The following is a 56040-nucleotide window of genomic DNA, read 5'->3' on the forward strand; positions in this document are numbered from 1 at the left end:
CGCAGCACCCAGCGCCAGAGTCGGCCGCTGCAACTGCGCGCCGGCGCCCGGGCCTTTGCCTGCCAACGCGGCGATCTGGTTGCGGCTCAGGGCAATTTCTTCGTCCAGTGCATCCAATTGCCGATGGGTTTCCGGCAATGGCGTTTCGGCCTGACTGACTTCGAAGTGCGTGCCGATGCCGCCGTCCAGACGCTTCTGCGCCAGATCGAGAATTTGCTGTTGCTGCTTGAGCGTCGCGGCGACGATGTCGCGCTGGGCGTAATGCAGCGACAGCTCGATGTAGGCACGCACCAGGTTGCTCTGCAATTCCAGCTGCGCCAGCCGCGCTTCGGCGGCGCTCATGTGCGCCAGATCCACCGCGCGTTCGCTGGCATTGCTTTCCCGGCCCCAGAGGTCGAGGGCGTAGCTGAAACCCAGCGCGGCGTTGTTGTCCCAGGTGGTGGTGTTGGCCAGCTCGCCCGGGCCGTAGAACTGATCGGTCGGCCAGTTGTGGCGCTTGAGCGTCGACTCGCCATTGATCTGCAGCGACTCGGCGGCTTCGGCGACACCGGCCATGGCCTTGGCCTGACGCACCCGCGCCGCTGCCATGGCCATGCTCGGACTGCCCTGCACGGCGAGGTCGATCCAGTGATTGAGTTGCGGGTCGCCGTAGGCTTGCCACCATTGTGCGGTGGGCCAGTGTGCGTCACGGGCGGCATGGGCGATGGCGTCGTCAGTGGCCAGTGCGTCGGCTTCCAATGCCTTGCTATGCGGGGCAATTCCTTGCGTTGAGATGCAGCCGCTGAGACCCAGGGTAAAAGCCAGAACACTGAGCGGCAAAAGCGCTCTGATGATGCGACGCGGCACAGCTGCGAATTCCTGAAAGAGGATAAGGCGGGGGCATGTTCCCTTCTGCAGGAGCTGCCGAGGGCTCGGGCCGCGTTCGGACGATCTTCTGATCTTGATTCCCTTAAAACAAAATCAAAAGATCGCAGCCTTCGGCAGCTCCTACAGGGAACGGCGCAATTCTAGGTGGGCGCCTTGGTGGCGATAAGCTGGGATTCTTGTGAATCTTTGTTACCGTTAACGAGATAATCCCTTGGTCGGGGGTCTCAGCCCCTGAAACTTCGTGTCACAATTTGCCATCTCCCTTGAGAGCACCCCATGGACACATTGCAAAACATGCGCGCCTTCAGTTGTGTGGCCGAAGCCGGCAGCTTCACCGCCGCCGCCGTGCAACTCGACACCACCACGGCCAACGTCTCGCGCGCGGTCTCCAACCTGGAAGCCCACCTGCAAACCCGCCTGCTCAATCGCACGACCCGGCGCATTGCCCTGACCGAGGCCGGCAAGCGCTACCTGCTGCGCTGCGAACAGATCCTGGCCTATGTCGAAGAAGCCGAAGCCGAGGCCAGCCAGGCCCACGCCCGCCCCGCCGGCCAGTTGAAAGTGCATACCATGACCGGTATCGGCCAGCACTTCGTGATCGACGCCATCGCCCGCTACCGCAAGACCCACCCGGACGTGACCTTCGACCTGACCATGGCCAACCGCGTACCGGACCTGCTCGACGAGGGCTACGACGTGTCCATCGTGCTGGCCAGCGAACTGCCCGACTCGGGCTTCGTCTCGCAACGCCTGGGCATCACCTACAGCATCGTCTGCGCCTCCCCGGCCTACGTGAAAGCCAACGGCTGCGCACAAAAACCCAGCGACCTGCTGAACCACGCCTGCCTGCGCCTTGTCAGCCCGGTGATCCCCCTGGAAAAATGGGCCTTCAACGGCCCCGAAGGCCAGGAAATGGTCACCATCAACAGCTCGCCGTTCCTGGTGAACTCCGCCGACGCGATGAAAGCCGCGATCATCAGCGGCATGGGCGTCGGCGTGCTGCCGGTGTACGCCGCCATTGAAGGGCTGCGCAACGGCACGCTGGTACGGATGATGCCCAACTACCGCTCGCAGGAACTCAACCTGTACGCGATCTACCCGTCGCGGCAATACCTGGACGCGAAGATCAAGACCTGGGTCGAGTACTTGCGCGGGTCGCTGCCGGAGATACTGGCGGCGCATCAGGCGGAACTGGCCGCCTACGAACTCAGTGGCAGCCTCGCAGGAGTCCGTGTCGCCACCTGACTTAAACACACCGCCAAATCTGTAGGAGCTGCCGCAGGCTGCGATCTTTGCCTTTTATGTTTAAAAATCAAAAGATCGCAGCCTGCGGCAGCTCCTACAGAAGCGGTGATTCGAAGGGAGTTTTCCGACAGGTTTTGACGGTTGTGGCTCGGAAGTTGGGTGGATAAGCTTTTCCGATCGCTGAAAACTCAGCGAACGGGCTTGGTCGCTCGGATTACGAATGGCGCACCTAAGGAATTTCACCATGCCTAATCCCAACCAAAATCCGCCCCAAGCGGAAAGCACCTCCCCCTACGAATCCCTCGATTCAAAAAAACTCCACGACGCCGCCGAACGCGCCCTCGACCACTACCTGAAACCCTCCGTCGCCGCGGTGAGATTCCACAAACCCAGCAGCATGTTCCAGGTCGCCCCCGACATGGACAACGAAAGCCTGCTGGTTCACGCCTGCGAATCACTGGCATCGGCGAGCATCATGACCAGCGACATTGCGGCCTATGTCGAAAGCCCGCAGCGGCAGACGATACTGGCGATTCAGCAGATCATCATGCTGGCTGAACTGGCGGTGAATCGGGTGCTGGACAATGTGGAAGTGAGCCAATCTGCGGCACACAGTTAAGCCATTGCAGGAGCGGGTTTGCTCGCGCAGGCCTCAACATATCCAACACTTTTGGTGCCTGACATACCGCTTTCGCGAGCAAGCTCGCTCCCACAGTTGGAATGGGTGTGGTCAGTTGGAGATTGGTCGGCTCGTAGGCCGCCATCGCGAGGGCTCACTCCTACAGAAAAGCAAAGCAGTCCAGACAGACCGCATGCTTTTCACCACTCAAATGGCCGAGTGTCAGCTCGCCGAAAGCTCTTGATCTTGCCGTGCCGGCCCCTTCGGCAGGCTGAGTGGAGGGGTTTATCCGGGGGTAGGCGCGCAGCGCCATGCGGCGAAGCCGCATACATCGAGAGGAGGTGCAGCGAAGCAAACCGGAGGCGATGCCCCCGGATGAACCCCGCAGCGAAGGAACCCGAGCCACGGCGAGGGCCGTACGCCGGGGCCCAGTCCTTTTGGTTACTTTTCGGCGTCTGGAAAAGTGACTCGCTGTAAGAGCGAAACCGCCAGCCGCCACACCCGAAGCAACGGATATGCCCCCCATCAACCCAAAGCATGGTCGGCCCAGAGGCCGCCAAGACAACCCAAAACAGAAATGTTAGCTTGCTTGGCAATAAAGCCCCGAAGCCGAGCCCATAGCGATGAAAAAAACAGTCCTGGCCTTCAGCCGCATCACCCCGCCCATGATCGAGCGCCTGCAGCAAGAGTTCGACGTCATCGTCCCCAACCCGAAAAACGGCGACATCAACGCCCAATTCAACGAAGCCCTCCCCCACGCTCACGGCCTGATCGGCGTCGGCCGCAAACTCGGCAAAGCCCAACTCGAAACCGCCGAAAAACTCGAAGTGGTCTCCAGCGTCTCCGTCGGCTACGACAACTACGACCTCGACTACTTCAACGAACGCGGGATCATGCTCACCAACACCCCGGACGTGCTCACTGAAAGCACCGCCGACCTCGCCTTCGCCCTGATCATGAGCAGCGCCCGCCGCGTCGCCGAACTCGACGCCTGGACCAAGGCCGGCCAATGGCAAGCCAGCGTCGGCGCGCCGCTGTTCGGTTGTGACGTCCACGGCAAGACCCTGGGCATCGTCGGCATGGGCAACATCGGCGCCGCCGTCGCCCGCCGGGGCCATTTCGGTTTCAACATGCCGATCCTCTACAGCGGCAACAGCCGCAAGCCGGAACTGGAACAACAACTCGGCGCGCAATTTCGCAGCCTCGACCAACTGCTGGCCGAAGCCGACTTCGTCTGCCTGGTGGTGCCGCTCAGCGACAAGACCCGACACCTCATCAGCCACCGCGAACTGGCGCTGATGAAGCCAGGTGCGATTCTGGTCAACATCTCCCGTGGCCCGGTGGTCGACGAGCCGGCGCTGATCGAAGCCCTGCAAAACAATCGCATCCGTGGCGCCGGACTGGACGTCTACGAAAAAGAACCACTGGCCGAGTCGCCGCTGTTCCAGTTGAAAAATGCTGTGACATTGCCGCATATCGGCTCCGCCACGAATGAAACGCGCGAAGCCATGGCCAATCGTGCACTGGCCAATCTGCGCAGCGCGCTGCTCGGCGAACGCCCGCAGGACCTGGTCAATCCGCAAGTCTGGCGCGGATAAAAAATGACGGGCAAGTGCAGAACCGCACTTGCCCGTTAGTTGCCGCCCTACATAACTTGAAATTGAACAACAAAGCCAATTAAACAACAGCATTATAAGCTCTGCTTGGCAATCGAATGATCGACCACTGCTATGGAGAGCTAATCCCGTGAACAATCTGACAACCGACAAAATTATTCGCTACAGCAAAGTTATATTGATGACTTACATCAGCTTCTTTGGTGTATTGGTGATGATTCACAACTTTACCGACTATGACTCGAACTACACGTACGTGGCTCATATCCTGAGCATGGACACTACCACCGCCAATGAGTCCATAAAATACCGATCCATTGACTCGCCAATGATTCATCACCGGATCTATTGGTTCATCATCACGCTGGAAGTAACGTATACGACATTGTGCCTGATAGGCACCTATCAACTCTATCGGCACATCAACGCGCCTGCAGAGATATTCCACGAGGCAAAAAAGTTCTCGATCATGGGCATACTGACGGCAATTTTCATTTATTACGTGTGCCTGCAAACCGTGGGTGTGGAATGGTTTGACATGGACACTTCACAATCATGGAATGCCAAAGACTGGGCCCGGCATATCGTAGACTTCATGTTGCCGGTGATGATTTACATCACCTTGAAAGTCGAGCGCTGATGTTCAGTGATCGTTTGTTTCATACCAACTTCCCCTGCACCGGCGCCACCAGCGTTTTCGGCTTACGAAACACCAAGACATTACCCAGCATCACCAACACCAGCCCGAGCAACGCCGGTGCCGTCCACTGATAACCTTCAGCAAACGCTGACACGTTCAGCGCCACCACCGGGAACAGCACCGTGCAGTAAGCGGCGCGCTCCGGCCCCATGCGCCCGACCAGCGTCAGGTACGCGGTAAACCCGATCACCGAACCCGGGATCACCAGATACAGCAGCGCCCCGACATAACGCGGCGACCAGTCCATGTCGAATGGAATGCCTTTGACCAGGCACCACACCGACAACATCGCCGCTCCATAGGCCATGCCCCAGGCGTTGGTGGTCAAGGGTTTCAGACCGGCCTTCTGCTGCAGGCTCGAGAGCATGTTGCCCGCCGAGAAACACAGGGTGCCGCACAGCGCCAAGCCAAGACCCAGCAACGTTTCGGGGCTGGCGTGATGGCCGGCCAGTTCCGGCCAGAACAACATTCCCAGACCGAACAAACCGAGCGCCCCGCCCATCAGCACGTTACGGGCGATGCGCTGACCGAAGAACACCCGGGCATTGAGCGCGTTCCACAAAGTGGCTGTGGAAAACACCACCGCCACCAGTCCGCTGGGAATCCACTGGCTGGCGGTCAGAAAGCACATGAAGTTGACGCAGAACAGACACAAGCCCTGCGCCACGCAGATCAGATGCCCGCGCCGGTTCATCGGTTGCAGCCGCCGACTGAGCAGCAACATCGCAAACAGCACCAGCGCGGCGAGACCGAAGCGATAGACGATCGACACCGGTATCGCGACCACACCCAATTGCCATTTCAGGGCAATCCAGGTGGTGCCCCAGATCAGCACGGTCAGCAGATACAGCGAAAGGTTCATGACGAGACTCCTGAGGACACCGGACACTCTGTGGCGAGCGAGCTTGCTCGCGCTTGAGTGCACAGCACTCACTGATGGGCTGATGCGCAGCCCGGCGGGAGCAAGCTCCTTCGCCACAGGGTTGTGTTGAATGGAAATTCAGGGTGCGGCAGACAGGAGCGGGGCGCTTGCAGATTCTTGCGCTTTTGTCGCCCGGCAGGCTGGCAGCGCGCCGGCTACGGAGTAGGATGCAAGGCGTTGGAGAGAACCGCACATGGCCGCTATCGATACCCTGCAAGTCTTTCAAGCCCTCAACCGCTCGCCGAACGCACGCCTTGTGCACAGCGCCGAGCTCGGTGACGGCTTGTCTGCGGCCCTGTGGACCAACCACCACGACGCCCAGGAATACGCAGCGCCGAGCCACCACACCCTGTCCTGCTACATCGCCGGTGGCACCGGGACGTTTCGTCGCGGTCAACCGGGGCACAAGGGTGGGCCGGACAAGCTGTGCATCCTGCCGGCGGATCATGAATCCGGTTGGGTGATCAACGGCGATATCCGCCTCGCTCATCTGTATTTCAGTGCCGAGCAGTTTGCGTTGGGGTGCGTCACCTTGCTCGATCGCGAGCCGCGAGAGATGCAACTGCGTGAGCAGACCTTTCTGGAAGATCCGCAGCAGGCCGGACGCTTTCGGCAGTTACTGACGCTGAATTGGGACGAACCTGCCGAACGCTTGCTGACCAGCAGCATCGCCCATGAATTGATCAGCCATACCCTGCTCAGCCAGGTCGGCGCGCGCCAGGGGTTGCGCCTCAAGGGCGGACTGGCACCGCATCAGCGTCGGCAATTGGTCGAGTTCATCGACAGTCAGTTGGCCGAGCCGATCAGCCTCGGTCAACTGGCCGGATTGTGTGCATTGTCGGAGTACCACTTTGCGCGGATGTTTCGCGTGAGCTTCGGTCTGCCGCCGCATCAGTACGTACTGGCACGGCGCTTGAGCCGGGCGCGGGAGTTGTTGCGCGCAACGGCGTTGCCGCTGGGGGAGATTGCGCTGGCGTGCGGGTTTGCCAGTGCCAGCCATTTCACCAACCGGTTTCGGCAGGTATTGGGTGGGACGCCGGGGGAATATCGGCAGGCGTTTTTGCGCTAGAGGCGAATGTTTTCGCTGTCTGTCAGGGCCTTATCGCTGGCAAGCCAGCTCCCACAATGTCTCCGGCCGTTCAAAACATTTTTGCTCGACCGTGAACCTGTGGGAGCTGGCTTGCCAGCGATGAACGATGACGCGGTCCCCGATCAGAACTCCAGCGTACTGGAGAGCGAAATCTGCCGCGAATCACCCATCGACACAAAGAACCGGCTCGCCGCCGAGGTGTAGTAGGTGCGGTCAAACAGGTTCTTCACGTTGAGCTGGAACTTGACCTTCTGCCCTTCGACTTTGGTGTCGTAAGTGGCGAACGCATCGGCCACGGTGTAGCTCGGCAGGTCGAAATCATTCACCGCGTTGCCCGCCCGCTCGCCGACATACCGCGCCCCGGCGCCGACCCGCAGTTGATCGCCACCGATCACGCTGCCGAAGTCATACACCGCCGACAATGAGCCGCTGTTCTTCGCCACGTTTTGCAGGCGATTGCCTTTGTAGTCCGGGTCTTCGGTGACCTCGGCATCAGTGTAGGCATAGGCGCCGATCAGGCTCCAGCGGTCGGTCAGTTGACCGGTCAGATCCAGCTCAAGTCCCCGCGAGCGCACTTCACCGGCGGCGCTGTAAATTGTGGTCGGGCCTTCGGCGTTGGCCACCAGCACGTTGCGTTTCTTGATGTCGAACAGCGCAATGTTGCCGGTGATGCGCCCCGGAATATCCAGCCGCGCCCCCAGCTCCCACGACTTGGCTTCTTCCGGCGCGATGCTGCCGTCGAGCACGGTGCTGCTGCCGCTGAGCGGGGCGATGGTCGAGTTGGGTTTGAATGATTCGGTGTAGCTGCCGTAGAACGACAACTCGTCGGTGTAGCGATACACCAGGCCCGCACGCGGTACGAACTTCTGCCCGTTGCTGTCGGTGTTGGCCTTGAACGGCACGCCTTTGCCGGCGTACTGGTCGTACTCCTGGAAGCGTCCGCCGGCGACCAGAATCCACTGGTCATTGAGGTGAATGGAGTCCTGCATAAACACCGAATCGCTGCGCAGCAGATCGGTCTGCGCACTGTCCGCCGGGCTGACCGTGGTGCCTTCGACTTCACGGCCATACACCGGATTGACGTAGCTGAAGGTGCTCAGGCTTTTCTGGCGGATCAGGTCGGCGCGGTAGATCTTGCGGTACTCGTCGTCGACGCCGAACACCAGGTCATGCTGCATGCCCAGCACATTGACCTTGCCTTCGAGACTGGCGGTGGTGAAACGGTCAGTGCTGATCGCGCCTTGCGTGCCGTCCATGCTGCGGGTCAGTGTGCCTTTCTTGGTGTCGATAGCGGTCACGCGCACCTGGCTGGCGTCGTAGGTCTCGCGGTTCCAGCTGTAGCCGAAGTGAGCTTTCCAGTCGTCATTGAGTTCGTGGTCGGCCTCGAAGTGGTACAGATCGGAACGGCCTTCCATGTCGTTGAACGGCTCGTCCAGACGCTCGTTGCGCGAGATGTCCAGCGGGTGGTTGGTGCGCGGATCGATCAGCGTGCCACGGTCGAACGGCGTGAGAAATTCGCGGTGTTCGTAGGAGAACAGCAGCTTGGTGCGTTCGCCATACCAGGCCAGCGATGGCGCGATCAGCGTCTCGCGGTGAGTGCCGAAATTGCGCCAGTAATCTTCGTCTTCGTGATCCAGCACCATGCGATACGCCAGGCCGGAATCGCCCAGCGCGCCGGTGCTGTCGAAGCTGCCGCCGCTGCCGTTCTTGCCGTCGCCGTAGGTGGAGCCACGCAGGGTCAGGGCGTTGTATTGGGTCAGTTCGGGTTTCTTGCTGACCAGGTTGACCACCCCGCCCGGGTCCTGGATTCCGTAAAGCAACGAGGCCGGGCCTTTGAGCACTTCGACGCGATCAACGGTTTCGTTCATCCCGCGGCCCTGCACGATCGGCATGCCGTCGCGCATGATCGAGCCGTTGCGGTTGTCGCCGAAACCGCGGGTCATCACCGAATCCTGGGTGCTGCCCAAGGTGTTGCCCTGAGTGATGCCGCTGACGTTGGCCAGCGCATCGTCGAGATTGCGCGGGGTCTGATCGCGGATCACCTGGGCCGGGATCACGTTGACGGTCTGCGGGATTTCCTGCAGCGAAGCCGAAGAGCGCATCACCGAACTGGTTTGCGGCGGCTGGTAGCTCATCGAGTCGTCGCGCATCGAAGTGATGGTAGTCGCGCCGAGATTGAGCGCGCCCTCGGTGGGCTGCGGCTCCAACGCCAGGGTGTGGCTGTCGGTACGGCGGAAGGTCATACCGGAGCCGCTGAGCAGGCGTTGCAGCGCTTGTTCGGCACTCATCTGGCCGCTGACGGCCGGGGCGTTGAGGCCGTACGGCGCTTCGTCGGTGTAGACCACGCTTTGCCCGGTGACACGGCTGAAGTCGCTCAGGGCTTGCGGCAGCGGTTTGGCGCTCAGGGAGAAATTGAATTGCTTTTGCGCCGGACTGCTGACGGTTTCAGCGGCGAGCGCCACGCTCATCGGCAACAGCGCCAATGCCGAAAAACTCAATGCCGAAACGCCCAACCACTGTTTGACCGAACCCGATTTTGCCCTGGACTTCATTGCTCAATGACCTGTGTAGAACCGCAACGGATGCGAATGACTCGCAGTTTCAGTCACTACACGGATGGGGCTGTGGTTTACCTCACCACTCATTTGAAAATATTTTTTGGTGTCTGAAAGAACGCTTTCGCGAGCAGGCTCACTCCTACAGGGGAAACGCATTCCAAATGTAGGAGTGAGCCTGCTCGCGATGGCGCCGGCAGGCTCAGCGCAGAATAATCAGATGCCCCAACACCTGATGCTGCTCAAACCCCAGCACACCCTGCAACGAACTCAACACCGCCTGCGGATCCTTGCTCGGAAAACTACCGCTGACCTTGCGCGCCGCCAGCTCATCGTTGAGCACAACAATCCGCCCCGGGTAATAGCGCCGCAGATCCTCCACCACGTCGGCCAGCGACGCCTTGTAGTAAGTCAGCCAGCCCTGACGCCAGGCCAGTTGCGCCTCGCTGTCCACCGCGTGCAGTTTCTCCGCTGTGCCCTGCCCGTAGGCCACTTGCTGGCCAGCCGTCAGAATCTGCTGCTGTGCGTCGCGATCCGCCGTCACGCCAACGCGCCCCGACAGCACCGTGACTTGCGCACCACCGGGCTGCAGACGCACTTCGAACTGCGTGCCGAGCACCCGCGCCTGGCCTTTCTCGGCTTCGACCACGAACGGCTCACCGGTGTGCATCACACTGAAAAACCCGGCGCCGCGTCGCAACTGCACCCGCCGCTCGCCATGGCTGAAATCCACCGCGATAGCGCTGTCGGCGTCCAGCATGACTTGTGATTGGTCGGCCAATGTCACGGTGCGAATTTCCCCCGGTGCCGAAACGTAATCGGCGCCCAGATCATTGATCCAGCGCTGCGGCTGCCAGCCCGTGCCAAGGCTGATCATCAGCATCAGACACGCGGCCATCGCCAACGCGCCCGACCAGCGCACAAGTGCCGGGCGACGCGGACGGTCCATTGCATTCAGGTAGCCCTGCAACGCCAATGCGTCTTCAGCGGCCAAGGTACGCGCCGGGCTTTCGCTCAACTCCCAGAGCACTTGCGCCTGGGCATAGGCCTCAGCGTGGGCCGGGTCAGCGCGCAGCCATTGGCTGAAGGTCAGTTGATCGCCGGTGCTTGGGCGGTCGTGCAACAGGCTCAGCCAGGCGAGCGCGGCCTGTTCCTGAGCGGGCGTCGGACTGACGCGGTCGGTGTGATTCACGGTGCTTTCCCTGGCAGGCGTGGCGCGGGTTCGCGCAGGCTGGCCTTGCAGGCCTCCAGGGCGCGCATCATATGTTTTTCCACGGCGCTTTGGGACAGGCCCATGGCTTTGGCGATGTCCGCGTACTTGCGGCCGTGGATGCGATTGAGCAAAAAGATCTGCCGGGTGCGCTCGGGCAAGGCGCGCAATGCCGCTTCGACGTGGCGCAGATCATTGCCCGCTTCGAGCGCGGCTTGCGGCTCGCTGCCGTGGCTGTCCGGCGCGTCCGGTTGCCAGCCCTCGTTGACCCGCACGCGCGTGCCTTCGCTGCGCAAATGATCGATGGCGATGTTGCCGGCGCAGCGCAACAGGTAGGTGCTGAGTTCTTCGACTTGCACCAGCGGCCGCCGCCAGAAACGCAGAAACAGGTCCTGCACCAGATCCGCTGCCGTGGCCCGGCAACCGACGCGCCGGTTCACCAGCGCTTCCATCTGCGAGCGCTGCGACAGGAACACCTGAAGAAAATGCGCACGCGCACCGTGCGGTTCGTCGTCGCGGGACTCCGGGGGATGACCGATCAGCATGTCAGACCTGCGCCCAGGCAGCGACCGGGCTGGCCAGCAGACTCAACCCGGCCAGTGCGAGGGCCAGACGTGGGCGATACGGCAGCAACAGCACCAATGCCAAAGCGCTGAGCATGAGCACCGCGAACCAGTCGACCAGACCGAAACTCCAGCCGTTTGCCCCGACTGCCGCCCAAAGCGACAGGCCGAGCAACAGCCAACCGGCGAGTTTCAGAATCCGTGCGCGTCGGACCGAGGGTTTGTTGCCAAGCAGCTCATCGTGGTGCCGAGGCATCGACAGACACAACGCGCTGAACCCGGCGTAGCACAGCAACAACGCCAGCAACATCAGCTGACCTCCTGCTCAAGCGCGATCGGTCGCGGCTTTTCCCGGGGTGTTTTTTTCACGCTGACGGCGCTGGCCGCACGCTGCATTTTCCATGCGGCCCAGCCGAGGAACAGGCCTGCGCCCAGGCAAGTCAGATCGAAACCCGCCAGCGTCAAGTCACCTTGCGCCAGCGTTACGCCGAGATTCCATGGCGTGGTCAGATTGATCAGCGGCACCGCGATAAACAGCACAGCAGCCAGCGCGAGCTGTTCGACCCAGGCCTTGCGTCCTTTGCGCAGCAACGCATGCACCACGCTCAACGCCCAGGCAATAAAAAACGCATTCACTTCCTGATCAGCGCGCCCGGCCAGATCCGCCGGCAACAGCCGATTGGCCAAAAAGAACACTGCCACCGCCGCTGTCAGCCCGGCCATGCTGGCGATGTTCAGCACTTCCACCAGGCGCAATTCGAACGGCATCACGCCGCTCTTGGCGTGTTTGAGCTGGCGCTTGCCAAGCCAGATCACCAGCCCGGTGCCGATCATCGCGGTACTCGCCAGGCCGCAGATGAAATACAGCCAGCGCAATGTGGCCCCGGCGAAGTGGCCCATGTGCAAACCGTAGAACGTGCCGCCGACGGCCATCGCCACTGGCTGCTCCGGGGTGCTGCCGAGGCGCTCGCCGGTGACACCGTTGAACGTCACCGCACGCCCGAAATCGTGGACGACGCGGTCGCCACGGCGCGACAGCACTACCGAGGCATTCGCGTCTCCCGGGTTGTTCACTGTCAGCCGCGCGGTACTGCCACCTGCCCACTGCTCGCTGGCCTTGGCCAGCAGCGGTGCCAACGGGCTCAGCGGCGCCGCCCGGTTGGCCCGCTCAGGGGTTTTCGATGCCGGAAAAACTTCGTCGTAAAAGGCGCGCACGTCGCCGTTATAGGACGCCAGAATGCTCGCTGGCATGACCATCGCCATGAAAATCACCAGGCTGCTGTAGGTGATCATCAGGTGAAACGGCAGCACCAGCACGCCGACCGCGTTATGCCCGTCGAGCCATGAACGCTGGCCTTTGCGCGGGCGAAAGGTGAAGAAGTCCTTGAAGATTTTCTTGTGGGTGATGATGCCGGTGATCAGCCCGATGAACATCACCATCGCCGCCATCGTCGCCAGCCAGCGGCCCCACGGATAGGGCATTTGCAGCTGAAAATGGAAGCGGTAGAAGAACTCGCCGCCCATGCTTTGCCGGGTCTGGACTTCGTTGCCGGTCTGCGCGTCGAGTGTTCTGGATTCGAACTTGCCGCGCTCGCGCGGTGTGTTCGGCGCCTGCTGCCAGCGCACCGTCAGACCGGGATCGCGGGCGTCGGGCAAGTCGATCAGCCAGCGCGAGGCGCCGGCGGCGTGTTGCTGCAGGTAACGTTGCGCCAGGGTCAGGCTCGCTTCGGCATTGATGGGCCGCGCGGGAATTTCCGGCTGCATCCAGTGGCTGATCTCATCCTTGAAATAGGCCAGCGTCCCGGTGAGAAAAATCGCAAACAGCAGCCAACCGAACACCAGCCCGGTCCAGGTGTGCAGCCAGGCCATCGACTGACGAAAGCCCTCTTTCATGCGTAACCCAAGCCCCGCGCGGCACCCGACACCGTCGCCAGAATCACGCTCGGCACCAGCAACCCGACCCACGCCGACCACGCCGTGCGGCAAGCAAAACACCACAGCACCGCCACCAGATAGACCAGAAAGGAAATGGTCATGCCGGTCACCACCGCTTCGGCGCGGCTCAACGGCAGCCACATCGTCAGCGCGACACTGGCCAGCGCGGCGACCAGATAGCCGCCGAACACCGCCGCCAGTACCCGCGAAGTGACAGCAAGACGATAGGACATGGGAAGTGAGGCGAGTTTGCCTTTCATGTTTCGACCCTGAAACGAAAAACGTCCGGCCGACAAGCCGAACCAACAGGCGAGCAATATTAATGATAAATATTCTCATACGCAAAAGCATCTGATTGCCGGACACCCACGCGCACCCCTACAATGCGAACAGTTCTTGTTCTCTAACGCATCGAGCATGCGCCCGGAGTAATACCCTTGTCGTCCGCCCATCCCGTCGAATCGCTCTACCATGACCACCACAGCTGGCTCACCGGCTGGTTGCGGCGCAGACTCGGCTGCCCGGACAGCGCGGCGGATCTGGCGCAAGACACGTTCATCCGCGTGCTCAGCGCCCGCGAACCGGTGACGATCATCGAACCGCGCGCGTTCCTGACCACCCTCGCCAAACGCGTGCTGTTCAATCATTACCGCCGTCAGGACCTGGAACGCGCCTACCTCGATACCCTGGCGCAGATGCCGGAAATGGTTGCGCCATCGGAAGAAGACAAAGCGATCATCCTGCAGACCCTGATCGAACTGGACCAATTGCTCGATGGCTTGCCGCGACCGGTCAAACGCGCCTTTTTGCTGGCGCAGGTCGATGGCCTGACTTATCCGCAAATCGCCGTCGAGCTGGGCATCTCCGTAGCCACGGTCAAACGTCATCTGCACAAAGCCGCCCTGCGTTGCTATTTCGCCCTATGAACCGCGTCCCGGATTTCTCTGCGCAAGTGGCCGAACAGGCCGTGCACTGGCTGATGGAAATGCAGCAAGGGTCGTTCTCCCCGCGCCAGCAACAGGCCTGGCAGCAATGGCTGGACGCCCACAGCGAACACCGCCGCGCGTGGGAACACATGCAGCGGGTCAACCAGCGCTTACGCGGTGTGGCTTCGCCATTGGCCCATGCCGCGTTGACCGGGCCGAAGTCTTCCAGCCGCCGTCAGGCGCTCAAATTGCTGCTGCTTCTCGGTGCCGGTTCCGCCGTCACCTGGGGCATGCGCGAGCACAATCCGCTGCCGACGCTGCTCGCCGATTACCGCAGCCCGGTGGGCGAGCGACGCAAAGTTGCGCTGGGCGCGGGCAGCCAGTTGCAGCTCAATACCGCGAGCGCGGCAGATGTGGAGGTCGGACAACGGCTGATCCGTTTGCTGGAAGGCGAGATTCTGCTCAGCACCGTACACGCGTTCGAAGTGCGCACGGCCCAAGGTGTATTGAAAACAAACGCTGCCCGACTCAACGTCCGGCAATTTGCCGATCGCACGCAGGTGGCGTTGTTTGAAGGTCAGGCCGAACTCATCGCCCATGGCCGCGCACCAATGTCATTGCCCGTCGCCCGTCAGCTGAGCTTCAGCTCGACAGCGATCAGCGAAGCCAGACCCTTGGATGCCAACAGCGGCGCCTGGGCCGAGGGCATGCTGGTTGCCGCGCACATGCGTCTGGGCGACTTCCTCGATGAACTCGGCCGTTATCGTCGCGGGCAGTTGCATTGTGATGCGAAGGTGGCCGACCTGCTGATCTCCGGGACTTATCCACTGGACGACAGCGAGCGGATTCTTGATCTGCTGCAAATCAGTCTGCCGGTGAAAGTGCGGCGGTTTACCCGTTATTGGGTGAGTGTCGAGGCCCGGGTTTAAAACAAAACTGTGGCGAGGGAGCTTGCTCCCGCTGGCCTGCGCAGCAGGCCCTCAATACGGGGGCCGCTTCGCGCCCCAACGGGAGCAAGCTCCCTCGCCACAAAATCAGTCATTCAAAAAAATATTCGTAAACCGTGAGCCGTTTTTCAGATCTGGCGTGACAGAGAAGGAAAGCCCCCTTGATTCAACCTTCTCAGGATCATCGTTCATGCACCCCACCCGCCTCACGCCACTGGCCCGCAGCCTGCGCAACCTCGTACTGGGCGCCAGCCTGAGCCTCAGCGCTCTGCCAGCCATGGCCGCCGAAACCAGGGTTTACCACATCGCCCCGGCGTCACTGGAAAACGCCCTCAACCAGTTTGGTCGTGAAGCCGGCGTGCTGATTTCCTTCGGTTCGCAAGTCACCAGCGGCGTGCAAAGCCGTGGCCTCGAAGGCAGCTACAGCGCCGAACAAGGTCTCGATGCGCTGCTCGAAGGCACCGGCCTGCAAGCTCGCGCCGAAGGCAACAATGCCTTCAGCCTGCAACCGGTCGGCGACACGGCGCTGGAGCTGGACACCTCGAAAGTCGTCGGCGACTGGCTCGGTGACGCGGCGCAGGTCAACGTGTTCGAACACCCGGGTGCCCGCGATGTGATCCGCCGCGAAGACTTCGAACGTCAGGGCGCGACTCAGGCACGCGACGTACTCAACCGCATCCCCGGGGTCAATGCTCCGGAAAACAACGGCACCGGTAGCCACGACATGGCGCTGAACTTTGGTATCCGTGGCCTCAATCCACGACTGGCGGCGCGCTCGACCGTACTGATGGACGGCATTCCCGTACCCTTCGCACCGTACGGCCAGCCGCAGTTGTCGTTCGCGCCGATCAGCATGGGCAACATGGATGCCGTGGACGTGGTGCGTGGCGGCGGCGCGGTGCGTTACGGCCCGCAGAACGTCGGCGGTGTGGTCAACTTCGTGACCCGTGCCATTCCCGACGCGCCGACGGTCAAGGGTGGTTTCCAGACCGAAACCAGCCCGTCGTCGAGCCATGACGGCTTCAAGACCAGCGCCAACCTGCTGGCCGGCGGCACCAACGAAAATGGTCTGGGCGGCGCGCTGCTGTACTCCGGCACCCGTGGCGGCGACTGGCGTGAACACAGCGACAGCGAGATCGATGACCTGATCCTCAAGGGCAAATACCAGCTCGACGAGGCCAACAGTTTCAACGCCATGGCCCAGTATTACGAGGGCAAGGCCGACATGCCCGGCGGCCTCAACGTTGCCGATTACGATGCCGATCCGTACCAGTCGACGCGCCCGAAAGACCAGTTCTGGGGCCGCCGTACGATGTTCAACTTCGGCTATCGCTATCAGGAAGATCGCCGCGAATTCACTGCCAACACCTTCTTCACCAAGACCTTGCGCAGCGGCTATCTGGATCAGGGCACGTTCCTCTCACTGTCGCCACGCGAGTATTGGGTGCGCGGTTTCGAAACGCGTTTCGCCCAGGGCTTCGACCTCGGCCCGACCAGCCACGAAGTCGGCGTCGGTTACCGCTACATCAACGAGGCCGGCCACGAGTTGCGCTATCGCACGCCGATCAGCAGCAACCAATACCCGACCACCGACAGCCGCAACGACCGCGATACGCGAGGTGGCACCGAAGCCAATGCGTTGTTCGTCGACGACCGCATCGACATCGGCAAATGGACCATCACCCCGGGCGTGCGCTACGAGATGATCGAATCGCAGCAGACCAACAACCTGACCAATGCTAAATACAAGGGCGACTACAACACCGCGCTGCCGGCATTGAACGTGCTGTACCATCTGACCGACAGCTGGAACCTGTACGCCAACACCGAAGGTTCGTTCGGCAGTGTGCAATACAGTCAGATGCCCAACCGCGTGAGCAGCGGCGAAGTGAAGCCGGAGAAGGCCCGCACTTGGGAACTCGGTACCCGTTATGACAATGGCGCACTGCGCGCGGAAATCGGTGCGTTCCTGATCAACTTCGACAATCAGTACGAAAGCAACCAGACCAACGATTCGGTGATCGCCCGTGGCGAGACCCGCCATCAGGGCATCGAGACCAGCGTCAATTACGCGCTGGATGACTTGAGCCCGGCGCTGGCCGGTTTCGATGTGTACGCCACTTATGCCTATGTCGACGCGACCATCCGCGAAGACGGGCCGAATAAAGGCAATCGCGTGCCGTTCTCCTCGAAACACAAAGGCACGATTGGCGTCGGTTACACCGAAGGGCCATGGAAACTCAACGTCGACAGCAGCTTCCAGAGCGACCAGTTCGCCGACAACGCCAACACCTCCAGGGAAAGCGCCGACGGCAGCACCGGCAAGATCCCCGGCTACATGCTGTTCAGCAGCCGCGCCGGTTACGACTTCGGCCCGCAATTGTCGGATCTGAACGTGGCGGTGGGGGTGAAGAACATCTTCAACACCCAGTACTTCACCCGCTCATTCGATGACAACAACAAGGGCAAGTACGTGGGTGAGCCGCGCACGGTGTATGTGCAAACGTCTGTAGCTTTCTAAGAAAACTGTGGCGAGGGAGCTTGCTCCCGCTCGGCTGCGAAGCAGCCGTAACTCCCGCGGATGCGGTCTTGTTGCAGATTTTTGGGGCCGCTTCGCTGCCCGGCGGGAGCAAGCTCCCTCGCCACATTGCTCAGCAACACAAACAAAAACGGGCCTGCTTGCGCAGGCCCGTTCTCATGGGGTGGCTTGAAAAATCAGCGTATCAACTGTTGATCGCTGCCTGTTCGTTCTCCAGAAACTCTTCTTCCAGCAGTGCGTCGTTCGCCTTGCTGAATGGCACGATGGCGGCGCGGGGTTTGCCTCGCAGTTTGCCAAACAGGTGCTCCAGCGCATGTTCCAGTTTTTCGGCTGCACCGTCGATCGCCTGTTCCAGCGAATCGGCTTTATGGGTGACGGAAATCGGTTGGTGGCCTTTTGGCCGCGCTTCCAGCTGGCAGCGCAAGTCATGGGGACCTGGTTTGTCGCCGTTCTCGTCGCTCAGGTGGACTTCGACACGGGTCAGGTCTTCTTCATAACGGTCGAGCGTGCTCTCAATGGTTGTACGTACCCACTCCTCCAGTCGTTTACTGCTTTGAATATGGTTATCGCTGTTGACTTGGATTTGCATAGTTCATCCCTTATTTCAGCTAGCTCGCGAGAGGCCTTGAATTGAATTTCCTGACCCCTTGGTTACAACAATCGGCCCGACTGACGAACATTTCAACCCCTGAAAAAAGATAAATATTCATTCGCAAAAAAAGCCGGACAACCGAGCAAGTCACTGGTAAGGTCGGGAGTTGGGTCGCCTCGCACCCCTGCAAAATCTGCTCACAATTGCCCGTCGTTCAACGGGTGCAAGTTGCGGAAAATCACCGCCTCCTCCACCAGCCAGTCATGCACCGCACGCACGCCTGGATGGCTCAAGGCCCCCGGCGCATACAGCAGCACGTAGCGTTTGTGGTTGGGCACCGACAGACCGAACGGCACGATCAACGTCCCGCGCTCCAGCTCATCGTTGAGCAACGTGCGCCGGGCAATCGCCACGCCCATGCCGGCAATCGCGGCTTCGATGGTCAGGTGATTGCGGTTGAACGTGTGTCCACGCCGTACGTCGGCGCCTTCAAAGCCAATCGCGTTCAGATAGAACTCCCATTCCGCGTATTCGTAACTGCCGCGCCAGGCGGTGATGTCGTGCAACAACGGAAAATGCACCAGGTCCACCGGCCCATGCAGCGGCGGACGTCCACGCAACAGGCTCGGCGCACACACCGGGAAAATCTGCTCGTCGAGTAAGGCTGTGGATAACAGCCCCGGATAACTGCCGTCGTTCAGGTCGATTGCCAGATCAAAGTCGCCCTCGTGCAATGGCACGCTGCTGTCTTCGGCCACCAGGCGCAACTGGATGTCCGGATAGCGCTGTTGCAGGCGCGGCAAACGCGGGGTCAGCCATTTGCTGAGGAACGACGGGATCGACCGCACCCGCAAAATCCCGCTGATCATTCCGGCATCCAGTCGACGCAATTCAGCATCGATGCTGCCGTAGGCCTCATTGACCGTGATGGCCAACCGTTGGCCTTCCGCACTCAACTCGACGCCCCGCGCCCGGCGATGGAACAGGCGAAAACCGAGGCGCTCTTCCAGTTGGCGAATCTGCTGGCTGACCGCCCCCGGGGTGATGTGCAGCTCTTCCGCGCAACGGGTGAACGACAGGTGCCGCGCGGCACAGGAAAACACCTGCAGCCAGACGTAGGTCTGGGCGTGCAATTGACGACTCATCGTTTAGTCCTGCTAAAGGCTTACTTAGGAAATTTCGTTAGTCACGTAGGACCGAGGTAGGCAGTATCGCCGACATTGCGCTTGTCCTACAAAAGATGGCAGCGATTCCTACTCCATTGCTTGTAAGGGTTTAGCATGGCTATCAGTGTTTTCGATCTATTCAAAGTCGGCATCGGTCCGTCCAGTTCACATACCGTCGGTCCGATGCGCGCCGCCGCGACCTTCGCCCAGGCGCTGATCGAGCAATGCCTGCTCAATGATGTGCGCCGCGTGGAAATCCGTTTGTACGGTTCACTGTCGGCCACCGGTGTCGGCCACGCCACTGACCGCGCCACGGTCATGGGCCTGATGGGCGAATGGCCGGATAGTATCGATCCGGCGACCATCGACCCACGCATCCAGCAGCTGCGCGAAAGCGGCGTGTTGCTGCTGGCCGGCCACAGAGAAATTTCCTTCAACTGGCAGCATGATCTCCTGCTGCTGGACGAAAGCCTGCCCTACCACCCCAACGCCATGTCGCTGACAGCCTTCGGCGAAAGCGCCGAGCTGTTCACACAGACGTACTACTCGATTGGCGGCGGTTTCATCATCGAAGCGGCGGAAGCCGAGTCCGGTGTGGCACCGGCCGGCGACGTGGTGTTGCCGTACGATTTTTCCAGCGCTGCCGAATTGCTGAGCCTGTGCAGGCAGCACAACTTGCGCGTCTCGGAACTGATGATGGCCAACGAACGGGCCTGGCGCAGCGACGCTGAAATCCGTAACGGCTTGCTGCACATCTGGTCGGTGATGCGCGAGTGCGTCGAGCAAGGCCTGCGCCACGAAGGCATCCTGCCCGGTGGGCTGAACGTGCCGCGCCGCGCGGCGAAGTTGCACCGCAGCCTGCTGGAAATCGGCAAGCCGAACGTGATCAGTTCGACGCTGTCGGCGATGGAATGGGTCAACCTGTTCGCCCTCGCCGTCAACGAAGAGAACGCGGCCGGCGGGCGCATGGTCACCGCTCCGACCAATGGCGCGGCCGGGATCATTCCGGCGGTGCTGCACTACTACATGAAATTCAATCCGGACGCGTCTGACGATGACGTGGTCGCGTTCTTCATGGGGGCCGCCGCTGTCGGCATTCTATGTAAGAAAAATGCTTCGATCTCCGGCGCTGAAGTCGGCTGTCAGGGCGAAGTCGGTTCGGCTTGCGCCATGGCCGCTGCAGGCCTCGCTGAAGTGCTCGGAGCGACCCCGGAGCAACTGGAAAACGCCGCCGAAATCGGCCTGGAGCACAACCTCGGCCTGACCTGCGACCCGGTCGGCGGCCTGGTGCAGGTGCCGTGCATCGAGCGCAACGCCATCGCCGCCGTGAAGGCGATCAACGCCACGCAAATGGCCCTGCGCGGCGACGGCAAACACTTCATTTCCCTCGACCGGGTGATCCGCACCATGCGCGATACCGGCGCCGACATGCACGACAAATACAAAGAGACTTCACGGGGCGGCCTGGCCGTGAACTGGGTGGAATGCTGACGCGCATGCCCTGACCGCCCCGGCGGACCGCAACCTGCGGCCCGCCAACCGTGAGCCCGAGCAAAAATAATAACGAGGCCAAAACGATGACCGATGTACGTACACCTGCTGCCGAAAATCCCGCTGTAGATCGCACACGCAACACCGAAATAGCCCACAAGGGCTGGAGCAAATCCGACACCACCTGGATGCTCGGTCTGTATGGCACCGCCATCGGTGCCGGCACTTTGTTTCTGCCGATCAACGCCGGTGTCGGCGGTTTCTGGCCATTGCTGATTCTGGCGTTGCTGGCGTTCCCGATGACCTTTTTCGCCCACCGGGGCCTGACCCGCTTCGTGTTGTCCGGGCGTTCGGGCGACATCACCGAAGTCGTTGAAGAACACTTCGGCATCGGTGCCGGCAAGCTGATCACCCTGCTGTACTTCTTCGCGATTTTCCCGATCCTGTTGGTTTACAGCGTCGCGCTGACCAACACCCTGAGCAGTTTTCTCGAACACCAATTGCACATTGCCCCGCCACCCCGGGCGATTCTGTCGCTGGTGCTGATCCTCGGCCTGATGGCCATCGTGCGTTGCGGACAGAACGTGATCGTCAAAGCCATGAGCGTGCTGGTCTATCCGTTCGTCGCGGCCCTGCTGTTACTCGGCCTCAGCCTGATCCCCAACTGGAACGGCGCGTTCTTCGCCAGCGCTCAAGAGTCGATGCCGCTGTCGGCGTTCCTCAAAACCCTGTGGCTGGCGATCCCGGTGATGGTGTTCTCGTTCAACCATTCGCCAATCATCTCTGCGTTCGCGGTTGACCAGAAGCAACGCTACGGCGCCGAGGCCGAACGCAAAAGCAGCGGCATCCTCGCCATGGCCCACGGGATGATGGTGGTGACGGTGATGTTCTTCTGCTTCAGCTGCGTGCTGGCGCTGTCACCGGCGGATCTGGCAGCAGCGAAGGCGCAGAACATTTCGATCCTGTCGTACCTGGCCAACCACTTCCAGACCCCGGTCATCGCTTACGCTGCGCCGCTGATTGCGCTGGTGGCGATCACCAAATCCTTCCTCGGCCACTACATCGGCGCCAGCGAAGGCTTTCAGGGCATGATCGTCAAAAGCCTGCGCGGTCGTGGCAAGGTGATGTCGGCGAGCTGGCTGAACCGTGCGACCGCGCTGTTCATGATCCTCAGTTGCTGGGCCGTGGCCACCTTCAACCCGAGCATTCTGGGCATGATCGAAACCCTCGGCGGCCCGGTGATTGCCTGCCTGTTGTTCCTGATGCCGATGTACGCCATCCGCCGTGTGCCAGCCTTGCGCCAGTACTCGGGGCAGATGTCGAACGTGTTCGTGGTGCTGATCGGCCTGATTGCACTGTCGGCGATCATCTACTCGGTTCTGCCCTGAAACGGGCCACAAATGACAAAGGCGAGCCATGGGCTCGCCTTTTTTATGCCGTATCCATTGTCCAGCAATCTTCCCGGCACAGCCCTTGCTAAGCCCTGTGTAGGAGCTGTCGAGTGCAACGAGGCTGCGATCTTTTGATCTGCATGACGCACGTCAAGACGCTGCAGAGCAAAAGATCGCAGCCTGCGGCAGCTTCTACGTAAAGCAACAACACAGGCCACGGAATCGCCGATGATCAGGTATTGCGAACCAACCCGATCACGGCCGGTCAACAACTGCACGTTCAATCAGGCGGTGACGCATCATGGACAATCCTTTTCAGATCATTACCGATGCCTTCGCGCCGGACTATCAGATCAACCTGAGCATTCAGGGACTGGACGGCAGCATCATGCTGACCCTGTCCAACAGCGGCCGAATCGTCGCCAAACGGATGATCAGCGCCGAACAGCGCAACGATCCGGTACGGCTCAAACGGCTGGTGCAAAGCATTCAGTTCGGCATCGCCATCGAACAGGGCCACAGCGCCATGGCGATCCTTGAAGCGATGACCAGCGGCGACGGGCTGCCTCCGCCACCGCAGCAGAGCAACGGCCAGCCTCGGCCGTCGATGGGGCTTTAAAGCTCGCCCTTCTCGATCTCGGGGTGTTCACCGGAGCCGGCGCCGAGCTTGCGTTGCGGTTTTTCGATCTTCACCGACGGAAATTGCGACGAGGCGTAACGCACCACCAGGATCGAGAACGCCAGCAGCAGAATGCCGCCGCACAGGTAGATGATGCCCATGTCCGGCGGGTTGTGGTGCGAAACGTTGGAGATCAGCAGGCGGGTCAGCGCAGTGATCGCCACGTAGATCAGGAAGCGCACTGGCATGTGGTTGGTCTTGAAGTAAATCCCGACCATCGCCCCCAGTTCCAGATAGATGAACAGCAACAGAATGTCATCGATCTTGATGTGGCCTTCTTCCAGCATGCCGAGAAATTCCATCACCGCCGCCCATGCGGTCACCGCACCAATGGCGAACAGCGCCAGGTAGTGGAAGGTCTCGACGAACAGATTGCCCAGGGACTCGGCCAGTTGATGCACGTTTTGCCGCAGTTTCTCGGCCCAGTTGATTTTCACGATGATGTTCCTTAGCCCGATGCGAGCGGATGATGCCGGTTGGACGTGACGGTTTTCTGTATGCGCTATGCGCCATGCAGAAACGAGGCCACGCATCATGGCGAGCCGGCATGAAACCTGCGCCGTGGCGTTTGGTCGCACCGTTGAACAGGCACCGTCGACAAGAATGATTGTGACGGTATAACTGAAGTTTCTTGATAAGTTCGTTACCCTTGAAATGGCATTAGCTTATAAGTGAAATATTATTAATCGGGTCAATTTGTGAACTCGCGCACACTCACCTCGGTTATTCACCAGTTAGTTATCCAATAAATGACTGGTGTAATTATTTCCAGAGCAACCCCATCAGCGAAGCTTTAACTGCAGCAGCGATCTTGTTTTGGCAACCGAGCTTCTTCAGGCAATGGTTTATATGGAAGTTAACCGTCCTCTTGCTGATGCCGAGGATCACCGAAACATCGTCCGATGACTTTCCGTCAGCGGTCCATTGCAGGATTTCCTTTTCCCTTTGCGACAGTTCTATTGGCACCGGGAGCGCCGAATCCACGCCGCGCATTTGCAGGCGCGTCAGGCCCAGGTGAGTGATCTGGGCCAGCCAGGACAGCTGCGCCTGTTTGGTTTCGAGTTCCAGCGCGGTGATCGGCTCGCTGCCCCGGGCGAAGGTCACCAGCCCTTGAGTTTCGCTGTTGAGCAGCGTCTGCCCCCAGCCCTCCGCGAGCCCGTGAGCCTGAGCTTCCTGCCAGAATTCGGGCGTCTGAGCCTTGAGTTCAGCGTCCCACAGCACCGGTTTTACGCTACGCATTGCGCGCATGACGTAGGGGTCGATGTCCAGGTAGCGATTGGCGGAATAGGCGGCTTGCCAGGCGGGCGAATAATTATTGGCAAGAAAAAGACAGGGTTTGGTGATGGGGAAAAGCCTGCGTGACCCGTAAGCCACATAATCAAACTCCAACTGCCGGGCAACGGTCTTGATATTGTCGAACAACAACTCGACATCCGTTGCAGACATGGCGTTTTCCAACAGTTCAGCCTGCCAATATGACATAGAGATTCCTTTCCCACAGTTATTGCTGTCGGCTTCTTGCCAACATGCCTAGCATATTTCCAAATGTTTCCGCTAGCTGTCAAGGGTGACAGGTAGTATGCGAGCGCAGTGTGCACTTTAATCGCCACCCAACCAATCACTAAACGGAATCTGTGATGGATTACTTGTCAGGACGTTATGACGAGTTGACGACAGTAAAGCGTCAACGCTTGGCTCAATATCGCTATCAGGTGTTCGTCGAACGCCTCGGCTGGCAGTTATCCACGCCGGACGATTTCGAGTTTGATCAATTTGATCACAGCGGCACCCACTACATCGTCGCCGAAGAACACGACGGCAACATCAAGGGATGCGCCCGCCTGCTGCCGACCACCCAGCCGTATCTGCTGAGTGAGGTGTTCACCTCGTTGCTCGGCGACAAGCCTGCACCGCGCGGCGATGACATCTGGGAGCTGTCGCGCTTCACCTCACTGGACCTCGATGCCGAGGGCGGCAAAAACGAACAGGTGATGTCCGACGAAAACACCGTTGGCCTGTTCATGGCCACGCTGGAGTACGCCAGGACCTGCGGCGTTTCACATCTGGTGTCGGTGTCACCGGTCGCGATCGGACGCCTGCTCAAACGTGGCGGCATCGACTACAAATGGCTGGCACCGCCGCAGGTACTGGACAACCGAACCCTCGGCGCCTGCTACATCACGGTGCAGTAACCCTGCCCGACACGCGATAACAAGAAAACAAGAAAACAAGAAAACAAGAAAACAAGAAAACACATCAACTGAAGCTGCCGACACGCGTCGAGCAGCACCTTCGGTGTGGGTCGATTTCACGCCATGGATAGCAACTGCCTTACAACCAACGTTCAACACAGAGGGATGATCATGATCGACATGCACAGGAAAGTTGCCAAAGACATCGTCCACAAAGGCCACGATGACGACGTGCTGATTTACGACGCTCACCACTTGCTGCCGGCCTGGCTGCCGGCCGCCATCGTGCAACGGGCGAACCTTGATCCAATGGATCTGGAGATCGTCAATCAAGCCTATCGGCTCGACAGCGAGCGTCTGGTGCTGCGCTCGCTGCCAACCATCATCGACCTGGAAGAGCTCGAACTGGCGGGCCTGTCGGACTGTCTGCCGGAGCTGCTGACGAACTACGAGAAAACCACTGACCACCTGATCCTCAGCGGCGTCTGGGTGCTGGAAAGCACCGAGGCCAAACTGGCTCGACTGCCCGGTTGCGACAACGGCCTGAGCCTTGATCAGCGTCGACAGGTGCATGATGTTCTGAAGGCTCTGGACGGCTGCCCGCAACAGGGCCTGCTCTATTTCACCCTGTTCAACGACACCGCCAATTACTTTTTCTACCGCAAGCACCACGAGCACGTGCCGGGCCTGATGCTGATCGAAGCGGCACGCCAGGCGATGTACGCGCAGTTCTACGAGCACAGCGGTTACGCCCGCGGCGAGGTGTCGATTTCCATCGTTGATCTGCTGTCGAGTTTTCCCCGTTACACCGAGTCTTCGTTTCAGGTGGATGTGCTGGTCAGCGACTACGAAGGCATGGCGCCGCCGCGGGCGCGCAAGGTCGACAAGCGTGCGCGTTTCTTCCAGCGTGGCGAGCTGGTGGCCGACATTCGCCTGCACGGCGAAGTGATCAAGATGCCGGTGTTCAAGCGCATGCGGAACATCAACATCGACCCCGCCTGCTGGTTCCGTCCGCTCAAGGGCATACGCCATGAGGTGCTGGTACGCCTGGATTCCGGGCGTCACCTCTCCGCCCGCCTTGAGCTGCTGTCGATGGCCGGCCTGCAAGTGCAATGCGACAGTCCGCTCGAGGCTTCCGAGCGCGGCCACGTCTACCTGTACCTGGAAAACGAAGGCATGCTCAGCCTGCCGCTGCAATCGCTGCACGCCAGCGACGCGACAAAGGCCGGTACTCTAAAACTGCACCTGGCAGAGCTGGATTCGCCGCTGCGCTTCAAGTGGCGCGAAGTGCTCAAGCAATTCGCTTACTTCTCCCACGAAGAACCCGCCCCGGCTCCGGCGCCCGCCCTCGGACAACCGTTGTGGATGACCTTCGATCAAGCCTTGGCGATGCCCGAACAAAGGAAGGAAGCATGATGCCGCGCTATCCCCACGTGCTGGAGCCCCTGCGGCTGGCCGGTGGGCTGGAGTTGCGCAATCGGCTGTTCTTCGCGTCGATGGGCGTGGACCTGGCCGATCACAGCGGGTGCGTGACGCCCGCCATGATCGAGTTCTATCAGGGCATCATGGAGGGCGGCTGCGCCATGGCGTTTCTGTGCAACGCCACGGTCTCGCCGCAGTCGCGCCTGCAGAGCACCGGGCTCGGCCTGTTCGAAGAACATCAGGGCGAATCGCTCAAGGCGATGTTGGCGATGGCCGAGCAGGTCAATACGCCGGTGGGTGTGCAACTGCAGCATTACGGCGGTCAGGGCACCACCACCCACACCGGAGTCGCGGTGCTGACCCCGAGCGGCGTGCCCTGCCCGCGCGTATCGAAACTCGATCCGGATTACCGCGTGCGGATCATGGACGAAACCGACATCGCTCTGGTGATCGAGCAGTTCGCCCATTCAGCCTGGCTGGCCTGGACCAACGGCGCGCGTCTGGTGCAGTTGCAGGCGTCCAACGGCTACCTGCTGAGCAGTTTTCTCTCGCCGCACACCAACAAGCGCACCGACCGGTATGGCGGCAGCGAAGAGAACCGTGCGCGGCTGTTGCTCGACGTGGTCAGGGCCATCCGCGAGCGCACTCAAGGCCAACTGATCGTCACCATTCGTCTGGGCATCGACGACCGTCTGGGCGCTGAAGGGCTGCAATATACGGACCTCAAGGAAACCGTGCAGGCGCTCTGTCAGGCCGGCGTTGCCGCGCTGGAATGTTCGATGTGCATGGGCGCGACGTTCGGCCAGTTGATCGTGCATTCCGAGACCATGGACCACTACCTGCAAGCCGGCGTGCGGGCGATCAAATCCGTGTCGACAGTGCCGGTGGGTTACGCCGGTTTCATCGATGGGCTGGACAAGGCCGAGCAGTTGCTCGCCGATGGCGTATGCGATTGGGTAGGAATGTCGCGAGCGCTGTTTGCTGACAACGACCTGATCAACAAAACCCTGCAGGGCCGTTCCGCCGACATCCACAAATGCCGCTGGGACAGCCAGTGCTTCAGCGACAAGAGCAATCCGCGACTGGATCGGGTGTATTGCTGCGTGAACCCGAAATATTTACGCCCCGCGTTGGCATAAGGAGATGCGACATATGTACGATTTTCTGGGAAAAGTGTGCCTGGTCACCGGCGGCACCAGTGGCATCGGCGAGAGCGTCAGCGAACGCCTGATCAAGGCCGGCGCCGATGTGATCGTGTTCGGCCGGGACCAAGAAAAAGGCGCGGCGCTGGCCGATCGGCTGGGTGAACACTGCCGCTTCATCGCCTGTGATGTCGGGGATCCGGTGCAGGTCGACCAGGCGTTCGCGAGCATTCGTTCGGTCTACGGCCGTCTCGATTGCGCGTTCAATAACGCCGGCGTAACCGCCAAGTACGGAGCGCTCGCGCAATCGTGCCCGGATGACTGGATGAGGGTAATGAACATCAACGTCAACGGCACCTATCACTGCATGCGTCATGAACTGCAACTGATGCTCGACCGCGGCACCGGAGCGATCGTCAACACCTCATCCTGTGCCGGCGTGGTACCGATTGGCGGCCAGGTCGCCTATGTCGCCAGCAAGCAGGCGATCAACGGCATGACCCAGGTGGCGTCGATCGAAAATGCGCGACTGGAAGACGGCGGCTGCATTCGCGTCAATGCGGTCGCCCCGGGGCCGATCCTCGGCGGCATGAACAGCGAGGCACGCCTGAAAGCCGCACCGGAAAACACCCAGCGCAAAATCAACGTGACGTCGATGAAGCGTTTCGGCACCGCGGACGAAGTGGCCAACGCGGTGCTCTGGCTGCTCAGCGATCAATCCGCTTACGTCACGGGTGTGATCATGCCCATCGATGGGGGTTACGCCAGCGGCAAATTCTGAAATCAGAAAAAACCAACGACCCGCCATGTGCGGGTCGTTTCGTTTGAGGCGGGTGAATCAGGAAAAACCCCGAATCCGGTCTACATTGAAAAGCCACTACCCAAAGCGCAGGGATTCGCTTATCCTTTCGCTGTATATAAATACAGTAGTCGCTAAGACAACTAAATGTGAAGGCATGTGAGGTGGTGAATGGCCGTCGAAGTGGTATACCGCAGCAGCCGAGATCTGGAGCGCTTGTTCATGGATAAAGCCGAAGCTGACCGTCATGACAAAATGCTCGAACTGGCCGAGATGCTGTCCGAAGTGTTGCAGAAAGCCGTGCCGTCGCTGAACGAGCAACAGGTTGAAGAAGTCGGGATCTACATGGCGAAGAACCGCGATGTGTTCGCCAAGGCGTTCAAGAGCCAGCCTGATGCGCTGTCGGAGCTGATCAATGCATCGGCAGAAGTGGTCGAAAAAGCCGAAGCAGCTGAGCCGGAAGAGGCTCCGGTGAAGCCGGTTAAAGCGGCGAAAGCTGTCAAGTAATCACTGACCCATTAAAAGATCGCAGCCTGCGGCAGCTCCTACATTGGAATACGTATTTCCTGTAGGAGCTGCCGCAGGCTGCGATCTTTTGCTTTTCAACGATACAAAACTTTCTCCGCCAACTCATCCGCCACCCGCGCCGGCGAACGCTTCTCGGCCTGCGCATGGGCAAACACTTCAGTCAGACGCGAACTGATTTTCGACAGGTGCGCGGTAATCGTCCCCAGCTCTTCTCCGCGATGCTTGAGCGAAACGTAGATCAGCCCACCGGCGTTGATCACATAGTCCGGCGCATAAAGAATGCCGCGCCGCTCCAGCTGATCAGCCACGTCCAGATGCGTCAGCTGATTGTTCGCCGATCCCGCCACTGCCGAGCAACGCAGTTGCGTCACCGTGTGACTGTTGAGCACCCCGCCGAGGCCGCAAGGCGCAAGGATGTCGCAGGGTGTGCTGAGCAAGGCATCGTTGGCGATCGGGTGCGCATTGAGCTGTTCCATCGCCAGTTGCACTTTGCCGTGATCGATGTCGCTGACCAGCAACTCCGCGCCCGCCGCGTGCAACTGCTCGGCCAGTGCATAACCGACGTTGCCCAAGCCCTGAATCGCCACGCGCAAGCCTTCAAGATTGTCGCTGCCCAGCCGCGCCATGGCGGTAGCGCGAATCCCGGTGAATACGCCCATCGCCGCATGCGGTGCCGGGTCGCCGGCCGAGGTGGTACTGGTGACATGCTGGGTCTGCTGGGCGATGCAATCCATGTCCGCCACCGAAGTGCCGCTGTCGATGGCGGTGATGTAGCGACCGTCGAGTTGCTCAATGCAGCGGCCAAACGCTTCGAACAAAGACGCGCGGTTTTCCACATGCGCCGGGCGCACGATCACCGCCACCCCGCCGCCCTGATCGAGCCCGGCCAGGGCAGCCTTGTAGCTCATGCCCTGTGCGAGGCGAATGGCGTCCTCGACTGCGGATTCGTCGTTGGGATAGGCGAGATAACGGCAACCGCCCAGGGCTGGGCCAAGGCGACTGTTATGAATGGCAATGACCGCCTTCAACCCGGTGACCGGGTCAACGCTGAGGTGCAGCGATTCCAGGCGAGTGCTTTGCATGAGAGCGAACATCGGCAGGCTCCCGAATCACTTCTGGTAGACGCCAGTATAGGCTTGCGCCCAAAAATTGCTGAAGCGCACCGGAATAAGCGCCCGCTTCGACGATGACTTTGCGGCATAACCTGGTCGGTACTGGACGAATGGCGCGGACGGGGCTAAAACGAGGCATTCCCCGGAGATTGCGATGAGCCCGCGCCAACGTTTTTTCGAGTGTCTGCACCGTTCACCGCCCGCGCTGTTCGAAGCGGCGTTGTGGATGGCCGCTGAACACGAAAAAGGTCTCGATGTCGAAGCGCTGCAACAGGACTTCAAGGCGCTGCAACAGCGCGTCAGCTACGGCTTGCCGATGCTGCCGGTCAGCGAACTGGCGCAACCGTTGCTGCGGCGGATGAATGATCTGGGCTTCTCTCAGGACGATTTTCTGCCGCTGCGCCCGCAGGTTGCGTTGTTGGACAAAGTGCTGCAGACCCGTCGCGGCCAACCGCTGAGCCTGTCCTTGATTGCTCTGGAACTGGCGCGTGGTCTGGAGATTCCGCTGGTCGGGGTGAACTTCCCCGGGCATTTCCTGCTGCGGGTGCCCGGTGCAGATCACTTGCTGGATCCCTGCGGTGGTCGGCGCCTGTATCCGAATGATTGTCGCGAATTGTTGCAGCGTCAGTACGGCGCGCACCTCAAACTCAATGCCGACCATCTGGCCACCGCCAGCCCGCAGCAGATGCTTCAGCGCCTGTCACGCAACCTGCGCCAGTTGCATCTGGCGCATGAGGATTACATCGCCGCGCTGATCGATGCAGAGCGCGTGCTGGAACTGGGCGGTGCCAGCGCCGCCGATTATCTGGCCCGCGCCAGCCTGTATCAACGGCTCGATTGCCCGAACGCGGAGCGCTTCGATCTGGAGCATGCGCTGCTGCTCAGTGATGATCCGATCCAGCGATTGCGCCTGACTGAACGGCTCGGGCATCTGCCGCCGAATTCAGTCGTCCACTAATCCCTGTGTGGGAGCGAGCCTGCTCGCGATGCAGGCGCCTCGGTTTATCCTTTAGACCGCGTTATCGTTCTTCGCGAGCAAGCTCGCTCCCACATTGGATTGCGGGATATCTGAGGGCGAGCGCACCTGGATGATCAACAGCGCCGCAATGACCGCCGGAATCGCGCAGAAGAAGAAAATCTGCGTCACCGGAATGTGCGTCGCCAGCAGCATGCTGCCGAACAGCGGACCGAGGATCGAACCGAAGCGCCCTACCCCCAGCGCCCAGCCAGTGCCTGTGGCCCGCACATGCGCCGGGTAGAAATTACTGGCGAAAGCGTTCAGCGTCAGTTGCCCACCGATGATGCAGAACCCGGCGGCAAACACGCAGGCCACCAGATAACGTGGATTATCGTGGTTCAGGCCCAGCAGAATGGTGCACAGCGCAGCCCCGGCCAGCACTGCGCAGAGCAGGCGCACCTTGCGTTGCAAACGGTCGGCGAACCACGCCATGCACACCGCGCCCAAGGTGCCGGCGAACAGGAACATCGAAGTCACCAGATTCGCCTCATTGAGTTTCAGGCCGCTTTCCAGCAACAGCGTCGGCAGCCAGCTGATCATGAAATACAACAGAATCAGGCTGACAAAAAACGTCGCCCAGATCAGCAGGGTCGGTCGTGCATAACCGTTGCGGAACAGCTCGACCACGGTCAATTTGCTGCCCTGCTCGCGCTCGTTCTGTTCGACGGACGCGGCCGGCGGTTGCCAGTCCGGCAGCATTCGCGCGGTGACTTTACGCAGGCGCGCATAGGGCGGAGCATCGCGCAGTAAACGCGGCAGCGATTCCGGCAGCATCCACCACAGGAACGGGAACAGCAGCAATGGCGTGACACCACCGGCAAGAAACACCGCTTGCCAGCCAAAACGGTCGATGAAGCCCGCCGCGACAAAACCACCCGCTGCACCGCCAAATGAAAACCCACAGGCCGCCAGCGTCACCATCAAGGTGCGCAGACGCGGCGGTGAGTATTCCGACATCAAGGCCATGGCACTCGGCATCGCACCGCCCATGCCGATGCCGCAGATGAAGCGCGCGATCATCAGGGTATTCAGCGAGTCGGCGAACACCATCAGCACCGTGAGGCTGGCGTAGATCAGCACGCAGGCGAGCAGGATCCGTCGTACGCCAAAGCGATCGGCCAGCGGCGTCACCGCGAGCGAGCCGAGCGTGAGGCCCAACAGGTTGGCGCTGAAAACCGGCCCGAACGCGGCTTTCTCCAGGCCCCAGTCCTGGGCCAGGGCCGGCACCACGTAACCGAGCACCTGGGCGTCATAACCGTCGGTGACCAGCAACAAGGCGAGCAGGATCAGGAGTAACCACTGATAGCGGGACACAGGACGGGCGTCGAGTGCCGCGCGGAAGCTGGCAATCTGGTTGTGCATCGCAAGGTACCTGTTTTGTTTTTATGATTTTTGTGTACGGAGCTGATCCCTTGTAGGAGTGAGCCTGCTCGCGATAGCGGTGTGTCAGTCAACATCCCCGTATCTGACACTCCGCTATCGCGAGCAGGCTCACTCCTACATTGGGGCATTGTGAAGCGTTAAGGGGTATCAGGCTGGTTTGCCGGATGCGCCTTGATGAATGCCGGATGCTCTGCCGCCAGCGCCGCCACCCGCCGAATCCGCGGGTAAGCCTCCAGCGACACACCGAAGCGCTCGGCCGCATACAACTGCGGAATCAGGTAAACATCCGCCACACACGGCCACTCACCGAAACAGAAACCGCTGTCACCGATCAATTGCTCGACAGTCGCCAACCCCTGACTGATCCAGTGCGCAATCCACTCCACCACCTGCGGTTCTTCATGGCCCAACTGACGCAGGCGATTGAGCACGCTGACGTTGTGCAGCGGATGCACGTCGCAGCCGATCACCGCCGCCACACCGCGCACGTGGGCGCGGGCGGCGAGGTCTTCGGGCAACAACGGCCGTTGTGGATAACGTTCTTCCAGGTATTCGATGATCGCTGGCGACTGAATCAGCAACTCGCCTTCATCCGTGCGCAAGGCCGGCACCCGCCCCTGCGGGTTGATCGCCAGATACGCCGGCTGGCGATGCTCGCCCCCCGACGGCGCAATCAGGTTGACCGGCAGCGCGGTGTAGTCGAGGCCCTTCAACGCCAACGCGATGCGCACCCGATAAGACGAGGTCGAGCGGTAATAGGTGTAGAGATCCATGATCCGCTCCTGTCAGCGCGCCGCCAGCACTTTGCCGCGGCATTCGCCGAAGCCGATCGAGGCAAAACCATCTCGGGCGCAACGCGCGCGCAGGATGATTTCGTCGCCGTCCTCAAGGAATTTGCGCACTTCGCCGGAGGCCAGTTCGATCGGCTTTTTACCGCCCTCGGTGATTTCCAGCAGGCTGCCGAACTGACCGTTTTCCGGACCGGACAAGGTGCCCGAACCGAACAGGTCACCGGCCTGCAACTGGCAGCCGTTGACGCTGTGGTGCGCGACCATTTGTGCGACGGTCCAGTACATGTAGCGAGTGTTGCTCAGGGTCAGGCGATGGGCCGGCAGACTCTGCTCGCGCATGGCTTCGGTGAGCAGCAGCACTTCCAGTTCGATGTCGAAGGCGCCGCCATCCTGATCACGTTTGTCGAACAGGTATGGCAGCGGCTGCGGATCACCTTGCGGACGCGCAGGTTGCGCCGTGCGGAATGGCTCCAGCGCTTCAGCGGTCACCACCCAAGGCGAGACACTGGTGATGAAACTCTTGGACAGGAACGGGCCCAGCGGCTGGTATTCCCAGGCCTGGATATCGCGGGCCGACCAGTCGTTGAGCAGGCAGAAACCGGCGATGTGTTCGGCGGCGTCACCGATGGCAATCGGCTCGCCCATTTCGTTGCCCTGACCGATCCAGATGCCCAGTTCCAGTTCGTAGTCCAGTCGGGCGCAAGGGCCGAAGGTCGGCTCGCTGGCACCGGCCGGCAACGTCTGCCCCTTTGGACGACGCACGTCGGTGCCGGAGGCGCGCACCGTGGAGGCACGACCGTGATAACCGATCGGCACGTGCTTGTAGTTCGGCAGCAGCGGGTTGTCCGGGCGGAACAGTTTGCCGACGTTCTGCGCGTGCTCGATGCCGACGTAGAAGTCGGTGTAATCGCTGATGCGCGCCGGCAGGTGCATCTGGCAATCGGCCGCCAATGGCAGCAGTTTCACGCCCTGGGCTTCGATGGCGCCGCGGTGGCTGCTGCCCTCGCTGAACAATTCCAGCAAACGGCTGCGCAAGGCTACGCGGGCTTCGCGACCGAGATCGAAGAAGGCGTTCAACAGACCGCCGTGCATGGCTTCAACCGCGCTGCGTGCCGGGCCGTCGAACAGGCCGGCTTCAAGCGCCACCTGCAGATCGAAAATATGTTCACCGATCGCCACGCCCGCGCGCGGCGCCGAGCCGCCAGTGCTGAACACACCGAGCGGCAGGTTCTGCAACGGGAAGTCCGCGTGGCCGTTGGCCGAAGCAACCCAGCTGCGGGTGATGGAAGTCTGAGTCATGGGTTATCTCCGGGTCGGGTCGAACGTGGCAGGCAGCGTGGCCCAGCAGGCGTCGTAAGTGGATTGCAGTTGCGGGCAGTCGAGGGCGAAGCGGCTTGGACGCAGCACCTGACTGGTCTCGAACATGAAGGCCATGGTGTTATCGATCTTCGCTGGCTTGAGGTCGGCGTTGATCGCTTTGGTGCAGGTTTCGCCATCCGGGCCGTGGGCGCTCATGCAGCTGTGCAGCGAGGCACCGCCGGGCACGAAGCCTTCTGCCTTGGCGTCGTACTCACCGTGGATCAGGCCCATGAATTCGTTCATCAGGTTGCGGTGGAACCACGGCGGACGGAAGGTGTTCTCGGCGACCATCCAGCGTGGCGGGAAGATCACGAAGTCGAGGTTGGCCAGACCGTGCACGCTGGTCGGCGACGTCAGCACGGTAAAGATCGACGGATCCGGGTGATCGAAACTCACGGTGCCGATGGTGTTGAAACGGCGCAGATCATATTTGTACGGCACGTTGTTGCCGTGCCAGGCGACCACGTTCAGCGGCGAATGATCGAGCTCGGTGCCCCACAACTGGCCGAGGAACTTCTGCACCAGCGTCGTCGGCTGCTGCAGGTTTTCATAAGCGGCGACCGGCGCGAGGAAGTCCCGTGGATTGGCCAGACCGTTGCTGCCGATCGGCCCCAGATCGGGCAGGCGCAGCGGCGCGCCATGGTTCTCGGCGACGTAACCGCGCGCCTGCGGATCAAGCAGCTCGACGCGGAATTTCAGGCCACGCGGCAGCACGACAATTTCCAGCGGCGCGACGTCCAGCACACCGAGTTCGGTGGCAATTCGCAGCCGCCCCAGTTGCGGCACCAGCAGCAGTTCGCCGTCGGCGTTGTAAAACACCCGCTCCATCGAACGGTTGGCGGTGTAGTTATAGATGCTGATGCCGGCTGGTTTTTCCGCCGCCGAATTGGCCACCATGCCGACCAGACCGTCGATGAAATCAGTCGGCTCGGCCGGGATATCCAGAGGATTCCAGCGCAGGCGATTGGGCGTCACTTCACCCAATGGGCCGCCGGCCAGTTGCCGCTCCAGTTTGACAAACGCCGGGTGATTGGCTGACGGCTGAATCCGGTACATCCAGGTGCGCCGGGCTTCACTGCGGGTCATGGTGAACGCAGTGCCGGAGAGCAATTCGGTGTAGAGGCCGTAGGGGGCTTTCTGCGGGGAATTCTGGCCGATGGGCAAGGCGCCGGGCAACGCTTCACTGCTGAATTCGTTGCCGAAACCGGACTGGTACGCCAGCTCCGACGCGTTTGAATCGAGGTTCATGGAGCCTCCTGAACAGGGAGTCGGCAGTGGCCCATCGCTCTGGCTCAGAGGTTTGCGCACGCCGGGGTTGTTATTATCGTAATTCGATTACGCATAACGTAATTTGCTCGCTACCCAGCGTCAAGCTATAAAGACGCCCATTCGTTTTCGGATCCCGGCCGCACCATGGAAAAAACCAGCGACAACAACGGCAAACAGAAAGTCCGCTCCGCCGAGGTCGGCACCGACATCCTCAAGGCGTTGGCCGAGTTGTCGCCCTCCACCTCACTGTCACGTCTGGCCGAGCATGTGCAGATGCCGGCGAGCAAGGTGCACCGTTATCTTCAGGCACTGATCGCCAGCGGTTTTGCCGAACAGAACGCCGCCACCAACCACTACGGTCTCGGCCGCGAAGCGTTGCGCGTGGGCCTGGCAGCCCTGAACAGTATGGACGTGCTGAAAGTCGCCGCACTGCCCCTGTCCGAGCTGCGCGACGAACTGAATGAAACCTGCTTTCTGGCGGTCTGGGGCAATCAGGGCGCGACCGTGGTGCACATCGAGCCGGCAGTGCGCGCGGTGACGGTGGTGACCCAATTGGGTTCAGTGTTGCCGCTGCTCAGTTCGTCCACCGGGCTGGTGTTCAGTGCCTTTCTGCCGCATCGGGAAACCGATGAGTTACGCGAGCAGGAAATTGCCGTCGCCGGCCATCCACTGGCCGATCAAAATGCCTACAGCAGTTTGTGCGAGCAGATCCGCGCGCGCGGTCTGCATCATGTGCACGGTTTGTTGATGCCTGGGGTCGATGCCTTGTCGGCGCCGGTGTTCAACGCTGTCGGGCAGATCGCCGCGGTGCTGACCATCGTCGGTCCGACCTCGCTGTTCCACGCCGACGAAAACGGCCCGGCGGCGCAGCGGTTACTGGCTGCGTCGCGGGCCGTGAGCTGGCGCATGGGGTATGAGCAAGCCGATTGAGTCAAGCGATCCCCATGCGCCAACCTGGGATCAGCGCACGATGGTCTGGCTGATGCCCGTTACCCGATCCTTCATCAACTCAGTGATGAAATCGATCAACTGTTGGTCTGCAGCTTTATGACCCGCCGCCTCGGCGACGAATTGTGCTGCCGACCGTGCGTCATCGACCAGATCCAGAAACGATCTTTGTACGTTGGTCACCTGCTTGATCACCTCTGCGCTCGCACCGGCTGTGGCCGCCTGGCCGAGCGTAAACAGTCCGATCAGCGCGTCTGCGCCGTATCCCAGGGCCGCGGAGTAGTCACCTCGCTGTTGCGCCTGAGATCCGTCGTAAACACTTTTCATCATCTGCACCGCGACGACCAGAGTGCCGATTGGCGGCACGGCGAGACTGATGACACTCGTCGCCTTGATCAGGCCATCGTAAATCAGTCCGGCGATAACCTCCTTCAAGCTGGTGGTTCGCTCGTCGATATCGCTCAATGCGCGACGCACTCTCCGATCATGGAACGTGAAGAGGTTGTTCAATTTGGCGCGTTCTTGCGTCTTGACCGGAGGCCGGGTATTCACGGTTGCGACAAGATCGTCAAAATAGTCATTGATTACTTTTTGATCGACGATCGCAACCCGGTCAAAATAATAATCGCGCATCGGTCCATAGCGGAACCGAATGGAGGGAATGAAATCGTTGATAGGTCGGTAGGCAACGCCATCCGGCGCATCGGGCGTATATAACCAGTCGTTGAACTGGCCAAGAATGTTCATCCGCAGGATATAGACACCCGCAACCGTACGATCCCCCGCCTTGGTCAAGTCTATTTTCCCGATATTGAATTCATAAAGACCTTCATCACCTTCTGCAGAACTACCTGCGATCGGGTAGTGATAGACATCCTCTTTCAAACTGCCGACAACCCGTTGTAGCGCTAAAAAAATTTCAGAGCCAAACCTGCCATCAACGTAGTTGGAGAGCAGATCGTAATGCATCTGACAGCGAACTTTTTTCGCGTGAACGGCACGCTTGAAGGCGTAGTCAGGATGCTCCCGATCCAGATAGTCGGTATTCAACATTTCCGTATACCTGTCGCCAGGACGGAATGTTTTCGATAACGAGGAAAGATCGCGAATATCCAGCTGATCGATCGCCGGATGGCCACCTGTCAAAAAATACCTTGGGTCATTCTTGCTCGGATACGCCGGATTGGCAGCTTCAAACGACAGTCCTTCGATGAGCAGATCCGTTACGCTTTTCTGAAAATCGTCAGTCTGGACAATAATCTGATCCGGATCGATCTCGACACTTCGTCCTCGCGAACGCAGCAGATTTTCAAGGTTCTGCTTCACCGCATCGCGGGTAAAGCGTTCAAAAGAAGGGAACGCATTGTCCCTTGTCTCCACGGTGGAGAGTGCTTTCAGCTCGGTATTCAAACGAGCGTAACGTTTGCGCGGCTCAATTTCGAGGTAGCGGTAAGGCGCAGGCGCAATGGTCTTGTGTAACGCCAGTTCAGACTGATAAGCGACAGTGACGTTATTGAGCAACGGCGCTGTGCCATTGGGGAAAAGGTCCGGGTATCGGGTATCCAGCTTGTACAGATAATGGGTTGAGTGACGGCTGGCACCGCGCAACGATCCGGCATCGTGCAAATAGTCCGGATGAATCAATGACGCCGCGTATTGGCGATCAGCGGTCATGGCCGATTCAAACCACTTGTTCAGAGCGAATGCGTCCGCAAACGTCATGAAAACAGACTTGCCTGCAGGTGTTTTCAGATAAACAAGATGGTTCCGAGTCTCCCGTGCCTGAAAAATCATCACACCTTTCAAGGTTGGCCCTGGAATCTGCAGGCTCAGTTGCAATCCGCGGATGGACACCGACGGGTCACCTGCCAACGCCCTTTCAATGACCTTCGCTTCGGTTTCATTGAAGACGCCCGAATGGCGCGCAACGAAAAGCGCGAATTCCATGTTGCTGTGCAAGTGATCACGATACGCCTGTGCAAACTCAGGCGATGGATCAACGGGAAGCCTGAATACGAACTGCGAGCGCACGTTGATATTGCTCAACCATCGCTCAAGCGCTGCCGAGGATAGCCTGCTGCCGGACGGCAGCCCGGTGATGCTGATTTCGGCTTTATATCCCTCGTCATGCAGACCGAAGATGATGAATTCCGTCAGGGTCCGACTATCGATCTGCTCGAGGGTGCGGCCGCCCACTTGCATCTTGTGGACGCTGCGCACCTTTATCGTCTCGGCATCCAGATGCTCACCCAACGCGCTCATCGCCCAATCGGAAAAACAACGCAAGACATATTCTTTAAACGAGAAATGCCTGTCGAACACCATCTGGTAGGCAGAGTGATATTTCTCCATTGAGTGCTCAAGTTCGACGTACCGCTGCTGAAGAGCGTTTCCACCGCTCTTCAGCCAGTGTGGCCATTCGGTACGCTTGAGTTCTGCCTGCACTTGATCGAATCGACGACCGATGTCAGCACGCATCTTCGACAATACCTGATTGTCCTGCAATACCCGGCTGAACGCTTGAGTCTGGCCCTTGCGATCGCGCATCAGACTTGCAAGCGTATCGAGCTGCCCCTTCAAGTAAACATCGACACAATACGCAGACACACTCTGCCTGGCTTTGGGGAAAGCGATTTTGCTACCGGACGCCGATACACGCGCCAGCAACGTCGCGGGCAAGTCGAGGTTCCTGGCGAAGTATTCAAAACCATTGCCTGGTGTGTGAAGGACATAACCGGTGGACTCATTGAGCAATTTCATTTCCGGATCCGCCCGCATCGCATTATCGAGCACAAACCCGGGCCCGAGCGAAGTGCGATAGTCGGGTTCAGGACTCACCACAACGTTATATGCACCGGCGCCGTTTTCCAGGTTCAACAAGTAGCAATAGCGCTTCGCCATGCCATGATCCAGGAATCCCGCCATGGCTTTTAAAGAAAGCTCTGCTGTCAGCACAACGTTATATGCCTGATGCAAAGCCTGTTTATTTGTCAGGCCGGTATTTTCAGTCGTTGCGACTTTTACGGGTGCTGCCCAATACTTGCCCATCTCCGAACGCAGACTGCTTTCCAGATTTCGCAGCGTATAAGTAATAGCTTCCTCAGCCTCGAAAATACTGAAGCCCTTGACTCTCATCTGTTCGCCAACGGTTTCCGGCAGATGAAAAACACCGTCGCCGCCGCCATCCAGATAGTTCGGCAGCACATTATTATCAAGACAATGAAACAATACGTCAGACAGTTTCCCCGAAGGACGACGTTCTATCTCATATGACTTATCGGTGACATTTATGTACACATTATCGATATCGATATTCTTTCGCCGTTGCTGCAGTTCTTGCTGCAATGCCTGCCGAGCAATCTGCCGAACTGTCGGGATCGCCTCAACAATAGCGAACAAATCATCCTGCACGGCGGCAGCCTTTACCCACTCAGCCCTCCAGGTTACTTCCGCACCTTCAGAACCTCGCATCAGGCTTTTGTATAACTTATCCATATTCAAGTCCTATCTTTAAGTTCAATGAACGGAACCCCGTATCACTGTGACAGCGAAAGATAGTTTCATTTGTGAAAAACAAGAAGCGCCAGTTCATTTCAACAAATATAGATTACAAAACATTAATCAAAATTAAAGAAGCCACTTATGAAAAGTGACAAGATCACAAACAAACACTGCGCAACAAGATCCATACAAAGCAACTAACGCAGCCATCCAGAATAGACAGAAGCGATACATTTGAGACTGCGAATGCTCTGCAAAGTCCAAGCAGGGTGCGCTGGCACGAACAAGACTGTTGCACGCCCCGTAACAGTGCATGTCCGGAATCGCTATTTTTCCATTGGGCTCAAGTGCTTATTCTGAGCGGGCTTTCACGGCACACGCCGCAAAGCACCCAGCTTTGGCTGCTGAGTAACCCGCGCCAGCGCTGACCGATTTCAGATGAGTCGATGCTTCGATTGATCGCCCCGGTGTTCACTGACGTTGATTTGTAGCTCCTTGATCCAACGTCTTACCTTGGCCGCTGCGTTTGCAGCGGCCTTTTTTATGGGCGAAGGTTTTGCCGATCGGGTTGCTCATTAGCCGGGCATGACACACGTCACAGCGAATACTTCTGCAAATTCGCCATCATTTCCTTCAGCGCTTCAATGTTGTCCTTCGGATGCGCCGCGCCTTCGAAGTCGCAGATCTGCTGCCAGTGCGCCGCGACATCTTCCGGCGAGAAACCACTGCGCGGATCGAACCCGGCGCCGAGGCTGCGTTCCCAGCGCACCTTGCCCATCCAGCCACCACCGACTTCAAACAGGCCGGAGGTTTCCTGGCACTGTTCACTGGCCAGGTACACCACCAGCGGGCTGACCAGCTCCGGTTTGAGCTGTTCGAACACTTGCGGCGGGATCAGGCCTTCGGTCATGCGCGTGCCGCCGGTAGGCGCGATGGCATTGACCAGAATGTTGTTCTTGCGACCTTCGATGGCCAGGGTACGGGTCAGGCCGTAGAGGCCGAGCTTGGCCATGCCGTAGTTGGACTGGCCGAAGTTGCCATAGATGCCCGAGGTCGATGCCGTGAAGATCACCCGGCCGTAGTTTTGCTCACGCAGGTGCGGCCACGCGGCGCGGGTCACTTTGTAGGCGCCCTCGACGTGGACGCGATAGACCAGATCCCAGTCAGCGTCGTCCATCTTGTGAAAGGTCTTGTCGCGCAGAATCCCCGCGTTGTTCACCACCACATCGACACGGCCAAAGGCGTCGAGGGCGTTCTGTACCAGTTTGTCGCCGTCGGTGACCGAGTCATGGTTGGCCTCGGCGATGCCGCCGGCTTCGCGAATCTCCGCCACCACACGGTCGGCCGCGGAGGCGTTGGCGCCTTCGCCCTGGGTCGAGCCGCCGAGGTCGTTGACCAGCACTTTGGCGCCGTGCCGGGCAAACAGCAACGCGTGCGCCCGACCCAGGCCACCACCGGCACCGGTGACGATCACGACTTTGTCTTCGAAACGTACGGACTCATTCATCGCAGGAACTCCAGCAGGCCTGAGGGACAGTAATCCCGAGTGTCAGGCACGGGGCTTTCGCTCACAACGAACAGGGCTGGGGCTGAATGGTGGGCGATAAGGCTGGGGGATGATGAACAGCAAAATTAAAAGATCAAAAGATCGCAGCCTTCGGCATCTCCTACATTAATTTGTGCAGGAGCTGCCGCAGGCTGCGATCTTTTGATCTTTCAGGAGCACGCCACCTTGCGCGGCGGCAACTCCAGACGCTGACGAAACGCCAGGTAATGCTTGAGCACCTGCACCGGCGCTTCAATTTGTGGGTAATGACCGATGCCCGGCAACAACACGGTGTCGGCATCGGCAATCAGCTCACGATAACGCTGGACCATGTGCGCACCGGAGATCGGGTCGACTTCGCCATCGATCACTCGCAGCGGGATTTCATCACGCTGCATGGCCGCCACCCAACGGTCGCGCTGCACACGGCGCTCGGGGATGTAGCTGATCAGTTTGTGCAGGATGCGTGGGCCGCGATGGGTCTCGATCAGACTCCAGAAATCATCCAGCTCACTTTCGCTGGGGCCGGTCTGCGGACCAAAGATCTGCCGGAAACTTTTCACCAACGCGTCACGGCTGAACGCCCGCCCGATCATCCAGCCCAGCGGGCTGAGCAACAGCTTTTGCATCAGCACCGGGCGATGGGTTTCCGGGAACAGTCCGCCATTGAGAAAGACACAACTGGCCACCTCGATCCGGTTTTCGTAATGCCGGGCGAGCAGTTCCTGGGCAACGCTGTCACCGTAATCGTGAGCCAGCACATGCACCGCTTGCTCGATCTGAAGATGCGCCAGCAGCGCCTGTTGCAGGTCGGCCTGTTCCAGCAGGCTGTAGCGGTGATGCAACGGTTTGGCCGAATCCCCGAAACCGAGCATGTCACAGGCGATCACTCGATAACGCTGGGCCAGTGGTTGCCACAGATAGTGCCAATCCCAACTGGCCGTCGGAAAACCGTGGATCAGCAACAGCGGCTCACCCTGCCCTGCCGTCCAGTAGCGGATCGACTGGCCGCGGAAGACAAACGTCCGGCTGCGTTTGCGCCAGACACACAGAGGAATCTCGGCAAGAGGCATCAGAGTTTATATCCGGGGTCTTGTTTATCGAGTTTGCGCAGCAGCGCCGGCCAGGCCAGCGCGCCGCCCATGCCTTGAGCACTTTTGGTCACGCCGGCGATCATCGCTTTGGCGCCCGCGAGGATCTGCGGTTCGATGGCGATCAGTTCAGCACCTCCGGTTTGCGCCATGACCTGAATATCGCAGGCGCGCTGGAAGGTGAACATCATCAGAAAGGTGTCGGCGATGGTGCTGCCACAGGTCAGCAGACCGTGGTTGTGCAGCATCAGGAAATTGTTCTCGCCCAGATCGGCCTGCAAACGGGCCTTCTCTTCATGATTCAGCGCCACGCCTTCATAGGCGTGATAAGCCAGGCTCGACAGCACGAACAGCGACTGCTGACTGATCGGCAACACGCCCTGCTTTTGCGCCGACACCGCGACACCGGATGCGGTGTGGGTGTGCAGCACACAAACCACATCGTGCCGCACTTCGTGCACGGCGCTGTGGATGGTGTAACCGGCGGGATTGATTTCGTAGGGACTGTCCATGAGCTTGTTGCCGGCCTGATCGACTTTGACCAGGCTCGACGCGGTGATCTCATGGAACATCAACCCGAACGGGTTGATCAGGAAGTCTTCGGTGCCGGGGACCTTGGCCGAGATGTGGGTGAAGATCAGGTCGTCCCAGCCATGCAACGCCACCAGCCGATAGCAGGCGGCAAGATCGACCCGAGTCTGCCATTCCGCGGCACTGACCTGGTCTTTGACATCAAGGGACGACTGGACGGGGGCTACGCTCACTGTATGCACCTCTGCGTTCTTATTGTTCTGCACGTGTCAGCAGTCTAGTCAGGCGCAGAGGATCGCGGAGTTGCATTGCCAGCCAGCTTGATGACTGAGCGGGTCAGCCATGCAAACACCTTGGATCCATGTCAAAGCAACGACGCCAACAAAGGCGCGGCGAACAGATTGAGCAACCCGGTCAGCACCATCACCAGCCCCGCCACCGAGCCTTCTTCACCGCCCACTTCATGCGCCCGACTGACGCCTGCGCCGTGCGCGCCAACCCCGAACAACGCACCGCGCGCCAGGGCACTGCGCAGTGGCAGCCACTTGAGCAACACGCCACCGAGCATCGCGCCGAACACGCCAGTGAACATGACGAACACGGCAGTCAGTTCCGGCACACCACCAAGATCCTGCGCCAGTGGCATGGCGAACGGCGTGGTGATCGAACGTGGCACCAGTGACATGGTCACCGAGCTGTCGAGCGCCAGTGCCCTGGCCAGACCGAACGAGGTGGCGATCGACGCGGCACTACCGGCGAACATACCCAGCAGCAACGCGGACCAATGCTGCATGAGCAATCGCCGCTGCTGCCAGATCGGCACCGCGAAAGCGACCGTCACCGGGCCGAGTACCAGCATCAACCAGTGGGTGTTGCTGGAATATTCGGCGTAGGCGGTGTGCAGCGGCACGGCGAGGGCCAGCAGCAGCGCCGGCACCAGAATCAGCGGCGACAGCAGATAACGTCCGGTACGCCGATAAATCCAGCGACTGAACAGATAAGCCAGCAGGGTGAAAGCGAGCCAGAACATCGGCATCCATTCAAGCTTCATGGGACCGCCTCAGGCGCACGGCCAACTCGACGGTGAATGCGGTCACGAGCATCACCATCAGGGTACTGGCGCCGATCACCAGCAGAATCCGCCAGCCGTCATTGCGCAGCAGTGCGCCGTAGTCGAGCAGACTCATCAGTGCCGGGATAAAGAACAACAGCATCTCGGCCATCAGCAACCCGGCACCCAGTTGCAGCGCCGCCGGTTTGACCCAGCCAAACGCGAACGCCAGCAGCAACAAAGCCATGCCGATGACGCCGCCGGGAATCGGCCAGGCCAGCCACGCGGCGATCTGGCAGCCGAGCAGGTAGAGACCGAGCAGCACGGCCAGTTCTGCGAATAGACGGGAAAGATATTTGAGGGATGCGGCGTTCATGATGGGCTCCTTACAGGGGCTTATTTTACGAAGCGGCCTGCCATCCCAGAAGCGAATTGTTAGACTCAGTCCTATTCCACAATGGAATCGGATGATGGAATTCAAACAGCTGCGCAGTTTTGTCGAAGTCATGCATCAGGGCGGCTTCACCCAGGCGGCGAAAACCCTGCACATCAGCCAGTCGGCCGTGAGCAAGCAAGTCGCGCAACTGGAGCAGAGCCTCGGCACGCCATTGCTTGAACGCCTCGGCTCGCAACTGCGCCTGACCGCCGCGGGCAGCGTGGTGCTGCAGCGCGCCGAAGGCATGTTGCGTTTGCGCAATGAGTTGCTCAGCGAACTGGATGATTTGAGCCAACTGGCTCGCGGTGAACTGCGCCTCGGCCTGCCGCTGCTGGGAAGCGATGCACTGTTCGCCGGGCTGTTTGCCGAGTATCGGCGGCGCTATCCGAACATCAGCATTCAATTGCTTGAGGGCGGCAGTCGCAATGTCGAGCAGGCGGTGCTCAGCGGTGAACTGGAGTTGGGCGGCAGCCTGCTGCCGAAAGATCCGCAGTTCGACTTCCAGCCTTTCTGCGATGAAAAGCTCGATGCGCTGCTGCCGGTGGATCATCCGTTGGCAGCACACGGCGAGATTGGTCTTGAGGAATTGGCCGACACGCCGTTCCTGCTGTATCAGCGCAGCTTTGTGCTCAATGACCGTCTACTGCAGGCCTGCCAGCAACTGGGCTTTACCCCGAAAGAAGGCGGGCGCAGTGGCCAGGCGGATTTTCTCGTGGCACTGGTGGCCGCCGGGCAAGGCGTGGTGCTGCTGCCCAGTGTGGTCGCCCGGGCACTGGAGCGCCCGGGCGTGGTACGCCTGACCCTGCGCGCGCCGGATTACTTGCGTTGGGACATCGCGTTCATCTGGCGTCGGGGTGCCTATCTGTCGAAAGCTGCGCAGGCCTGGCTGGCCTTGCTGCGCGAGCGCGCGATCAGCCCTTGAGCGTGGCGATCAGTTGCGCCAGCCATGGCTCGGCGTCGGTTTCCGGGGTCACGCTTTCGCTGGCGTCCAGACGCAGCATCTCCTGCACTTCGCGCACGCCCAGCTCGGCGAACAACTCACGCATCAGCTCGCCGCCGCCGCAGAACGTATCGCCGTAACTGGCATCGCCCAAACCAATCACCGCGCCCGGCAAACCGCGCCAGGCCATTGGCAGTTGATCGCGAAGGCTGAAATACAGCGGCTGCAGGTTATCCGGCAATTCGCCCATGCCGGTGGTCGAGGTCACCGCGAGAATCGCTTCAGGGCCAAACGCCTGAATGTCCGCAAGGCTGGCGCGCGAGTTGTAGAAGGTTTCAAAACCGGCGCCTTTCAGCAGGTTCTGCGCGTGACGGGCGACTTCTTCGGCCGTGCCGTAAACCGAGCCGGAGAGGATGGCGACTTTCATCAATCTGATCCTGAAGCTGAAAAAAAAGAGCGGCGATAGTAGCAGTCCCGACAGAGATGTTGCGACTGGCTCTCAACAGACGCTGATGGCCTATAGACAGCGCCGGCTGATCTTCTAGAATGCGAGCCATCGACAATGCTGAAAGGATTCACAGATGATCAATGCCAGTCTGCTGCAAATGGTGATCAACGCGTCGAACGACGGAATCGTGGTGGCTGAGAAAGAAGGTGAGCAGGACAACATCCTGATCTATGTGAACCCGGCCTTCGAACGCCTGACCGGTTACAGCAGCGAAGAGATTCTCTATCAGGACTGCCGCTTTCTGCAGGCCGGAGACCGTGATCAGGCAAGTCTGGAGCGGATTCGCGGAGTGTTGCGCGAGGGTGGTTCGTGCCGGGAGATCCTGCGCAACTACCGCAAGGACGGCACACCGTTCTGGAACGAACTGTCGCTTTCGACGGTAAAAAATGCCGATGACGGTCAGACCTACTTCGTCGGTGTGCAGAAGGATGTCACCGTTCAGGTCAAGGCGCAGCAGCGCGTCATTCAGCTGGAGGCCGAGGTTGCGGCATTACAAGCGGAGCTTGCAGCGTTGAAAGCGACGAACGGCGCAAACAAAACAGCGAACTAAGTGTCATTAACTACAATCACCAATGACTTTGTAACTATTTCTTTCGAGCCAGGCCATGCAACGCGACGCCCTCCTGACCCAGGATGAGCTGGATTTCATCCAGACCATGCAGCACAACCCGCAGCTCAATGTGCGGGATGCGACGTCGAGCCTGCTGGTCAATGGTGGTTCGCAGATCCGCGACCTGCTCACGCGCCTGGCGGCTCAAGAGCAAGTGACCATCCAGGCCAACTTCGAAAATCAGCAGATGACCTTTCCGCTGCACCTGGTGGAAGACGAATTCCACGCCTTGCACCTGCGTCTGGGCGTACCGAGCATTTACGAAGACGGGCCGATGGTTCGCCCATGGCGCCTGACCCTCGAAGAGCCGGTAGCGCTGGAAAATGCCAAGGGCCAGCCGGGCATGATGTGGGTACACGAGGTGTCGCACAAGGGCGTGCTGCTGGAGATGCGCAACAAGACCAAACCACCCAAGCATTTCGCCCTGTGGTTCAGCCCGTCAGGTTATGAGCGGATTTCCCTGCGCGGCAATTTCGAGCGCGAAACCGAGCACGGCTTCTACGCCTATGAGCTGAGCCAGACCGATGCCGATGAAACCGAACGCCTGCGCCAGTTCATTCTGCAGCAACACCGTCTGACCCACCCCGCCCTGCACACCTGATATTCAGGTATCCAGCGTCCCCGCGAGAAACTGCGTCATGCGCTGACGCATCGTCGCCCCTTCATTGCCCAGACAACCGATCGACGATCCGGCCAGGTTGTCCTGTGCCAGATCAGCAGTATCACCGGCGAGCATGACCTGACAATCCAGACTCAATGCCAGACGGTTCAACCGTCGCGGCAAATCGGCTGTCGGGGCGTGGTTGGAAAACAGCACCAGCGCCTGCGGCTTGATCCGCTCGCACACCAGCGCCAACTCATCGAATGGCTGACCGGTGGTCAGCACCCGCACCCCGGCGTCATTGCCGCTGAGAAACAACGCGGCGACCAGTAGCTCGAGTTCACGACACTGACCGGCGAGCGCACTGACAATCACCTTGCGCGGTTGCACGCCGCGCAGCGCAACAATGCGCTGCAGCACCCGAGCCCGCAGGAACCCGTCGAAAAACAGCCACTCGCTGGTCTGACCGAAGGCGTCCTGGCGCTGCAACATCTGCAGCCACAACGGCATGAGGATGTCCTGAAACACCACCGGCAGCGAGTATGAAGAGAAAATCTGGTTGTAGACCTGATCCAGCGCGCGGTCATCGAACGCACTGACTGCAACTTGCACCTGCTGCCGCCACTGCGCGTAATCGGTCTGAACCAGATCATCGGGGATGATATGCGCCAGGGCCTTCAATGGCTCGGTCTTGGCGAGGATCTTGCCGACCTTGCTCACGGCCACGCCGCGATCGATCCAGTCGACGATGCTGCGCACACGCTCGATTTCGGTCATCGAATACAACCGGTGCCCGCTTTCGGTGCGCGTCGGCTGGATCAAACCGTAGCGGCGCTCCCATGCACGCAGCGTAACCGGGTTGACGCCGGTCAGTCGCGACACCTCCCGAATAGGGAACAACTCCTCGCGCTCTAGCGCGACAGAGGCCTGCGGGGCAGGGTTAGCGTCCGTGATAACAGCCATGGTGCTGGTGTGTCCGCTCGGTAAATTTGGATCCCATTCTACATCCGATGCCCTCTATCGGTTCAACCCAATGAACAGAGACGAAAGTCTCTGAAACTGTCATCAAAATCGGGAATAATCCTTGCTTGCTGAAAAGTGCAGGCCCCTACCCCGGCCTGCGCCATGCGAAATCTCCTACCCGGAGCGACGCAATCGAAATATGGAGATACACAATGTCTACTTCCCCCGTCACGCTGATGGTTGCGCGTCGCGTCGCCGACGGCCGCTATCATGACCTGATTGCCTGGCTGCGCGAAGGCGAACAACTGGCCACAGACTTTCCCGGTTACCTGGGTTCCGGCGTGCTCGCTCCGCCACCCGGTGACAACGAATTCCAGATCATTTTCCGCTTCGTTGACGAGCAGACCCTGCACGCCTGGGAACACTCGGCCTCGCGTACCGCTTGGTTGGCCCGGGGCAGCGATCTGTTTGCGCACCCCACAGAGCATCGAGTCAGCGGCATCGAAGGCTGGTTCGCCGCGGCTGGTCAGCGGCCTCCGCGCTGGAAACAGGCCGTGGCGATCTGGCTGGCGTTCTTCCCGGTATCGCTGCTGTTCAACTTTGTCCTCGGCCCGCTGCTCGGCGAGATGAGCCTGCTGCCGCGGGTGTTGATCAGCACCGCATGCCTGACGCCGCTGATGGTGTACTTCTTCATTCCGCTGTCGACGCGGTTGCTGGCCAACTGGTTGAACGCTGTACCGGCGCGACCTTTGCCTGCAACACCCTCTACGCAGAATCGCTAATCTTTGTGTGGGAGCGAGCCTGCTCGCGAATACGGACTGACATTCAACATTGATGTCGACTGAGACACCGCTTTCGCGAGCAGGCTCGCTCCCACAGGTATTGGTAACGCCGACGATAGGTGCATGGCTCATGTCGCTGTTATAGTTTTTGCTCCAGCCGCGACCCGAGCCGTACATGACCAATTCCTCCGCCCCGATCCTCATCACCGGTGCCGGCCAGCGTGTCGGTCTGCATTGCGCGCAGCGTTTGCTTGAGGACGGCCATCAGGTCATCTTCACCTACCGCAGCGAACGTCCCGGCGTGCAAGCCCTGCGGGATCTAGGCGCGATCGGGGTGTTCGCGGACTTCTCCAGTGAAGCCGCCATCCTCGTCTTCATCGAAGAACTGAAAACCCATACTGACAGCCTGCGCGCCATCGTCCACAACGCCTCCGAATGGCTGGCGGAAACCCCGGGCAACGAAGCCGAAGCCTTCTCGCGCATGCTCAACGTGCACATGCTCGCGCCGTATCTGATCAACCTGCACTGCGCCGACCTGCTCAAGCGCTCGACGCCGGCCGACATCATCCACATCAGCGACGACGTCACGCGCAAGGGCAGCAGCAAGCACATCGGTTATTGCGCCAGCAAGGCCGGGCTCGACAGCCTGACCCTGTCGTTCGCCGCGCGTTATGCACCGGCGATCAAGGTCAACGGCATCGCGCCGGCCCTGCTATTGTTCAATCCCGACGACGACGCGGCGTACCGTGCCAAGGCGCTGGCCAAATCCGCGCTGGGCATCGAGCCCGGCAGCGAAGTGATCTACCAGAGCCTGCGCTATCTGCTCGACAACCCCTATGTCACCGGCACGACCCTGACCGTCAATGGCGGACGGCACGTCAAATAAGCTGCTGCGCGAGGATCTCCCATGAGCCGTACCCTGCCCGAGAATTACCGCGAGATCCTCATCGGCCTCGGTGAAGACCCCGACCGCGAAGGCCTGCTCGACACCCCGGTGCGCGCGGCCAAGGCCATGCAATACCTGTGTCACGGCTATGAACAGAGTGTGGATCAGATCGTCAATGGCGCGCTGTTTGCCTCTGACAGCGACGAGATGATCATCGTCGCCGATATCGAGTTGTACTCGTTGTGCGAACATCACCTGCTGCCCTTCATCGGCAAGGCCCATGTGGCTTATATTCCGACAGGCAAGGTGCTGGGGCTGTCGAAGATCGCGCGGTTGGTGGACATGTTCGCCCGGCGCCTGCAGATTCAGGAAAACCTCACCCGGCAGATTGCCGATGCGGTGCAACAGGTCACCGATGCCGCCGGCGTCGCGGTGGTCATCGAAGCCCGGCACATGTGCATGATGATGCGCGGTGTCGAGAAACAGAATTCGACCATGAACACCTCGGTCATGCTCGGCGCCTTTCGCGACTCGAGCAACACCCGTCAGGAGTTCCTGCAATTGATTGGACGGAGCAAGTAAATGTCACAACTTCAACCGGGAATGGCGCGCATCCGGGTCAAGGATCTGCGCCTGCGCACCTTTATCGGGATCAACGAGGACGAGATCCTCAACAAGCAGGATGTGCTGATCAATCTCACAATCCTGTACGCAGCGCAGGAAGCGGTGCGCGACAACGACATCGATCACGCGCTGAACTACCGCACCATCACCAAGGCGATCATCGCCCACGTCGAGGGCAACCGGTTTGCGCTGCTCGAACGCCTGACTCAGGAATTGCTGGATCTGGTGATGACCCATGCCGCGGTGCTGTACGCCGAAGTCGAAGTCGACAAGCCGCATGCGCTGCGGTTTGCCGAATCGGTGTCAATTACGCTTGCAGCGAGCCGCTAGCTTCAAGCTTCAAGCGGCACGCTGTAAACTTCGCATCAACGCCACCCATCTTGCAGCTTGAAGCTCGTCGCTTGAAGCTGTCTCGCAGAGACTCCCATGACCGAGCAACAACGCCTCGAACTCGAAGCCGCCGCCTTCCGCCGGCTGGTCGCCCACCTGGACAGCCGCAAGGACGTACAGAACATCGATCTGATGAACCTCGCCGGGTTCTGCCGCAACTGCCTGTCCAAGTGGTACAAGGCCGCCGCCGATGACCGTCAGATCGAGGTCAGCCTCGACGACGCGCGCGAAGTGGTTTACGGCATGCCGTACGCAGAGTGGAAAGCCCAATACCAGCAAGAAGCCAGCGCCGAACAACAGGCGGCGTTCGCCAAAGGAAAACCCAATGAGTGATCTGAACACCCTGCGCGCCAGCCTCAAGAGCGGCGAACACGTTTTTGCCGACACCCTGGCCTTCATCGCCGCCGGTTACGACTACCAGCCTCAGGCGTTCAACAACGGTGGTGTGGAAAACGCCGCCGGGCAGAATGAAGGTTCGTGCAAGACCTTGGGTCTGGCACTGCTGGAAGGTCTGAGCGATGAAGAAGCGCTGCTGGCATTCGGCGAGCATTACCGTTCGGTGCTGGCAACGCCTGAAGGCAGCGACCACGGCAATATCCGCGCGCTGATCAAGCACGAGCTGGCCGGTGTGAAGTTCGAAGCACAGCCGCTGACCCGCCGCTGATTCAACACCGCCCACCCTGTAGGAGTGAGCCTGCTCGCGATAGCGATCTTGCATTCAACACATGAGTTAACTGATAAATCGCTATCGCGAGCAGGCTCACTCCTACAATGAAATGGCGTTGTGACAGAAACTGTGGGCACAAAAAAACCGGCCGAAGCCGGTTTTTTTGTGTCTGCGATTTAGAACGAAGCGTTCTGCAGACCGTCCAGGTAACGCTCGGTGTCCAGTGCCGCCATGCAGCCGGCGCCGGCCGAGGTGATGGCCTGACGGTAAACGTGGTCGGCCACGTCACCGGCAGCGAAGATACCTTCGACGCTGGTCGCAGTGGCGTTGCCGTCACGACCGCCCTGCACCACCAGATAACCGTCTTTGAGGGTCAACTGGCCTTCGAACAGCGACGTGTTCGGGGTGTGGCCGATGGCGATGAACACGCCGTCGACCTTGATTTCGTCGAAGCTGCCGTCGTTGTTCTTCAGGCGCGCGCCGGTCACGCCCATGTTGTCGCCCAGCACTTCGTCGAGGTTGGCGTTCAACTTCAGAATGATCTTGCCTTCGGCCACGCGGGCATTGAGCTTGTCGATCAGGATCTTCTCGGCGCGGAAGGTTTCGCGACGGTGGATCAGGGTCACGGTGCTTGCGATGTTGGCCAGGTACAGTGCTTCTTCAACCGCGGTGTTGCCGCCACCGACCACAGCCACTGGCTTGTTGCGGTAGAAGAAACCGTCGCAGGTCGCGCAGGCCGAAACGCCTTTGCCCATGAACGCTTCTTCCGACGGCAAGCCCAGGTAGCGAGCGCTGGCACCGGTGGCGATGATCAGCGCGTCGCAGGTGTAAGTCGCGCTGTCGCCGGTCAGGGTGTATGGCTTGGCGGCGAAGTCCACGGCATTGATGTGATCGAAAACGATCTCGGTTTCAAAACGCTCGGCGTGCTCGCGCATCCGCTCCATCAGCGCCGGGCCGGTCAGGCCGTGTACGTCGCCCGGCCAGTTGTCGACTTCGGTGGTGGTGGTCAGTTGACCGCCAGCCTGCATGCCGGTGATCAGCAGTGGCTTGAGGTTGGCACGGGCGGCGTAGACCGCAGCGCTGTAACCGGCAGGGCCGGAACCGAGAATAATCACTCGCGAATGACGGACTTCAGACATGACCTGCTCCTGTTGACCGGGCCGAAAGACTGGCGCGGAACGCCGGACTGCCGGCGGGAATAAAAAAGGACTGTGGATAACCTTGGGGAAGGCATGAGCTCGACAGTCCTGTAAAAAGTTGGGTGCAGCGTATCGAGGGGGGCAAGATTAAGGAAATACGGAATAACAATCCAGCTCATAGGTGGTCTCTATACGCAGACTCCGACCAGATCGACGTCTTTGTTACAGTGAATGTCGATCGCTCTGCCGCGCTATCGCACCTGTTGCAAAGTCGGTAAGGTCGGCGCGTTTTCCCTTGCTCGGAGCACCTTATGCCCGCCCCTGTTCTGTCCGGCCCGCAATACCTGCGCGAAGGCCTCAAACTGGTTCTCAGCCCTGGCCTGCGCCTGTTCGTGCTGCTGCCGCTGGCGATCAACCTGGTGCTGTTCGTCGGATTGATCTATCTGGCCGGCCACCAGTTCAGCCTGTGGGTCGACAGCCTGATGCCGTCGCTGCCCGACTGGCTGAGTTTCCTCAGCTACATTCTCTGGCCGCTGTTCGTGGTGCTGGTGGCGTTGATGGTGTTTTTCACCTTCACCATGCTCGCCAACGTCATCGCCGCACCGTTCAACGGCTTCCTCGCGGAAAAAGTCGAAGTGGTGGTACGCGGCACCGATGATTTCCCGGCCTTCAGCTGGGGCGAACTGATTGCGATGATCCCGCGCACCCTCGCCCGGGAAATGCGCAAACTCGGCTACTTTCTGCCCCGCGCGATCGGCCTGTTCATCCTCTCGTTCATCCCGGTGGTGAACATCGTCGCCGCGCCGCTGTGGCTGCTGTTCGGCGTGTGGATGATGGCGATCCAGTACATCGACTACCCGGCAGACAACCACAAACTGGGCTGGAACGAGATGCTCGCCTGGCTGCGCCAGAAGCGCTGGCAGAGCATGAGTTTTGGCGGCATCGTCTATCTGGCGCTGCTGATTCCGGTGGTCAATATCCTGATGATGCCGGCCGCGGTGGCCGGGGCGACGTTATTCTGGGTGCGTGAGCGCGGGGCGGAGAACCTCGTCACGCAGCGCTAGGTCGCTCCCAAACAGCCAGTCACAAATCCATCATCCGAACGTCACAGACACGACATGGCCTCAGTCGACACTGAGGTCATGACGACAGCTCTGCATATCACCCTGATCAGCGAAACCTTCCCACCGGAAATCAACGGGGTGGCCAATACCCTTGGCCGCCTGTGCGATGGCTTGCGCGCGCGTGGGCATCAGGTGGAACTGGTGCGGCCGCGCCAGGCCGGCGATCCGCAGCGCGTCGAGGACGATGCCTTGCTGTTGTGCCGGGGCTGGCCGTTGCCGGGTTATCCCGGACTGCAATGGGGTCAGTCGTCGATGCACAAGCTGCTGCGGCGCTGGAAGCGTCATCGCCCGGATGTGCTGTACATCGCCACTGAAGGGCCGCTCGGTTTGTCGGCATTGCGCGCGGCGCGGCGATTGGGGATCTCGGTGGTCAGCGGCTTTCACACCAATTTCCAGCAATACACCAACCAGTACGGGCTGAGTTTGCTGACGCGCTTGCTGACCCATTATCTGCGCTGGTTTCACAATCGCTCGGCGATGACCCTTGTGCCCAGTGTCAGCCAGCGTCTGGAACTGGAGCGCAGGCATTTCGACCGTCTCGCCCTGCTCTCCCGAGGCGTGGACAGCCAGTTATTCCACCCGGCCAAGCGATTGAACGGACTGCGTGAGCAATGGGGCCTGAGTGAGCAGGACATCGCGGTGATTCACGTAGGACGTCTGGCACCGGAGAAAAATCTGGGGCTGCTCAAGCGATGCTTCGACAAACTCTGCCGGACTTATCCACAGCGCAACCTGAAGCTGATCGTGGTGGGCGACGGGCCGCAACGTGTGGCGCTGGAAAAGGAGCTGCCCGAGGCGATCTTCTGTGGTTCACAGCGTGGCGAAGCACTGGCGGCGCACTATGCGTCCGGCGATATTTTTCTGTTTCCGAGCATGACCGAAACCTTCGGCAACGTGGTGCTTGAGGCATTGGCCTGCGGCTTGGGAGTGGTGGCGTACGATCAGGCTGCAGCGGCGCAGCACATTCGCCACGGCTACAACGGCGTGCTGGCGATGCCGGGTGATGAAGAAGCGTTCTGCGATGCCGCGGCGTGGTTATTGGAAGAGGATGAGCGCTTGCGCTGTGTGCGTCTGAATGCGCGGCAGCATGCCAGTCGCCAGGGCTGGGCGGCGATCATCGAGCAGTTTGAAAAGCATTTGCGTGGGGCGTGTGTGCGGGAGCAGGTGTTGCCGGATGCGCAGACATTGCCTTAGATCATCGTCGACTCTGACGCCCTCTTCGCGAGCAAGCTCGCTCCACATTTGGAATATATTTCAAAATGTGGAGCGAGCTTGCTCGCGAAGAGGGCGTTAAAGGCGAAGTTTAAACCAGCGTCATCAACGCCTCACGGCTGAACGGCAGAATGTCCTGCTCACGCCCTTCACGCACTTTCAGCGCCCAGTCCGGATCCACCAGCAGCGCACGGCCCACCGCCACCAGATCGAACTCGTCGTTGTTCAGACGCTCCAGCAGTTTCTCCAGGCTCGCCGGTTGCGCGACCTTGTCGGTGTTGACCATGAACTGCAGGAACTCGCCGTCCAGACCGACGCTGCCCACGGTGATGGTCGGTTTGCCGGTCAGCTTGCGGGTCCAGCCGGCCAGGTTCAGCTCGGAACCGTCGAACTCAGGCTCCCAGAAACGTCGCGTCGAGCAG

General features: G+C 60.1%; 55 protein-coding genes and 1 pseudogene (2 of these 56 only partly in view). 29 read left to right on the forward strand and 27 right to left on the reverse strand.

The genetic code is table 11. The features are described 5' to 3' along the window. On the reverse strand, nt 1-846 hold the 5' portion of the coding sequence (locus tag PMI25_RS20525) for an efflux transporter outer membrane subunit (protein WP_007967518.1). Its footprint begins 654 nt before the window's first position; 846 of the gene's 1500 nt are visible here — the first part of the coding sequence; its start codon is at nt 844-846; its stop codon lies beyond the left edge, outside the window. A 297-nt stretch (nt 847-1143) separates the two neighbouring features. Here PMI25_RS20525 and PMI25_RS20530 point away from each other — a divergent pair, with 297 nt between their 5' ends. From PMI25_RS20530 to PMI25_RS20545, 4 genes are all read left to right on the forward strand, one after another. After that, nucleotides 1144-2112: a LysR family transcriptional regulator gene (locus PMI25_RS20530; RefSeq protein ID WP_007967519.1), complete on the forward strand. Its 969-nt coding sequence runs from the start codon at nt 1144-1146 to the stop codon at nt 2110-2112. Between the two features lie 244 nt (nt 2113-2356). After that, nucleotides 2357-2731, forward strand: coding sequence for a DUF6124 family protein (locus tag PMI25_RS20535; RefSeq protein ID WP_007967521.1), 375 nt, complete (start codon nt 2357-2359; stop codon nt 2729-2731). A gap of 623 nt (nt 2732-3354) precedes the next feature. Then, nucleotides 3355-4329, forward strand: coding sequence for a 2-hydroxyacid dehydrogenase (locus PMI25_RS20540; protein ID WP_007967524.1), 975 nt, complete (start codon nt 3355-3357; stop codon nt 4327-4329). A gap of 148 nt (nt 4330-4477) precedes the next feature. Next, nucleotides 4478-4987, forward strand: coding sequence for a DUF2165 family protein (locus PMI25_RS20545; RefSeq protein WP_007967527.1), 510 nt, complete (start codon nt 4478-4480; stop codon nt 4985-4987). 19 nt (nt 4988-5006) lie between these two features. On the opposite strand, the gene PMI25_RS20550 is transcribed toward PMI25_RS20545, so the two are convergent. Continuing rightward, nucleotides 5007-5909: a DMT family transporter gene (locus tag PMI25_RS20550; RefSeq protein WP_007967530.1), complete on the reverse strand. Its 903-nt coding sequence runs from the start codon at nt 5907-5909 to the stop codon at nt 5007-5009. A gap of 253 nt (nt 5910-6162) precedes the next feature. On the opposite strand from PMI25_RS20550, the gene PMI25_RS20555 reads away from it, so the two are divergent. Further along, nucleotides 6163-7038 carry a helix-turn-helix domain-containing protein gene (locus PMI25_RS20555; protein ID WP_007967531.1) on the forward strand — a complete coding sequence of 292 codons (876 nt, stop codon included), beginning with the start codon at nt 6163-6165 and terminating at the stop codon, nt 7036-7038. Between the two features lie 143 nt (nt 7039-7181). Here PMI25_RS20555 and PMI25_RS20560 read toward each other — a convergent pair whose 3' ends face one another. The 6 genes from PMI25_RS20560 to PMI25_RS20585 form a co-directional block, all read right to left on the reverse strand. Further along, entirely contained in the window at nt 7182-9611 is a 2430-nt protein-coding gene (locus PMI25_RS20560; protein ID WP_007967534.1) for a TonB-dependent siderophore receptor, read from the reverse strand. Nucleotides 9612-9816: 205 nt separating this feature from the next. Continuing rightward, nucleotides 9817-10806, reverse strand: a complete 990-nt coding sequence (locus PMI25_RS20565) for a FecR family protein (protein WP_007967536.1) — start codon at nt 10804-10806, stop codon at nt 9817-9819. Next, entirely contained in the window at nt 10803-11369 is a 567-nt protein-coding gene (locus tag PMI25_RS20570; RefSeq protein WP_003221797.1) for an RNA polymerase sigma factor, read from the reverse strand. Before PMI25_RS20570 ends, PMI25_RS20565 begins: the two co-directional genes overlap by 4 nt. A 1-nt stretch (nt 11370) precedes the next feature. Next, nucleotides 11371-11697, reverse strand: a complete 327-nt coding sequence (locus tag PMI25_RS20575; RefSeq protein ID WP_007967538.1) for a DUF3325 domain-containing protein — start codon at nt 11695-11697, stop codon at nt 11371-11373. Continuing rightward, nucleotides 11697-13280, reverse strand: coding sequence for a PepSY-associated TM helix domain-containing protein (locus PMI25_RS20580; protein ID WP_007967540.1), 1584 nt, complete (start codon nt 13278-13280; stop codon nt 11697-11699). Before PMI25_RS20580 ends, PMI25_RS20575 begins: the two co-directional genes overlap by 1 nt. Further along, the gene (locus tag PMI25_RS20585; protein ID WP_007967542.1) at nt 13277-13582 is read right to left on the reverse strand and encodes a DUF3649 domain-containing protein; all 306 of its coding nucleotides are present in this window, start codon (nt 13580-13582) and stop codon (nt 13277-13279) included. The genes PMI25_RS20580 and PMI25_RS20585 overlap by 4 nt, the downstream gene beginning before the upstream one ends. Before the next feature lie 177 nt (nt 13583-13759). Between PMI25_RS20585 and PMI25_RS20590 the strand changes: the two genes are divergently transcribed. The 3 genes from PMI25_RS20590 to fecA all read left to right on the forward strand — a co-directional run bounded on the left by PMI25_RS20590 (nt 13760) and on the right by fecA (nt 17716). Continuing rightward, on the forward strand, nt 13760-14248 hold the full coding sequence (locus PMI25_RS20590; protein ID WP_007967545.1) for a sigma-70 family RNA polymerase sigma factor: 489 nt from the start codon (nt 13760-13762) through the stop codon (nt 14246-14248). After that, nucleotides 14245-15177 carry a DUF4880 domain-containing protein gene (locus tag PMI25_RS20595; protein WP_007967546.1) on the forward strand — a complete coding sequence of 311 codons (933 nt, stop codon included), beginning with the start codon at nt 14245-14247 and terminating at the stop codon, nt 15175-15177. Before PMI25_RS20590 ends, PMI25_RS20595 begins: the two co-directional genes overlap by 4 nt. Before the next feature lie 208 nt (nt 15178-15385). Then, nucleotides 15386-17716 (forward strand): TonB-dependent Fe(3+) dicitrate receptor FecA, encoded by a 2331-nt coding sequence (fecA, locus tag PMI25_RS20600; RefSeq protein WP_007967547.1) that lies wholly within the window; start codon nt 15386-15388, stop codon nt 17714-17716. 202 nt (nt 17717-17918) lie between these two features. On the opposite strand, the gene PMI25_RS20605 is transcribed toward fecA, so the two are convergent. Further along, nucleotides 17919-18323, reverse strand: coding sequence for an HPF/RaiA family ribosome-associated protein (locus PMI25_RS20605; RefSeq protein WP_007968091.1), 405 nt, complete (start codon nt 18321-18323; stop codon nt 17919-17921). A gap of 200 nt (nt 18324-18523) precedes the next feature. Next, a complete protein-coding gene (locus PMI25_RS20610; RefSeq protein ID WP_007968089.1) occupies nt 18524-19471 on the reverse strand; it encodes a LysR substrate-binding domain-containing protein in 948 nt (315 codons plus the stop codon). A gap of 135 nt (nt 19472-19606) precedes the next feature. On the opposite strand from PMI25_RS20610, the gene PMI25_RS20615 reads away from it, so the two are divergent. The 3 genes from PMI25_RS20615 (at nt 19607) to PMI25_RS20625 (ending at nt 22993) form a co-directional block, all read left to right on the forward strand. Further along, the gene (locus PMI25_RS20615; protein WP_007968086.1) at nt 19607-20983 is read left to right on the forward strand and encodes an L-serine ammonia-lyase; all 1377 of its coding nucleotides are present in this window, start codon (nt 19607-19609) and stop codon (nt 20981-20983) included. A gap of 86 nt (nt 20984-21069) precedes the next feature. Continuing rightward, nucleotides 21070-22371 (forward strand): HAAAP family serine/threonine permease, encoded by a 1302-nt coding sequence (locus tag PMI25_RS20620; protein WP_007968084.1) that lies wholly within the window; start codon nt 21070-21072, stop codon nt 22369-22371. 304 nt (nt 22372-22675) lie between these two features. Further along, entirely contained in the window at nt 22676-22993 is a 318-nt protein-coding gene (locus PMI25_RS20625; RefSeq protein WP_007968083.1) for a DUF3509 domain-containing protein, read from the forward strand. On the opposite strand, the gene PMI25_RS20630 is transcribed toward PMI25_RS20625, so the two are convergent. Then, on the reverse strand, nt 22990-23490 hold the full coding sequence (locus PMI25_RS20630; RefSeq protein WP_003221775.1) for a phosphate-starvation-inducible protein PsiE: 501 nt from the start codon (nt 23488-23490) through the stop codon (nt 22990-22992). The two genes, PMI25_RS20625 and PMI25_RS20630, sit on opposite strands and share 4 nt — an antisense overlap. Before the next feature lie 325 nt (nt 23491-23815). Beyond that, on the reverse strand, nt 23816-24535 hold the full coding sequence (locus tag PMI25_RS20635; protein ID WP_007968082.1) for an autoinducer binding domain-containing protein: 720 nt from the start codon (nt 24533-24535) through the stop codon (nt 23816-23818). Between the two features lie 155 nt (nt 24536-24690). Here PMI25_RS20635 and PMI25_RS20640 point away from each other — a divergent pair, with 155 nt between their 5' ends. From PMI25_RS20640 to PMI25_RS20660, 5 genes and pseudogenes are all read left to right on the forward strand, one after another. Beyond that, nucleotides 24691-25245 (forward strand): acyl-homoserine-lactone synthase, encoded by a 555-nt coding sequence (locus PMI25_RS20640; protein ID WP_007968081.1) that lies wholly within the window; start codon nt 24691-24693, stop codon nt 25243-25245. Nucleotides 25246-25416: 171 nt separating this feature from the next. Continuing rightward, the gene (locus PMI25_RS20645) at nt 25417-26661 is read left to right on the forward strand and encodes an AfsA-related hotdog domain-containing protein (RefSeq protein ID WP_007968080.1); all 1245 of its coding nucleotides are present in this window, start codon (nt 25417-25419) and stop codon (nt 26659-26661) included. Further along, complete coding sequence (locus PMI25_RS20650; RefSeq protein WP_007968079.1) at nt 26658-27806, forward strand: oxidoreductase; 1149 nt, start codon at nt 26658-26660, stop codon at nt 27804-27806. The genes PMI25_RS20645 and PMI25_RS20650 overlap by 4 nt, the downstream gene beginning before the upstream one ends. Before the next feature lie 13 nt (nt 27807-27819). After that, complete coding sequence (locus PMI25_RS20655; RefSeq protein ID WP_007968078.1) at nt 27820-28590, forward strand: SDR family NAD(P)-dependent oxidoreductase; 771 nt, start codon at nt 27820-27822, stop codon at nt 28588-28590. A gap of 189 nt (nt 28591-28779) precedes the next feature. Continuing rightward, a pseudogene (locus tag PMI25_RS20660) lies at nt 28780-29034 on the forward strand (YebG family protein); the annotation flags it as partial. Between the two features lie 176 nt (nt 29035-29210). On the opposite strand, the gene PMI25_RS20665 reads toward PMI25_RS20660, so the two are convergent. Then, the gene (locus PMI25_RS20665; protein ID WP_007968076.1) at nt 29211-30230 is read right to left on the reverse strand and encodes a Glu/Leu/Phe/Val dehydrogenase family protein; all 1020 of its coding nucleotides are present in this window, start codon (nt 30228-30230) and stop codon (nt 29211-29213) included. Between the two features lie 172 nt (nt 30231-30402). Here PMI25_RS20665 and PMI25_RS20670 point away from each other — a divergent pair, with 172 nt between their 5' ends. Continuing rightward, nucleotides 30403-31206: a SirB1 family protein gene (locus PMI25_RS20670; protein ID WP_007968075.1), complete on the forward strand. Its 804-nt coding sequence runs from the start codon at nt 30403-30405 to the stop codon at nt 31204-31206. A 51-nt stretch (nt 31207-31257) separates the two neighbouring features. On the opposite strand, the gene PMI25_RS20675 is transcribed toward PMI25_RS20670, so the two are convergent. The 4 genes from PMI25_RS20675 to hmgA all read right to left on the reverse strand — a co-directional run bounded on the left by PMI25_RS20675 (nt 31258) and on the right by hmgA (nt 36047). Then, nucleotides 31258-32628, reverse strand: a complete 1371-nt coding sequence (locus PMI25_RS20675) for an MFS transporter (protein ID WP_007968074.1) — start codon at nt 32626-32628, stop codon at nt 31258-31260. A 158-nt stretch (nt 32629-32786) separates the two neighbouring features. Further along, a complete protein-coding gene (gene maiA, locus PMI25_RS20680; protein WP_007968073.1) occupies nt 32787-33422 on the reverse strand; it encodes a maleylacetoacetate isomerase in 636 nt (211 codons plus the stop codon). A 12-nt stretch (nt 33423-33434) separates the two neighbouring features. After that, nucleotides 33435-34739: a fumarylacetoacetase gene (gene fahA, locus PMI25_RS20685; protein ID WP_007968072.1), complete on the reverse strand. Its 1305-nt coding sequence runs from the start codon at nt 34737-34739 to the stop codon at nt 33435-33437. A gap of 3 nt (nt 34740-34742) precedes the next feature. Continuing rightward, complete coding sequence (gene hmgA / locus PMI25_RS20690; protein WP_007968071.1) at nt 34743-36047, reverse strand: homogentisate 1,2-dioxygenase; 1305 nt, start codon at nt 36045-36047, stop codon at nt 34743-34745. A gap of 165 nt (nt 36048-36212) precedes the next feature. Between hmgA and PMI25_RS20695 the strand changes: the two genes are divergently transcribed. After that, nucleotides 36213-36998 (forward strand): IclR family transcriptional regulator, encoded by a 786-nt coding sequence (locus PMI25_RS20695; RefSeq protein WP_007968070.1) that lies wholly within the window; start codon nt 36213-36215, stop codon nt 36996-36998. Between the two features lie 30 nt (nt 36999-37028). Here the strand turns inward: PMI25_RS20695 and PMI25_RS20700 are convergent, their stop codons facing one another. From PMI25_RS20700 to PMI25_RS20725, 6 genes are all read right to left on the reverse strand, one after another. After that, on the reverse strand, nt 37029-40511 hold the full coding sequence (locus tag PMI25_RS20700; protein ID WP_007968068.1) for a dermonecrotic toxin domain-containing protein: 3483 nt from the start codon (nt 40509-40511) through the stop codon (nt 37029-37031). 601 nt (nt 40512-41112) lie between these two features. Then, nucleotides 41113-42024 (reverse strand): SDR family oxidoreductase, encoded by a 912-nt coding sequence (locus PMI25_RS20705; RefSeq protein ID WP_007968066.1) that lies wholly within the window; start codon nt 42022-42024, stop codon nt 41113-41115. Between the two features lie 209 nt (nt 42025-42233). Next, nucleotides 42234-43136, reverse strand: coding sequence for an alpha/beta fold hydrolase (locus PMI25_RS20710; RefSeq protein ID WP_007968064.1), 903 nt, complete (start codon nt 43134-43136; stop codon nt 42234-42236). After that, on the reverse strand, nt 43136-43918 hold the full coding sequence (locus tag PMI25_RS20715) for a class II aldolase/adducin family protein (protein ID WP_007968062.1): 783 nt from the start codon (nt 43916-43918) through the stop codon (nt 43136-43138). The genes PMI25_RS20710 and PMI25_RS20715 overlap by 1 nt, the downstream gene beginning before the upstream one ends. A gap of 131 nt (nt 43919-44049) precedes the next feature. Continuing rightward, entirely contained in the window at nt 44050-44736 is a 687-nt protein-coding gene (locus PMI25_RS20720) for an LrgB family protein (RefSeq protein WP_007968060.1), read from the reverse strand. After that, nucleotides 44726-45112: a CidA/LrgA family protein gene (locus PMI25_RS20725; protein WP_007968058.1), complete on the reverse strand. Its 387-nt coding sequence runs from the start codon at nt 45110-45112 to the stop codon at nt 44726-44728. The genes PMI25_RS20720 and PMI25_RS20725 overlap by 11 nt, the downstream gene beginning before the upstream one ends. 94 nt (nt 45113-45206) lie before the next feature. Between PMI25_RS20725 and PMI25_RS20730 the strand changes: the two genes are divergently transcribed. Beyond that, the gene (locus PMI25_RS20730; RefSeq protein ID WP_007968056.1) at nt 45207-46094 is read left to right on the forward strand and encodes a LysR family transcriptional regulator; all 888 of its coding nucleotides are present in this window, start codon (nt 45207-45209) and stop codon (nt 46092-46094) included. Here the strand turns inward: PMI25_RS20730 and PMI25_RS20735 are convergent. After that, complete coding sequence (locus tag PMI25_RS20735; RefSeq protein ID WP_007968053.1) at nt 46084-46539, reverse strand: flavodoxin; 456 nt, start codon at nt 46537-46539, stop codon at nt 46084-46086. The two genes, PMI25_RS20730 and PMI25_RS20735, sit on opposite strands and share 11 nt — an antisense overlap. 154 nt (nt 46540-46693) lie before the next feature. Here PMI25_RS20735 and PMI25_RS20740 point away from each other — a divergent pair, with 154 nt between their 5' ends. Both PMI25_RS20740 and PMI25_RS20745 read left to right on the forward strand, forming a co-directional pair. Further along, nucleotides 46694-47170: a PAS domain-containing protein gene (locus PMI25_RS20740; protein WP_007968050.1), complete on the forward strand. Its 477-nt coding sequence runs from the start codon at nt 46694-46696 to the stop codon at nt 47168-47170. Between the two features lie 55 nt (nt 47171-47225). After that, nucleotides 47226-47831, forward strand: a complete 606-nt coding sequence (locus PMI25_RS20745; RefSeq protein ID WP_007968048.1) for a hypothetical protein — start codon at nt 47226-47228, stop codon at nt 47829-47831. Nucleotides 47832-47834: 3 nt separating this feature from the next. On the opposite strand, the gene PMI25_RS20750 is transcribed toward PMI25_RS20745, so the two are convergent. After that, a complete protein-coding gene (locus tag PMI25_RS20750) occupies nt 47835-48794 on the reverse strand; it encodes a MerR family transcriptional regulator (protein ID WP_007968046.1) in 960 nt (319 codons plus the stop codon). A 212-nt stretch (nt 48795-49006) separates the two neighbouring features. Here PMI25_RS20750 and PMI25_RS20755 point away from each other — a divergent pair, with 212 nt between their 5' ends. The 6 genes from PMI25_RS20755 (at nt 49007) to PMI25_RS20780 (ending at nt 52140) form a co-directional block, all read left to right on the forward strand. Continuing rightward, entirely contained in the window at nt 49007-49576 is a 570-nt protein-coding gene (locus tag PMI25_RS20755; protein WP_007968045.1) for an antibiotic biosynthesis monooxygenase, read from the forward strand. Nucleotides 49577-49751: 175 nt separating this feature from the next. Continuing rightward, nucleotides 49752-50462 carry a dihydromonapterin reductase gene (folM, locus tag PMI25_RS20760; protein ID WP_007968044.1) on the forward strand — a complete coding sequence of 237 codons (711 nt, stop codon included), beginning with the start codon at nt 49752-49754 and terminating at the stop codon, nt 50460-50462. A 21-nt stretch (nt 50463-50483) separates the two neighbouring features. Further along, entirely contained in the window at nt 50484-51044 is a 561-nt protein-coding gene (gene folE / locus PMI25_RS20765) for a GTP cyclohydrolase I FolE (RefSeq protein ID WP_007968043.1), read from the forward strand. Beyond that, the gene (gene folX / locus PMI25_RS20770) at nt 51045-51416 is read left to right on the forward strand and encodes a dihydroneopterin triphosphate 2'-epimerase (RefSeq protein WP_007968040.1); all 372 of its coding nucleotides are present in this window, start codon (nt 51045-51047) and stop codon (nt 51414-51416) included. Nucleotides 51417-51512: 96 nt separating this feature from the next. Beyond that, entirely contained in the window at nt 51513-51809 is a 297-nt protein-coding gene (locus PMI25_RS20775; RefSeq protein ID WP_007968038.1) for a DUF1244 domain-containing protein, read from the forward strand. Next, a complete protein-coding gene (locus PMI25_RS20780; RefSeq protein WP_007968037.1) occupies nt 51802-52140 on the forward strand; it encodes a HopJ type III effector protein in 339 nt (112 codons plus the stop codon). The genes PMI25_RS20775 and PMI25_RS20780 overlap by 8 nt, the downstream gene beginning before the upstream one ends. Before the next feature lie 179 nt (nt 52141-52319). Here the strand turns inward: PMI25_RS20780 and trxB are convergent, their stop codons facing one another. Next, nucleotides 52320-53282 (reverse strand): thioredoxin-disulfide reductase, encoded by a 963-nt coding sequence (gene trxB, locus PMI25_RS20785; protein WP_003221727.1) that lies wholly within the window; start codon nt 53280-53282, stop codon nt 52320-52322. A 311-nt stretch (nt 53283-53593) separates the two neighbouring features. On the opposite strand from trxB, the gene cysZ reads away from it, so the two are divergent. Together cysZ and PMI25_RS20795 are read left to right on the forward strand one after the other, a co-directional pair. Further along, nucleotides 53594-54346, forward strand: a complete 753-nt coding sequence (gene cysZ / locus PMI25_RS20790; protein WP_007968036.1) for a sulfate transporter CysZ — start codon at nt 53594-53596, stop codon at nt 54344-54346. 54 nt (nt 54347-54400) lie between these two features. Then, nucleotides 54401-55600, forward strand: coding sequence for a glycosyltransferase family 4 protein (locus tag PMI25_RS20795; RefSeq protein ID WP_007968035.1), 1200 nt, complete (start codon nt 54401-54403; stop codon nt 55598-55600). A gap of 109 nt (nt 55601-55709) precedes the next feature. Here PMI25_RS20795 and PMI25_RS20800 read toward each other — a convergent pair whose 3' ends face one another. Then, nucleotides 55710-56040 carry the 3' portion of an NADH:flavin oxidoreductase gene (locus tag PMI25_RS20800; protein WP_007968034.1) on the reverse strand. 773 nt of this gene lie beyond the right edge of the window, so 331 of the gene's 1104 nt are visible here — the last part of the coding sequence; the start codon falls outside the window, past its right edge; the stop codon is at nt 55710-55712.

It is taken from the genome of Pseudomonas sp. GM30 (assembly GCF_000282275.2).
GTDB lineage: Bacteria > Pseudomonadota > Gammaproteobacteria > Pseudomonadales > Pseudomonadaceae > Aquipseudomonas.

Coding starts and splice junctions, on each gene's coding strand:
- folM (WP_007968044.1), top strand. CDS start 49,752: ATGACCAATTCCTCCGCCCCGATCCTCATCACCGGTGCCGGCCAGCGT.
- PMI25_RS20665 (WP_007968076.1), bottom strand. CDS start 30,230: ATGTTCGCTCTCATGCAAAGCACTCGCCTGGAATCGCTGCACCTCAGC.
- PMI25_RS20670 (WP_007968075.1), top strand. CDS start 30,403: ATGAGCCCGCGCCAACGTTTTTTCGAGTGTCTGCACCGTTCACCGCCC.
- PMI25_RS20640 (WP_007968081.1), top strand. CDS start 24,691: ATGGATTACTTGTCAGGACGTTATGACGAGTTGACGACAGTAAAGCGT.
- PMI25_RS20535 (WP_007967521.1), top strand. CDS start 2,357: ATGCCTAATCCCAACCAAAATCCGCCCCAAGCGGAAAGCACCTCCCCC.
- PMI25_RS20605 (WP_007968091.1), bottom strand. CDS start 18,323: ATGCAAATCCAAGTCAACAGCGATAACCATATTCAAAGCAGTAAACGA.
- PMI25_RS20625 (WP_007968083.1), top strand. CDS start 22,676: ATGGACAATCCTTTTCAGATCATTACCGATGCCTTCGCGCCGGACTAT.
- PMI25_RS20740 (WP_007968050.1), top strand. CDS start 46,694: ATGATCAATGCCAGTCTGCTGCAAATGGTGATCAACGCGTCGAACGAC.
- PMI25_RS20705 (WP_007968066.1), bottom strand. CDS start 42,024: ATGAATGAGTCCGTACGTTTCGAAGACAAAGTCGTGATCGTCACCGGT.
- PMI25_RS20615 (WP_007968086.1), top strand. CDS start 19,607: ATGGCTATCAGTGTTTTCGATCTATTCAAAGTCGGCATCGGTCCGTCC.
- PMI25_RS20620 (WP_007968084.1), top strand. CDS start 21,070: ATGACCGATGTACGTACACCTGCTGCCGAAAATCCCGCTGTAGATCGC.
- PMI25_RS20775 (WP_007968038.1), top strand. CDS start 51,513: ATGACCGAGCAACAACGCCTCGAACTCGAAGCCGCCGCCTTCCGCCGG.
- maiA (WP_007968073.1), bottom strand. CDS start 33,422: ATGGATCTCTACACCTATTACCGCTCGACCTCGTCTTATCGGGTGCGC.
- PMI25_RS20725 (WP_007968058.1), bottom strand. CDS start 45,112: ATGAACGCCGCATCCCTCAAATATCTTTCCCGTCTATTCGCAGAACTG.
- PMI25_RS20720 (WP_007968060.1), bottom strand. CDS start 44,736: ATGAAGCTTGAATGGATGCCGATGTTCTGGCTCGCTTTCACCCTGCTG.
- PMI25_RS20610 (WP_007968089.1), bottom strand. CDS start 19,471: ATGAGTCGTCAATTGCACGCCCAGACCTACGTCTGGCTGCAGGTGTTT.
- PMI25_RS20730 (WP_007968056.1), top strand. CDS start 45,207: ATGGAATTCAAACAGCTGCGCAGTTTTGTCGAAGTCATGCATCAGGGC.
- fecA (WP_007967547.1), top strand. CDS start 15,386: ATGCACCCCACCCGCCTCACGCCACTGGCCCGCAGCCTGCGCAACCTC.
- PMI25_RS20540 (WP_007967524.1), top strand. CDS start 3,355: ATGAAAAAAACAGTCCTGGCCTTCAGCCGCATCACCCCGCCCATGATC.
- PMI25_RS20530 (WP_007967519.1), top strand. CDS start 1,144: ATGGACACATTGCAAAACATGCGCGCCTTCAGTTGTGTGGCCGAAGCC.
- PMI25_RS20555 (WP_007967531.1), top strand. CDS start 6,163: ATGGCCGCTATCGATACCCTGCAAGTCTTTCAAGCCCTCAACCGCTCG.
- trxB (WP_003221727.1), bottom strand. CDS start 53,282: ATGTCTGAAGTCCGTCATTCGCGAGTGATTATTCTCGGTTCCGGCCCT.
- PMI25_RS20550 (WP_007967530.1), bottom strand. CDS start 5,909: ATGAACCTTTCGCTGTATCTGCTGACCGTGCTGATCTGGGGCACCACC.
- PMI25_RS20750 (WP_007968046.1), bottom strand. CDS start 48,794: ATGGCTGTTATCACGGACGCTAACCCTGCCCCGCAGGCCTCTGTCGCG.
- PMI25_RS20645 (WP_007968080.1), top strand. CDS start 25,417: ATGATCGACATGCACAGGAAAGTTGCCAAAGACATCGTCCACAAAGGC.
- PMI25_RS20655 (WP_007968078.1), top strand. CDS start 27,820: ATGTACGATTTTCTGGGAAAAGTGTGCCTGGTCACCGGCGGCACCAGT.
- PMI25_RS20595 (WP_007967546.1), top strand. CDS start 14,245: ATGAACCGCGTCCCGGATTTCTCTGCGCAAGTGGCCGAACAGGCCGTG.
- PMI25_RS20570 (WP_003221797.1), bottom strand. CDS start 11,369: ATGCTGATCGGTCATCCCCCGGAGTCCCGCGACGACGAACCGCACGGT.
- folE (WP_007968043.1), top strand. CDS start 50,484: ATGAGCCGTACCCTGCCCGAGAATTACCGCGAGATCCTCATCGGCCTC.
- hmgA (WP_007968071.1), bottom strand. CDS start 36,047: ATGAACCTCGATTCAAACGCGTCGGAGCTGGCGTACCAGTCCGGTTTC.
- PMI25_RS20795 (WP_007968035.1), top strand. CDS start 54,401: ATGGCCTCAGTCGACACTGAGGTCATGACGACAGCTCTGCATATCACC.
- PMI25_RS20635 (WP_007968082.1), bottom strand. CDS start 24,535: ATGTCATATTGGCAGGCTGAACTGTTGGAAAACGCCATGTCTGCAACG.
- PMI25_RS20735 (WP_007968053.1), bottom strand. CDS start 46,539: ATGAAAGTCGCCATCCTCTCCGGCTCGGTTTACGGCACGGCCGAAGAA.
- PMI25_RS20675 (WP_007968074.1), bottom strand. CDS start 32,628: ATGCACAACCAGATTGCCAGCTTCCGCGCGGCACTCGACGCCCGTCCT.
- PMI25_RS20585 (WP_007967542.1), bottom strand. CDS start 13,582: ATGAAAGGCAAACTCGCCTCACTTCCCATGTCCTATCGTCTTGCTGTC.
- PMI25_RS20700 (WP_007968068.1), bottom strand. CDS start 40,511: ATGGATAAGTTATACAAAAGCCTGATGCGAGGTTCTGAAGGTGCGGAA.
- PMI25_RS20575 (WP_007967538.1), bottom strand. CDS start 11,697: ATGTTGCTGGCGTTGTTGCTGTGCTACGCCGGGTTCAGCGCGTTGTGT.
- PMI25_RS20710 (WP_007968064.1), bottom strand. CDS start 43,136: ATGCCTCTTGCCGAGATTCCTCTGTGTGTCTGGCGCAAACGCAGCCGG.
- PMI25_RS20650 (WP_007968079.1), top strand. CDS start 26,658: ATGATGCCGCGCTATCCCCACGTGCTGGAGCCCCTGCGGCTGGCCGGT.
- folX (WP_007968040.1), top strand. CDS start 51,045: ATGTCACAACTTCAACCGGGAATGGCGCGCATCCGGGTCAAGGATCTG.
- PMI25_RS20560 (WP_007967534.1), bottom strand. CDS start 9,611: ATGAAGTCCAGGGCAAAATCGGGTTCGGTCAAACAGTGGTTGGGCGTT.
- cysZ (WP_007968036.1), top strand. CDS start 53,594: ATGCCCGCCCCTGTTCTGTCCGGCCCGCAATACCTGCGCGAAGGCCTC.
- PMI25_RS20580 (WP_007967540.1), bottom strand. CDS start 13,280: ATGAAAGAGGGCTTTCGTCAGTCGATGGCCTGGCTGCACACCTGGACC.
- PMI25_RS20780 (WP_007968037.1), top strand. CDS start 51,802: ATGAGTGATCTGAACACCCTGCGCGCCAGCCTCAAGAGCGGCGAACAC.
- fahA (WP_007968072.1), bottom strand. CDS start 34,739: ATGACTCAGACTTCCATCACCCGCAGCTGGGTTGCTTCGGCCAACGGC.
- PMI25_RS20755 (WP_007968045.1), top strand. CDS start 49,007: ATGTCTACTTCCCCCGTCACGCTGATGGTTGCGCGTCGCGTCGCCGAC.
- PMI25_RS20745 (WP_007968048.1), top strand. CDS start 47,226: ATGCAACGCGACGCCCTCCTGACCCAGGATGAGCTGGATTTCATCCAG.
- PMI25_RS20695 (WP_007968070.1), top strand. CDS start 36,213: ATGGAAAAAACCAGCGACAACAACGGCAAACAGAAAGTCCGCTCCGCC.